Below are 52,258 nucleotides of genomic sequence, written 5' to 3'. Positions count from 1 at the left end.
GTACTTCGTCTCAAGACGCGGGAGAGTAGGTCGCTGCCAGGCCTGCAAAGTACAAGAAATCCTCAAATCACGATGACAAGCAAACACACAAAACGCCGCCTCCAAAAGAGGCGGCGTTTTTTGCGTTCAAGGGGCGCTCCGCGTTTCCTGTGCATTCCGCGCGGCATTTTGCAGCGGTTCATCTCCACCAGCCTAGGCTCGCCCCCGTTCCGACTCGATCTGGCGTCAGATTGAGCGTGAACCGCGGTGCTCGCGGTCCGTTAACAACGGCCGCCTGCGAACCAGGTCCACTCGAGGAGACAGTTCATGCCTTTTGCCCTTCGTCCCGTCGTCGTCGCTCTCGGCGCTGGTGTCTTCGCCGTCGCGCTCGCGTCGGCCTCGACCACGGCCGTGTTCGCTCAGGCGAACAAAGCCGCGCCGTCGGCCCCGGCCGCTGCCGAGCCGGCAATGAAGGAAATCACCCTCACCGAGAAACAGATTCAGGGGGTGCTCGCCGCCCACAAGGACGTCGATGCGATCGCCGCCAAGCTGCCGGACGATCAGGACACCAAGCCTGATCCGAAGATTCTGGCGCAGCTCGACGATGCCGCGAAGAAGCACGGCTTCGCGTCCTACGACGAATACAGCGATGTGGTCGAAGCGATCGGCATGGTGCTGGCCGGCACAGATCCCAAGACCAAGACCTATGTCGGTCCGGCCGCGGCCTTGAAGGATCAGATCGCCGCGGTCGAAGCGGACACCAAGATGTCGGCCGACGACAAGAAGCAGGCGCTCGCCGACCTCAATGAGGCCGCCAAGAATCCCGGGCCGGCGGTGACCAACAAGACCAACATCGATCTGGTTCTGAAGAACTACGACGCGCTGTCCCAGGCGCTCGAGGACGACGAATAACCGTTCGCCACACCCGTCCGTCTTGCGCAGCGCCGCTTCTCGGTCGAGAGGCGGCGTTGCCGCGAGGAAGTTTCGCTCAGAAGGCTGTTCCGCTCCGCCTCCTCGTTTGGAGCGTTAGACTGATTCCAAACCCCACTGCATTCTCTTGGTTTGTTGCTTCTGCTAGGCGGTCGCATCCGCTGCAGCGCAAAAGAGTGACATGCCAGACCGATCCGAGGCCGGCCGCCGTGCCCATCAGGGTTTCCTGACCACCTGCGGCTGCGTCGCTGGCCGCATTGCGGTCGGTGCGGCAGTGTGCGGCAGCATTCTGGCTCCGCAGACTGCCGATGCGCAGGCGCAATCCCAGCAATTGCCGAGCGTCACCGTCGAGGCGCCGAACCGCACGGCCGCGTCGCGACCAGCGCCTGCGTCGCAGCGAAGCGCGCGCGCCCCGATCAGAAGGCAGGCGCGTCGCACGCCGGTTGCCGCGCCGCCGAGTCGGTCCGAGCTTGCCGCGGCCGCCGCCGCCCAACTGAATGAAGCCAAGCTCGGCTACCGCGCGATGCCGAGCCCGACGACGCTGCGCAGCGGGGCGTCGCCGCTCGACAGCTCGCAATCCGTCAATGTCGTGCCCGAGCAGGTGCTGAAGGATCAGCTGCCGCGCAATCTCGACGACGCGCTCGCCAATGTCAGCGGCGTGACCCAAACCAATACGCTGGCAGGCTCGTTCGATGCCGTGATCCGCCGCGGTTTCGGTGACAACCGCGATGGTTCGATCATGCGCAACGGCATGCCGCTGGTGCAGGGACGCGCGCTTGGCGCCGACGTCGAGAGCGTCGAAGTGCTGAAAGGCCCGGCCTCGCTGCTGTACGGCATCCAGACGCCCGGCGGCATCGTCAACACCATCAGCAAGCGGCCCGACCTGTATCAGCACGGCGCGCTCACCGTGATCGGCTCGAGCTTCGGTGGCGGCAAGAACGGCAGCCAGGCGGTCGTCGACGTCACAGGCCCGATCGGCGATGGCGGCGTCGCCTATCGGTTCGTCGGCTCGGGCCTCGATGAAGACTACTGGCGCAATTTCGGCGCCAATCGCGAGATGCTGATTGCGCCCTCGCTCGCTTGGTATGGCGACCGCACCACGCTTCAGTTCGGCTACGAGCATCGCGAGTTCAGCTATCCGTTCGATCGCGGCACCTCGTTCGTGAACGGCGCGCCGCTGGCGATACCGGCGACGCGCCGGCTCGACGAGGCGTTCAACCGGACCTGGGGCAAGTCGGATCTGGTGCAGGGCTCGATCGAGCACCGGCTCGACGACAATTGGAAAATCACCGCCGCCTACAGCTTCAACAGCGAGACCTACGACGCCAACCAGCTGCGCATCACTTCGGTCGATGCCCGAACCGGCGTCGAGCGCCGCAGCAATGACGGCACCAAGGGCGCGATGGCCTATGTCAGCTACGGCACGTCCTATCTGCAGGGTAATGTCTGGCTCGGCGATTTCCGTAACGAGCTGCTGATCGGCGGCGATGCGCAGCGCCGCGTGATCTATCGTCAGGATCTGATCCGGCAGGCGACGCCGAATTTCAACTTCTACAATCCGACCTACGGCCTGGTGCAGCCCGGCACCACGGTGTCGCCCACCGACAGCAACCAGACCGATCAGCTCGAGACCCGCTCGGTGTTCCTGCAGGATACGCTGCATCTCACCAACTGGTTCGCGCTGGTCGGCGGCCTGCGCTGGATGGAATACGACCAGCTCGCCGGCCGCGGCCGGTCATTCGTCGCCAACACCGATCTAGACGGCAGCAAGCTACTGCCGCTGGCCGGCGCGATCCTGAAACTGAACGACCAGGTGTCGCTCTACGCCAGCTATACCCAGTCGCTGCAGCCGACCTCGACCATCGCGCCATTGCAGAACAGTGGCGGTCTCGTCATCGGTTCGAACATCGCCCCCGAAGAAGGCACGCAATACGAAGCCGGCCTGAAGTTCGACCTCAACAAGCGGCTGTCCGGCACGCTGGCGGTGTACGACATCGACAAGAAGAACGTACTGGTGTCGCAGTTCAACGCCGCGACCGGCCTCAACGAATATCGCGCCGCCGGCAAGGTCCGCTCGCGCGGCGCCGAGTTCGATGTCACCGGCCGGCTCGACGAGCATTGGAGCACGATCGCGAGCTATGGCTACACCGATGCCGTCGTCACCGACGATCCGGTGCTGACCGGCAAGCGCCTGCAGAACGTCGCGATGAACACGGCGTCGCTGTTCCTGGTCTACGATTTCGGCACAGCGCTGCCTGGACGGCTTCGGCTCGGCGGCGGTGCGCGCTACGTCGGCGACCGGCCGGGCGACAGCACCAATTCCTTCGTGTTGCCGTCCTACACGGTGGCCGATCTGTTCGCGACCTACGAGGTCAAATACGGCCGCACGCCGGTGATCTACCAGTTCAACGTCAAGAACCTGTTCGACACGGTGTACTACCCGTCGGCGGTGAACACCCTGAACGTCGCGCTCGGCGACGCAAGGCGATTCTCACTGGCCGCCACCGTCAAGTTCTAGCCCGATGAAACCGCCGGCAGTCCGGGCTATCCTGCTGCAGCTCCATTCCGTCGCAGGATTGGTGCTCGCGGCGGTGCTGGTCGTGGTGGCCCTGTCCGGCGCGGTGATGAGTTTCGAGGACGAGATCCGAGGCGCGCTCGATGCTGGCCGCCTCGAAGTCGCGCCGCGTGCCGAGCCACGGATGCCGCCCGACGCCCTGATTGCGAAACTGCAAGCCGCCGGCGATCCGGTCGCGTCGATCACGATGCCCCGCGTCGCGACATCCGTCGTCGAGGTTCGGTTCGCCCGAAGGGCGGATCACACCCGGCCCGCGCCGCTCTATGTCGATCCTTATACTGGCGACAGCCTCGGTCATCCGGCGGCCGACGCGTTCTTTGCCACCGTCCGCAAGCTGCATCGCTGGCTGCTGTTGCCCGGCGATGGCAACGGCTACGGCCGGCCGATAACTGCTGTCGCGGCGCTCGGACTATTGACCATGCTGCTGACCGGCCTGGTGCTGCGCTGGCCGCACCGCCCCGGCAGCATCAAGGTATGGTTGAAGCCGCATTGGCAATTGCGCGGGCGCGGGCTGCACCGTTCGCTCCACGCCGTGATCGGAACCTGGGTGCTGCTGGTCTACCTCGTCATGACGACGACCGGTCTGTGGTGGTCGTTCGACTGGTACAAGGCGGCTGCGACCTGGCTCCTGGCGCGGCCGCCGATCGTGGCACAGCGCCCGAGCCGTCCTGCCGTCACCGAAGCCTCGTCCGCGCCGGTGTCGCTCGACCGCGTCTGGGCCGCGTTCGTGGCTGACCGCGGGAACCGTTTCGAAGCCGCGCGCTTGACGCTGCCATCCGGCCGCGACAGCACTGTGCGGGTTCGGGCCTGGCTGAGTGACGCCCGAGACGGCGCGCATGACGAATTCCGGATCGACGGCCGGACCGGCCGGATCGTGTCTGCCGACCTCTATGCCGACAAGACGATCGGCGAAAAGGTATTGGCGCGCGTGCTCGACATTCACCGCGGCAGCATTTTCGGTTGGCCCGGCAAACTGCTGTTCATGCTCGCAGCACTGACCATGCCGTTGTTCGGCGTTACCGGGGTGCTGCTGTATCTATCGCGCCGCCGTCACAAGCGGATGCAGCTAGCCGCCCGCGCCGGCTGACACATCCATCGGACGAGAGACTGGCCGGCCGCAATGTTGCGCCGCGCCGATCCGCCGCGCTATAAGCCGACGGTCAAATCACCCCGACCCGTCGCGAACCAACCGCCGCGTCATGAAAATCCTGCTGGCGGTCTTCCAACTCGAAAAGCAGAGCGGCAAAGAACGCGATTGCATCGCCATCGCGCGCCATCTCGCCGGTCGCGGCCACGACGTCACCATCGTCACCACGATCCCGTCGCCTGATCCGCTCGACCAGATCAGCACCGTGAAGGTGCGCGCCCGCGGCCTGACCAATCATCGCCGAGCGCGCAATTTCGCCCGGGCCGTCCGCGAGCATCGGCGCCAGCACCTGCCCGACGCACTGCTGTCGTTCGAGCTGGTGCCCGGCGCCGACTTTCATTACGTCGCGGACGATGCGGCGATCCTGCGCGACCGGCTGTGGGCGTGGCCGCCTCGGCAGCGGATCAGGCTGGCGCTGGAGCGCGGCGTGTTCGCCGCGGCGTCCCGCACCGAGCTCTGGTTCCTGACCCAGGATCAGCACGACGCCTACCATATTGCCTACGATTTCGATCCATCCCGCGCGCTGGTGTTGCCGGCCGAGCCGACGAAGCTGTTGGCCACCGTCGCCACGCGACTGGAGCAGCACGTCCCGGCGGCTTGAAATCGGGTGGCTGCACCGGCCTGGCCGTCGTAATCTCGGTGCCATGATGCCGACCACTCAGCACAGTCACGCGCTGTTCGACACGGCGATCGGCCGCTGCGGCATCGTCTGGGGCCGGCGCGGCATCGTCGCCGTGCAACTGCCGCAGCCGACCGAACCCCAGACCCGCGCGCGGATTGCGCAGCGTCACCCTGACAGCGTGGAAGCGTCGCCACCGGCAGAAGTGCAGCGCGCGATCGATGGCATCGTCGCACTGCTCGAAGGTTCGGCGATCGATTTCGCCGACATCCAGCTCGACCTCGACGGCACGTCGGCGTTTCAGCGCCGGGTCTACGATATCGCGCGCAGCATTCCGGCCGGCAGGACGCTGACCTATGGCGACATCGCCAAGCAGCTCGGCGGCGTCGAGCTGTCGCGCGAGGTCGGGCAGGCTCTGGGGCGCAATCCGTGCCCGATCATCGTGCCGTGCCACCGCGTCCTCGCCGCCGGGGACAAGCCCGGCGGCTTTTCGGCCAATGGCGGCGTCGCCACCAAGCTGAAGCTGCTGGCGATCGAGGGCGCGGCGGTCAACTACACGCCGAGCCTGTTCGACTAATCTCGATCGGGCGGCGGCTCAGGCCGCCGGCGGCACCGATACCTTCACCGACACGCGCTCCGACATCCGCTGGAAGAACGCATCGAGATTGGGATAGGCCGCACGCCAGCCGCAATCGGCGAAGCGGAAATCGGCATAACCGAGCACGCAGGTGAGCGCGATCTGGGCGATCGTCAGCGGTCCGTTCAGCATCGCGGTGTCGCGATCGAACCGCGCCATGCCGGCCCAGGCCCGCGCCCAGTGATCGTCGTACCAGCCCTGCCAGAACAGCTCCTTCGGCCGAACCAGCTTCTCGTAGCGGCACAGCAGCATCGAATCCAGCATGCCCTGCAGCAGCGAGTGGTCGCTCTTTACCCGCCAGCGCTCTGCGCCCGAGGCCGGGATCAGCTTACCGCCGCCCGCGAGCTCGTCGAGATATTCGGCGATCACGTAGGAATCGACGATCACCTCGCCATTGTCGAGGATCAGCGCCGGCAACTTCTTCAGCGGGTTGACCTCGCGCATGTATTGCTCGTTGGCCTGCGCTGGGATCACGGTCGCCGAGACGAATTCGATCCGGTCGATCAGTCCGAGTTCGATCGCGGCGATCCGCACCTTGCGGGCGAACGGCGAGGCTTGGGAGAAGGAAAGTTTCATGGATGCTCCTGAGAGGAACGACTTGGTCGCGAGCCTGCTCGATCTATCTTCTGTCATTCCGGGGCGCGAACGAAGTGAGCGAGCCCGGAATCCATAACCACCGCCGCGAGTATGGATTTCGGGCCTGCGCCCAAAAGGGCGCATCCCGGAACGACGAACGAGAGGTGTGTATAAGAGGCTTACGCCGCCACGATGGTTTGCTTCTGCTCGCCGAGCCCCTCGATGCCGAGGGTGACGACGTCACCGACATTGAGGAATTGCGGCGGCTTCTTGCCCATGCCGACGCCGGGCGGCGTGCCGGTGGTGATGATGTCGCCGGGCATCAGCGTCATCAGCTCCGACAGATACGACACGATCTTCGGCACGTTGAAGATCATGGTCGTGGTCGAGCCGGTCTGGCAACGCTGGCCGTTGACGTCGAGCCACATCCCGAGCTTGTGGACGTCGGCGATCTCGTCCTTGGTGACGACCCACGGACCGAGCGGGCCGAACGTGTCGTGCGACTTGCCTTTGGTCCACTGACCGGCCCGCTCGATCTGGAAGTGACGTTCGGAGACGTCGTTGCAGACGGCGTAGCCGGCGACGTAGTTCAGCGCATCGGCCTCGGTGACATATTTGGCGCGGGTGCCGATAATCACCGCGAGCTCGACCTCCCAGTCCAGCTTGGTCGAGCCGCGCGGCTTCTCGACGTCGTCGTTCGGTCCGCACAGCGAGTTGTTGGCCTTCATGAACACGATCGGCTCGGCCGGGATCGGCATGTTGGCTTCGGCGGCGTGGTCGGCGTAGTTCAGTCCGATCGCGATGAATTTCGGTGCACCGCCGACCGGCGACCCTAGCCGCGGCTGGCCGGGGACTGTGGGCAGCCCGGCGACGTCGAGCGCCGCCAGCTTGGCGAGGCCGGCGGGCGAAAACGCCTCGCCCGCGAGGTCGGCGATCTGTCCGGACAGATCGCGAAGCTGGCCGGACTGATCGAACAGGCCGGGCTTCTCGTGGCCGACGACACCATAACGAACGAGCTTCATCCCGCGTTTCCTCCGCAGTTGTGCAGGTAGTCCAACTGATGGACCAGTGATGATTCGAGTTCAATAGATGCTGGCGCCGCCGGGCTATGCGCGGCGCTGCTGTGAGCCGTCATGGCAACGCCACGAGGCGGAAGGCGTCGCCATCGCGCACGATCCGGCCCGGGCCGAAATGCCCGCCGAACAGCAAGGTCGGTGTGTCGGCGAAGCGCGAGAATAAGCGGCGGCGCGTTTCGATCGATTGCTGCGGGTCGGAGTCGAAGCTCGACGACCAGTCCAGCCGAGCCATCTGGCAGGGGTGATGCGCGACGTCGCCGGACAGCACCGCTTCTTCACCCTCGGAGCGGATGTGTAGCGCGACGTGTCCGGGGCTGTGGCCGGGCGTCGGGATCAGCGTGATCTCCTCGCCGATCTTCGCATCGCCGGCGATCAGATCGACGACGCCGGCATCGATCACCGGTTGCACCGAGTCGGCAAACACCGCGGCGTGCGCCGCGTCGGTGGAATGCGTCTTCCAGTAATCATATTCGAGGCGGCCGAACAGATAGCGTGCGTTGGGAAAGGTCGGCACCCATTGCCCGTCGACCAATCTGGTATTCCAGCCGACGTGGTCGACATGCAGATGCGTGCAGATCACGGTGTCGATGCTGTCGGCCGGATAACCGGCGCGTTCGAGATCCTGCAGGAACGGCTTGTCCAGCCCGTTCCAATGCGGCACGCCGCGGCCCTGCTTGTCGTTGCCGATGCAGGTGTCGACCACGATCCGTCGGGTCGGCGTTTCCACCACCCAACTATGCACCGACATCGTCAGCCGTCCCTCGTCGTTGGCGAATTGCGGCGTCAGCCACGGCATGGTCTGGATTTGCTGAGGGGTGGCTTGCGGCAGGATGAACCGGGTGCCGCCGGTCATCTCCATCTCGACGATTTTTGTGATTTTGACCTTGCCGACTGACCACGCCATCCCACGTCTTCTCCCTGGTTTTTATTTTGCCCGAACATGCGGGTTTTACGGCCGCGGCGCAATGGATCGCGTCGCGCTGCGACGCGTTAGGTCGCTCGAGGACAGCGCCGTTGTCGGCGCAAAGACGGAGGACAGACGATGCCGGAGCTGGCGATTTCGACCGACAAGGTCGCGTTTCTGATCGAGAAGGCGCGCGAATTCGACGCCAAGGAGGGCGTCACCGACGCCGATTCCGGATCGAACGGCGCTGACGACGATATGGTCGACGTGCTCGAGGATACCGGCGACGATCCTGTCGTCCAGGAGATCAGCAGTTTCATCAACGCAATGACCGAAGAAGAACAGATCGACCTCGTCGCCTTGATGCGGCTCGGTCGCGGCGATGGCAGCATCGAAGAATGGGATGATCTCCGCCGCGAGGCTGCCGAAGGCCGCAACGGACGCACCGCTCGTTACCTTCTCGGCGAGCCGCTGCTCGGCGATTACCTCGCCGAAGGGTTGGAAGAGTTCGGCCTGTCGTGGAACGACGAGCGAATAACGCCGGTGGCCTGATCCCGAGGCGCTTTAAGGCTGATAAATAGTTAAGTGCATCGGCTGCTCTGCACGCGCGTCGCGTGCGCTTCGTAGCATTCCGAGGAATTCAGATTTACCAGTGAATTCAGCGTCCTGCGGTCTATTCTGCGACGACGTCGATCATGCGAGCCGATGCTGATCGATTCCGTGGAGGCGAGGATGACGCTGGATCTCGGTTTCGATGCCCGCGAACTGCTGCGCAAGCTCGGCGGCAGCTCGATTGCGAAGTTCGCCAGGAACAAGACTGTTTTCGCGCAGGGGGACGACGCCGACAGTGTGTATTTGCTGCTGCAGGGGCGCATCAAAGTCTTAGTTCTGTCGGAGCAAGGCAAAGAGGTTGCGACCGGCATCGTCGCGCCCGGGCAATTCTTCGGCGACGGCTGTCTGGTCGGAGAGCAAACGCGTGGCGCCACCACTATTGCGATGCAGGACTGTGTGGTTGCGACTATTCCGAGCGTGCGACTGATTGAGACGCTCCGTGCGCAACCGGACTTTGCCGAACTGTTCGTGCGTCATCTGCTGCTGCGCAACCGTCGCATCGAAGAGGACCTGCTCGATCAGTTGTTCAATTGCAGCGAGAAACGGCTGGCGCGCCTGTTGCTCCGCCTCGCCGAGTTCGATCAGGGCCGAGAGCCGCAGCCGATCGAGCCGCATATCAGTCAGGAGACGCTGGCGGAAATGATCGGCACCACCCGGTCGCGGGTGAGCTACTTCATGAACAAGTTCCGCAAGCTCGGCCTGATCAGCTACGACCGCACCATCGAGGTGCATCCGGCCCGGCTCAGCGCCGTTCTGCAGGATCGGTCCGAACGCGTCAGCTAGTTTCAGCGCTGTTCGGGTGTCCGCTGTCGAGAGACCGGCGCATCTTCGCATCGCAAAGCCGCCATCCACTTTTGCCGGTACGCCCGGCTGCGCCGCCACTATAGTGCGCACCGCGCGCAAGACGCAGGGTGGAGACGGCATGATTGACGAGGGATGGCGTGATCGGCTCGCGATCCGCGAGTTGGTCGAGAATTGGGTGGTGTGGCGCGATGCCGGGGACTGGCAGCGCTTTCGCACCGTCTGGTTCGACGACGGCCGGATGATGGCGACCTGGACGCAAGGCACCGCCGACGAATTCATCGCGATGAGCAAGGCCGGCTGGGCCAAAGGCGTGTCGATTTTGCATTTCCTCGGCGGGCAGTCGATCGATCTCGCCGGCGCCCGCGCCGTCTCCCAGACCAAGATGACGATCTCGCAGCGCGCCAGCGTGCACGACGTCGTGGTCGATGTGGTCTGCACCGGCCGCTTCTACGATTTCCTCGAAAAGCGCGACGGCCGCTGGGGCCTGGTGCTGCGTCAGCCGATCTACGAGAAGGACCGGATGGATCCGGTCGACCCTGCGGCGAAGCTGTCGCTCGATGCCGCGCTGCTGGCGCAGTTCCCCGAAGGCTATCGTCATCTCGCTTACTTGCAGAGCGGCCTCGGCTATCCGATCAAGCGCGACATGCCGGGCCTGAAAGGCGACGCCGTCGAACGGCTGTACGCGAGCGGCGCGAAGTGGTTGAAAGGCGAGGCGCTGGACCGCTGACGCGAGCTGACTTGTTTCGCACGCCGTGGCGCGCGATTGCGTCGTCGCTTCGCTCGTCGCGATGGCGGAGCCCTGTTCGAACTCGATAACCAAGAAACGTGGAGACCGAAATGCCCGACTTCATCACTCTTCCCGCCCTGGTCCGCGACACCGCGCAGGCGCGGCCGGACCGGATCGCGGTGATCGACGGGGAACGGCAATTGCGCTACGCGGAATTCGATGCGCTGATCGATCGCATCGCCGCGACTTTGCAGCGCGATGGTCTGAAGCCGACCGACACCATTTCGATTTGCGCGCTGTCCTCGATCGAATATGCGGCGACCTTCCTCGGCGCGCTGCGCGCCGGCATCGCGGTGGCGCCCTTGGCGCCGTCGTCGACCGCCAAGGATTTCTCCGCGATGGTGCGGGACTCCGCCGCCAAGATCCTGTTCACCGACGACTTCGCCGCCAATGCGATGAAGGACGCCGAAATCGACGCCGCGGTGAAGCGCGTGGCGTTCGACGACGGCACCAGCGGCGAAGCGTTCACGCGCTGGCTGGCGCCGGAAGGTACCAAGCCCGCGCCGGTGACGATCGATCCGGAGTGGGTGTTCAACATCATCTATTCGTCCGGCACCACCGGCACGCCGAAGGGTATCGTCCACAGCCATCAGATGCGCTGGCTGCAATACGGCCAGCTCGATCCGATGGGCTACGGCCCCGACGCGGTCACGCTGTTGTCGACGCCGCTCTATTCCAACACCACGCTGGTCTGCTTCAATCCGACCCTCGCCGGCGGCGGCACCGTGGTGCTGATGAAGAAGTTCGACGCCCGCGGTTTCCTGGACTTGGCGCAGAAGCTCCGCGTGACCCACGCGATGCTGGTGCCGGTGCAGTATCGCCGAATCATGGCGCTGCCGGAGTTCGGGCAGTTCGACCTGTCGTCCTTCCAGATGAAGTTCTGCACGTCCGCGCCGTTCGCGCCGGAATTGAAGGCCGACATCCTCAAGCGTTGGCCCGGTGGTCTGACCGAGTACTACGGCATGACCGAGGGCGGCGGTTCGTGCACGCTGCTCGCCCACGAATTCCCGAACAAGCTGCACACCGTCGGCCAGCCGCGGCCCGGTCATGAAATCCGGATGATCGACGAGGACGGCAACTTCCTGCCCAATGGTGAAGTCGGCGAAATCGTCGGCCGCTCCGACACCATCATGAAGGGCTACCTCAATCAGCCGCAGAAGACCGCCGAGGTTTTCTGGACCGACAAGGACGGCAACCTCTGGGTGCGCAGCGGCGACGTCGGCCGGTTCGATGCCGACGGCTTCATCACCCTGATGGACCGCAAGAAGGACATGATCATTTCGGGCGGCTTCAATATCTATCCGAGCGATATCGAAGCCGTGGTTGCCAAGCATCCTGACGTGCTCGAAGTCGCGGTCGTCGGCATGCCGTCGGAAGAATGGGGCGAGACCCCGGTTGCGTTCGTGGCGTCGCGGCCAGGCCACAGCATCGATCCGGCGGAGTTGAAGAGCTGGACCAACGGTCAGGTCGGCAAGACCCAACGCCTCGCCGAGGTGGTGCTGGTCGAGTCGCTGCCGCGCAGCGCAATCGGCAAGGTGCTGAAGCGCGAACTCCGCGACCAGCGCCTCGGCGTGAAGGCCGCGTCGTAGACCAAGCAACGCTCAGCCTCACCGACGTCATTCCGGGGCGCTCACGAAGTGAGCGAACCCGGAATCCCGAGGTTGTTGCGACGCAGAGATTCCGGGTTCGCCGCTATGCGGCGCCCCGGAATGACAAGTGGAAAGGCTTGCGCTCGAGCGGGCGAGCGCTCCTCCTCAATAATGCGGCGGGCGCTCGTTGGCGGGTGCTCCGACGCTGCTCTCGGCCTGATCGAGCCGGTCGCTCAGTGCGGCGAGCTGCCGGGTCAGTGCGTCGATCTGCTTCCACTGCGCGGTGACGGTCTGGTTCAGCGCCTCGATCGTCTCGTCCTGATACGCCAGGCGGACTTCCAGCGCCTCGACGCGGTCGTTCAGATCGTTCTCGCCGGCCATCGCCCGCTCCATTTCGGCTCGGTCTGCCCGCTCACGGCCGGCAAGACGCAGGTTGTCGCCGGCCCGGATGCGGAAGCGCGGCATTGCACGGGCGGGTTTAACAGCGGGTGCGTCGGCAGGAAACCAGCCCTTTCAGGCAAATCACGGTCGCCCGCCCTAGGCGCGGCGAGGATTGCTCGGCGGCCGTGGAATATGCCAACTAGGCTGGCGCCGGAGCGCGGCGTAACCAACCCAACGAGCTTGTGCCTATGAGGAATTTCCATCTCGCCGGCCGGTCCACCGTGCACGCCCGCAACGGCATGGTCGCGACCTCGCACCCGCAGGCGGCGCTGGCCGCGATCGAGATCCTGAAGGCCGGCGGTACCGCGGCCGATGCCGCGATCGCTGCCTCGGCGCTGCTGGCGGTGATCGAGCCGCAATCCACCGGCATCGGCGGCGACTGCTTCGCGCTGATCCAGCCGAAGGGCACCGGCAAGATCACGGCTTATAACGGCTCGGGCCGGGCTCCGGCGGCCGCCAAAGCCGAGTGGTTTCTGGAAAAGGGCATCGACGCGATCCCGCTGACCAGCCCGCATTCGGTGACGGTCCCGGGTGCGATCGATGCCTGGGCGACGATCCTGCGCGATCACGGCCGGTTCGGGCTCGACAAGGTGCTGCAGCCGGCGATCAAGGCCGCGGCGGAAGGCTACGTGGTGGCGCCGCGGATCGCGTTCGACTGGGCCAACGGCTTCGCCAAGCTGAAGAAGGGCGCCAACACCGAGCGCTATCTGCTGCCGCACGGGGAAGCCGCCAAGACCGGCGACGTGATCACCCAGCCGGAGCTCGCCAACACGCTGAAGCTGATCGCCGACAAGGGCCCGGATGGCTTCTACAAGGGACCGGTCGCCGAAGACATGGTCGAGACGCTGCGCGGGCTCGGCGGTCTGCACACGCTGGAAGACTTCGCCGAACACTGCACCGAAACGACGTCGCCGATCGGCACGATCTACAAAGGCCTCGATGTCTGGCAGTGCCCGCCGAACGGCCCGGGCATCACCATGCTGGTGATGCTGAACATTCTCAGCCGGTTTGATCTCGGTAAGTTCGGCCCGCTCAGCGTCGAGCGCTTCCACCTGGAAGCCGAGGCGACCCGCATCGCCTACATGATCCGCGAGCAGCACATCGGCGACCCGCAGCATGTCGATGTCGACGTACTGCGTATTCTGGCGAAGGAATTCGCCGAGGAGCATTACAGCCAGATCGCGCTCGACAAGCTGCTCGATCTGCCCGTGGTGTCGCCGCCGATGAATCCGTCGACCGTGTACATCACCGTGGTCGATGAGGAGCGGAACGTCTGCTCGTTCATCAACTCGATCGCGCATTCGTTCGGCTCGGCGATCGTGTCCAACAAGACCGGCGTACTGCTGCAAAACCGCGGCGCCGGCTTCCGTATTCAGCCCGGCCACCCGAACTGCATCGCGCCGAAGAAGCGCCCGCTCCACACCATCATTCCGGCGCTCGCGACCGAGAACGGCCGAGCCCGAATGTCGTGGGGCGTCATGGGCGGTCAGTATCAGCCGGTGGGGCAGGTCCACGTGCTGACCAACGTGCTCGACTACGGACTTGATATGCAGGAAGCGATCGATCTGCCGCGTGGCCTGCACTATGAGGACATCTATCAGCTCGAGGACGGCGTACCGGCCGAGACCGTCGAGGGCCTCAAGGCGCTTGGTCACAAGGTGGCGTCGATCGGCACGCCGCACGGCGGCGGTCAGGGTATCTGGATCGATTGGGACAAAGGCACGCTCACCGGCGGCTCCGACCCGCGCAAGGACGGTTGCGCGCTCGGCTACTGACCGTCAGTTGCCATCCGTCGTCGAGACGACGCCGGCTCGCCGCGGACAAGAGATGTTTGTCAGACGCGCGAAGACCGGCCCGAGGGCCGGTCTTGTTGCTCCTGCAGATCTCCGGTGAGGCGATCTGTTCAGATTTGATCAGAGGTTTTTGTGCGCTGCGCCGGCGATCTTATCGGCCGCGTTCTTGATCGCGTCCTTGGCGTTGCCGAGCGCCTGCTGACCATGGCCCTTGGCCTCCTGCATCGCGCCTTCGCCGCGCAGCTTGTCGGAGCCGGTGGCTTCGCCGATACCCTGCTTGGCCTTGCCGGCGAGTTCGTTGGCCTGACCCTTGATCTTGTCCATCGTGCTACCCATCACGTGTCTCCTTCGTTGTGTGATTTTCGCTAAGACAACGAAGACGACCCTCGGATGTTCCCTGAGGATGTCGGTTGCGAATCTTGGCCGATGCGCGTTTTGACTTATTTTGTGGCTACTTTGTTACCGTTAGTAAGTCGATTTCGCGGATTATTAACCGATGCGGCTATTGAGCTGGAGCTTCGGCGATCGAGTTAACGGTCGTGAAGCATGCCCGCCGCATGGTCGGTGGCCTATCACCTGTCCGGTGGCCGACGAATCGATCGTTGCCGCCGGTGCTGTCGTTCGGACGGAAGACACGACCTTCTCGGACGGCTAAACTGTTCCTCGCGAGGCCGTGCTTGGAGCAGTGATTCTGATCTGAATGACGGCCGAGAGAGCGCTTCGAGATGTCCGGCCTGTGGCAATCAATGACGACGGCCTGGGCGTCCCGAACCGACCGGGCGGCATTGCTCGACTTCTGGCTCGGCGGGCGCGGCGGCGGCACTCTGGCGCGGCAGACCGACGTCGACGAGCACGAGATGCGGCGGATTCGAGCCGCGCAAATCGACAGCGTCACCCGACTGACGCCGGTGACGATGAGCATCAACGTCGCCAACGCGGCGCTGATCCTGTTCACCTTCTGGGACGACCGCGCCGGCCCGCAGTTACTGATATGGATGGGGCTGATCTTGTTCGCGGCCGCTTCTGCCGTGAAGTCCTGGCTGGACAACAGGCGGGAGCCTCGATTCGAAGCGTCCAAGAATGCGATCCGGCGGATGACGCTGCACGCGCTGATCCTCGGGACGATCTGGGGTGCGATGCCGGTGATGGTGTTCGTCGCCGCAGAGCCCGGCGAACAGTTGATCGTGGCTTGCGTGGCGGCCGGCATGATCTCGGGCGGCGCGTTCACACTGTCGACGGTGCCGCGCGCGGGCCTCGCCTACACATGGGCGCTGGCCGTCGGCTCGGCGCTGTCGCTGGCGATGAGCGACGGCACCGCCTATCGCATCACCGCCGCGTTTCTGCTGCTGTACGCGGTGTTCATGTCGCGCAGCCTGATCTCGCACGGCGAGATGTTCTTCGAGAACCTGCGCGCGAAGTTTGAACTCGAACGGCAGACCGAGATCATCTCGCTGCTGCTCAAGGATTTCCAGGCCAACGCCAGCGACTGGTTGTGGCAGACCGACGCCGAAGGCCGGCTGGTGCATGTGCCGGAACGGTTCGTCGAAGTCGCGAAACTGCCCTCCGCGCTGCTGAGCGGCGCATTGCTGTCGGACGTGATCGGGATGCTGTGTCCGGAAGACGGTCGCTGCGCGATGAGCGTGGCGGCGAAGATGGCGCAGCGGGAGGCGATGCACGATTTTGTCGTGCATGTTGTGATCGGCGGCTCGCCGCGACTGTGGTCGCTCACCGCCAAGCCGATGGTCGATGCGGCCGGCGAGTTCGCCGGTTACCGCGGCGTCGGCCGCGACGTCACCGAGCGCTGGCGCGCCGAGCAGGCCGAAGCGGAAAATCGCGCCAAGTCCAGCTTCCTGGCGACGATGAGCCACGAAATCCGCACCCCGATGAACGGCGTGCTCGGCCTCGCCAACTCGCTGCTCGAAACCAAGCTCGATCCCGAGCAGCATCAGGCAGTCACCACGATCCGCGACTCCGGCGACGATCTGCTGCGCATCCTCAACGACATTCTCGACCTGTCCAAGCTCGAATCCGGCCGGCTGGAATTCGAGCAGGCCGATTTCTCGCCGGCGACGCTGGTCGAATCGGTGCGCGCGATCATCGAGCCGGAGGTCAGGGGCAAGGGCGTCGAACTGAAGATCGACATCGATCCTCGGTTACCGCCGTCGCTGGTCGGTGACGCGGCGCGGATCCGCCAGGTGCTGCTGAACCTTGCTTCGAACGCCGTGAAGTTCACCGAGCGCGGCTCGATCGCGATCGTGCTGACGTGCGTCAAACGCAACGACAGCCACGCCACCGTCGAGTGGCAGGTGACCGATACCGGAATCGGCATTTCGCCCGACCGTGTCGGCAGCCTGTTCACCGATTTCGCTCAGGCCGACGTCTCGATCAATCGGCGGTTCGGCGGTACCGGCCTCGGGCTCGCGATCAGCCGGCGGATCGTCGAGCAGATGGGCGGCGATATTGCGGTGACCTCGCGCGAAGGCGAAGGCTCGACCTTCCGATTCAGCCTCGATCTGCCGTGGAGCAACGCCTGGGTCGCCGATCACCGGCTCGACCGGCTCGGGAGCGACGATTTGCGCACCCGGATCGTGCTGCTCGGCCGGCCGCTTCGTTTGCTGATCGCCGAGGACGACACCACCAACCAGATGGTGGTGATGAAGATGCTGGAGGAATTCGGTGCGGAGATCACCATCGTGTCCGACGGCAGCGATGCGGTCCGGGCAGCTTCCGAAGGCGATTTTGACGTCGTGCTGATGGACGTGCGGATGCCCAATATGGACGGGCTCGCCGCCACACGCGCGATCCGCGGCAAGGGTGGCACGCTCGCCAAGCTGCCGATCATCGCGCTCACCGCCAATGCATTCCCGGACGATGTCAAAGTGTGCCGCGAGGCCGGGATGACCGACTTCCTGAGCAAGCCGCTGCGCAAGCCGGCGCTGGTCGCCGCCGTACTGCGGGCGCTGCGCGGCGCACCCCTGCCGGTGCCGGCACCCGTCGCCGCCCGGCAGAACGATCTCGACACGCTGGCCGAGCTCACCGAGGAGATCGGCCGCGATCAGGTCGCCGAGATGGTGTCGCTGTTCTTCGCCGAGACCGAGCGGCGGATCGCTCTGTTCCGGCGCGGGGTCGATCAGATCGATCGCGAGACGATCGAGGTCGAATCCCATTCGATGAAGGGCGGCGCGCGGACGCTCGGGTTCCATGCGATCGCCGAGATTGCCCAAACGATCGAGCGGGATGCTCCGTCGATTTCGACCGAGTCGCTGGATCTGCTCGCGGGGCAAATGTCCGCCGAACTCCTTGAGCTGCGCCGTCACTATGAAGGCGCCTTCACGCTCGCGAGCTGAAGCTCGATCCATCGTCGTGTTCGAATTCGACGGCATCTGTGGTCGGCGGCGGACAGACGCGTCGCGCACCGGTGCCGCAGATGTTGTGTGCTGGCGCTCAGCCCGGAAAGCTCACGAACTCCTGATCTGTGACGATTATTGACAATCGTCACAGATCAATCGACAGTCTGCCCGGCGTAGAGGGAGGCTGTCGATGCGGACGATTTTACATTTCGACGGAGTTTTCAGGCTGTTAGCCGGCGCGCTGCTGGCCGTCGCGATGATCGGCCTCGCCGGCTGCGACGGCAAGGATGCCAAACAGGAGCAGTCGAAACGCCCGGTTCTGGTCACGGCGGTGCATTACGCTCCGCAGGCACCGGAGCGCAGCTTCGTCGGCACGATCAAGCCGCGCACCGAGACCGACGTCGGCTTCCGGGTCACCGGAAAGGTGGCCAAGCGGCTCGTCGAGGTCGGCGACACCGTGGAGATCGGCCAGAAGCTGGCGGTGCTCGACCAGACCGATCTGAAGCTGCAGGCCGAGCAGGCCGACGCCGAACACAGCGCCGCCAAGGGCGTGCTGGCGCAGGCGACCGCGTCTGAAAACCGCGCCAGGGAGCTGCGTGCCAAGGGCTGGGCGACCGAAGCCCAGATGGATCAGGCGCGCGCCACCGCGGATGAAGCCCGCGCCCGCTTCGCCCGCGCCGAGCGCTCGGTCGAGCTGACCCGCAACGCGCTGTCCTACGCCACCCTCGAAGCCGACAGCCGCGGCGTCGTCGCGGCGAGCCTGGTCGAACCGGGGCAGGTGGTGGCGGCCGGTCAGGCCGCGTTCCGGCTTGCCAGGATCGGCGAGAAGGAAGCGGTGGTGGCGATCCCCGAGACGCTGATCACCCGCGCCACCAAGGGGCTGGCCGATGTCACGCTGTGGTCCGAGCCCGGCCGGCACTACGCCGCCAAGCTGCGCGAGGTGGCGCCGCTCGCCGATCCGGCGACCCGCACGTTCCTGGCCAAGTTCTCGCTTCCTGATGCCGATGAGCGCGTCGCGCTCGGCATGACCGCGACGCTGACCCTGACCGATCCGGACAAGATCCGCGTCGCACGCGTGCCGCTGTCGGCGCTGTTCAACCAGGGAGGCCAGTCGTCGCTGTATGTCGTCGACGCCGCCGGCGGGGTGAGGCTGAAGCCGGTCGCCGTGAAGGCCTATGAAAGCGAAGACGTCCTGATCACCGACGGTGTCGCCGAAGGCGAGCAGGTCGTCACGCTCGGTGTGCAGAAACTCGATCCGGCCGAAAAAGTGCGGGTGGTGTCGGCTCTGACGTTCTGATCTGCGCTGGGGAGTGCGGCGATGCGTTTCAATCTGTCGGCCTGGGCGGTCCGACATCCGGCGCTGATCCTGTTTCTGATCTGCGCGCTCGGCTTCACCGGCATCTATTCGTATCAGCGGCTCGGTCGCGGCGAGGATCCGTCGTTCACCGTCAAGGTCGCGGTGGTATCGGCGATCTGGCCCGGCGCCACCGCCAAGGAGATGCAGGAACAGGTCGCCGACCCGATCGAGAAGAAGCTGCAGGAACTGCCGTATTTCGAGAAGGTGCAGACCTATTCGAAGGCGTCGTTCACCGCCATGCAGGTGACGTTCCGCGACTCGACGCCGCCGTCCGAAGTGCCGCACCTATTCTATCTGCTGCGCAAGAAGCTGTGGGACGTCGCACCGCAACTGCCGAGCAATCTGATCGGTCCGTCGATCAACGACGAGTACGGCGACGTCGACTCGATCCTCTACATGATGACCGGCGACGGCGCGAGCTACGCGCAGCTCAAGAAGGCCGCCGAGGGCCTTCGCCAGCGGCTGCTCAAAGTCGCGGGCGTGACCAAGGTCAACATCTACGGCACGCAGGACGAGAAGATCTATGTCGAGTTCTCGCACGCCAAGCTGGCGACGCTCGGGCTGACGCCGCAGGCGATCTTCGACTCGCTTGCCAAGCAGAACGCGGTGGTGCCGGCCGGCACGGTCGAGACCTCGTCGCAGCGCGTGCCGCTGCGCGTCACCGGAGCGCTCGACGGCGCGCAAGCGGTCGCCGAGACCCCGGTCGAGAGTGGCGGCCGGGTGTTCCGGCTCGGCGATGTCGCCGACATCCACCACGGCTATGTCGATCCGACCGACTATCAGGTGCGGCAGAAGGGCAAGCCGGCGATCGGGATCGGCGTCGTCACCGCCAAGGGCGCCAACATCCTGCAGCTCGGCGAGCAGGTCGGTGCGGCGACCGCGTCGTTCATGGCCGACGTGCCGCAGGGCATCGACATCGAGCAGATCGCCGATCAGCCCGAAGTGGTGAAACACGCGGTCGGAGAATTCATGCGCTCGTTCGTCGAGGCGCTGGTGATCGTGCTTTTCGTCTCGTTCCTGGCGCTCGGTTGGCGCACCGGCATCGTGGTGGCGCTGTCGGTGCCGCTGGTGCTCGCGATCGTCTTCATCGTCATGAACGCGATGTCGCTCGATCTGCACCGGATCACGCTCGGCGCGCTGATCATCGCGCTCGGCCTGCTGGTCGACGACGCCATCATCGCGGTGGAGATGATGGTGGTGAAGATGGAGCAGGGCTGGGATCGCGCCAAGGCGGCGTCGTTCGCCTGGGAGTCGACGGCGTTTCCGATGCTGACCGGCACGCTGGTCACCGCGGCCGGCTTCCTGCCGATCGGCTTCGCGAATTCCGGCGTCGGCGAATATGCCGGCGGCATTTTCTGGATCGTGGCGATCGCGCTGATCGCCTCGTGGTTCGTCGCGGTGATCTTCACGCCGTATATCGGCGTCAAGCTGCTGCCGGACTTCGCCGGCAAGAAGGGCCATAATCCGGACGAGGTGTATCACAGCCGGATCTATCGGACGCTGCGCGCCGCGGTGACGTGGTGCGTGCGCTGGCGCGGCACGGTGGTGACGGCCACGGTCGGCATCTTCATCGCCGCGGTGGTCGGCTTCGGCCACGTGCAGCAGCAGTTCTTCCCGCTGTCGGAACGGCCCGAACTGTTCCTGCAACTGCGTCTGCCCGAAGGCACCGCCTTCGACGTCACCATGAAGTCGGTGAAGGAAGCCGAGACGCTGCTCAAGGACGACGGCGATATCGCGACCTACACGGCTTACGTCGGCAAGGGCTCCCCGCGGTTCTGGCTCGGACTCAATCCGCAGCTTCCGACCGAATCCTTCGCCGAGATCGTGATCGTCGCCAAGGACGTCGCGGCGCGCGAGCGGATCAAGACGCGGATCGAGCAGGCCGCGCATAACGGCCGGCTCGCGGCGGCGCGGGTGCGTGTCGACCGCTTCAACTTCGGCCCGCCGGTCGGCTTCCCGGTGCAGTTCCGGGTGATTGGGCCGGATACCGCGAAAGTCCGCGAGATCGCCTATCAGGTCCGGGACGTGGTGAAGCAGAACGCCAACGTGGTCGATCCGCACCTCGATTGGAACGAGCAGTCGCCGTATCTCAAGCTCGTCGTCGATCAGTCGCGTGCCCGGGCGCTCGGCCTGACGCCGCAGGACGTCTCGCAGGCGCTGGCGATGCTGATCTCCGGTGCGCAAGTGACGACCGTGCGTGACGGCGTCGAAAAGATCGGCGTGGTCGCACGCGCGGTGCCGAACGAGCGGCTCGATCTCGCCCGGATCGGCGAACTCACCATCATGGCGCGCAACGGCATGGCGGTGCCGCTGTCGCAGGTCGCCAAGGTCGAGTCTTCGCACGAGGAGCCGATCCTGTGGCGGCGCAATCGCGACATGGCGATCACCGTGCGCGGCGATGTCGTCGACGGCGTACAGGCGCCGGACGTCACCAATGCGATCTGGCCGCAGCTCGAGAGTATCCGCGCCAATCTGCAGCCGGCCTACCGGATCGAGACCGGCGGTGCGATCGAAGAATCGGCCAAGGGCAATGCGTCGATCTTCATCCTGTTTCCGGTGATGGTGATCGTCATGCTGGCGCTGCTGATGATCCAGTTGCAGAGCTTTTCACGGTTGCTGCTGGTGTTCCTCACGGCGCCGCTCGGCATCGTCGGAGCCTCGCTCGGCCTCAACGTCGCCTCGGCGCCGTTCGGCTTCGTGGCGCTGCTCGGGCTGATCGCGCTCGCCGGCATGATCATGCGCAATGCGGTGATTTTGGTCGACCAGATCGAGAGCGACGTCGCGCATGGCTCGACCCGGCGCGAGGCGATCGTCGAGGCCACGGTGCGACGGGCGCGTCCGGTGGTGCTGACCGCGCTGGCGGCGATCCTGGCGATGATCCCGCTGTCGCGCTCGGCGTTCTGGGGCCCGATGGCGATCACCATCATGGGCGGCCTGTTCGTCGCCACATTCCTGACGCTGTTCTATCTGCCGGGACTATATGCGCTGTGGTTCCGTAACAGCTTGGACGAGCGTGGCGCTGGGGATGTCGACCTTGCACCGCAGCATGGCGCTGATCGGCAGCGGAGCTTTCCGCTTGCCGCTGCGGCGGAATAATTGAATATCTGGACGTGATGACTCTTCTGACTGAAAATACCGAAGCCGACATGCGGCACCGCATCCTGGTGGTGGCCGAACGGCTGTTCCGTGAGATCGGCTACCAGAAGACCACGGTGGCCGACATCGCCAAGCTGCTGCAGATGAGCCCCGCCAACGTCTATCGCTTCTTTGATTCGAAGAAGGCGATCCACAAGGGCGTGGCGCGGCACCTGATGGCGGAGGTCGAGCAGGCGGCGATCGCGATCGTCCACGCGCCCGGTCCCGCCCTGCAGCGGCTGCGCGATCTGCTCACCACCGTGCACCGGATGAACTGCGAGCGCTACATCGGCGATGCCAAGCTGCACGAGATGGTGGCGATCGCGATGGAAGAGAATTGGGACGTCTGCATCGCCCATATGGAGTTCATCACCGGCACCATTGGCGAGGTGATCGTCCAGGGCGTGGCGAGCGGCGAGTTCAAGGTCGCCGACGTGCCGCAGGCGGCGAGCTGCACCTGCGCCGCCATGGTCCGGTTCTTTCACCCGCAGATGATCGCGCAGAGCTTTGCCAAGGATCGCCCGACCCTCGAGGACATGATCGATTTCGTGCTGGCGGCGCTCGGCGCCGGCCGACGCGCCGACGCGCAATAACAACAAGGACATCCCGCGTGACTGATCTGCATTCCTACCAGCCGGCCAAGGGCCACGGCCTCAAGCACGACCCGTTCAACGCGATCATTGCGCCGCGGCCGATCGGCTGGATTTCGTCCTGCGATGCCGATGGCCGCGTCAACCTGGCGCCCTACAGCTTCTTCAATGCCTTCAACTACCACCCGCCGCTGATCGGTTTCTCCTCCACCACCTGGAAGGACACCGTCGCCAACATCCAGCGCACCGGCGAGTTCGTCTGGAATCTGGTGACGATGGATCTGGCGCAGGCGATGAACGCGACTTCGGCCAGCGTGCCGCACGAGGTCGACGAATTCGCGCTCGGCCATCTCACCAAGCTGAAGAGCGAACTGGTGAAGCCGCCGCGGGTCGCCGAGAGCCCGGTGTCGTTCGAATGCAAGCTGTCGGAAATCGTCCGGCTCAAGGGCGCCGATGGCGTCGAGGTCGACGCCTGGCTGACGATCGGCGAGGTGGTGATGGTGCACATCGACAAGCGCCTGATCGAGGACGGCGTCTATCAGACCGCCGCGGCGCGGCCGATCGTGCGCGCCGGCCGGCGCGGCGACTATTTCGAAATCCGCCCCGACGCGATGTTCGAGATGGTGCGGCCGGCATAGCGGCTTGTGAGTCCAAACGGCCGTCGCCTCCGTTTTGGCCCGTCATGCGGCCTTGCTGCGGTCACTGAGTCCTCACCCTGAGGAGCCCGGCGCAGCCGGGCGTCTCGAAGGGTGGGCCGCGCAGTACCAGCAGCCATGGTTCGAGACGGCGCTTCGCGCCTCCTCACCATGAGGCCGTGCGTGTTGCGGAGCGCAGCCGTCTCGCGCCGCGCGTTGACCTGACGGGCGAACAGCCGCACCATGGCGCATCAACGTTGCAAGGTGCGTGCGTGACGGCTCTGACCCATCGTCAGTCTGAAATCCTCAATATCGCCCGGGCCTCGGGCCGGGTGATGGTCGAGGATCTGGTGCGGCGCTTTGAAGTGTCGGCGCAAACCATTCGCAAGGATCTCAACGATCTGTGCGACCAGCGCTCGCTGACGCGAATCCATGGCGGCGCGATCATCGCTTCGGGCGTCGCCAATCTCGCCTATGAGGCGCGCCGCTTCGTCGCCGCAGAAGAGAAAAAGGCGATCGGGGCCGCGGCGGCGGCGCGGATTCCCAACGGCTGCTCGCTGTTCATCAACATCGGCACCACCACCGAAGAGGTCGCCAGCGCGCTGTCGGCGCACCAGGATCTTTTGGTGATCACCAACAATCTCAACGTCGCGATGCTGCTGTACCGGCATCCGCGGATCGAGGTGATCGTCGCCGGCGGCACCGTGCGGCGGGCCGATGGTGCGGTGATCGGCTCCACCGCCACCAGCCTGATCGGCCAGTTCAAGGTCGATTACGCGATCATCGGCGCTTCGGCGATCGACGAAGAGGGCGCGCTGCTCGATTTCGACTATCGCGAAGTCCAAGCCTCGCAGGCAATCATCGCCAATGCGCGCAGCGTGATGCTGGTGGCGGATTCGACCAAGCTGGAGCGCAACGCGCCGGTGCGGATCGCCGATCTCAGCCAGATCCAGACCTTCGTTACCGACCGGGCGTTGCCGCCGTCGTTGCAGGCGATCTGCGATGCGAATGGTATCGAGGTAATCGAAGCCGGCCCGGCGAAACCGGACCTCGACGAATCCGCGGCCTGAACCGCCTCTCCACAGCGTCAGTTGTGCCTGTCTCCCAGCCTCTGGGCGCGATTTCGCGCCTGGAAACGCGATGCTTTTGCAGATCGCAGTTGCTTTCGTTTTGGTTTGTGCTTTATTCGCTTTCCAGCGTAAAGCGACAGAAGCGAAAGTGCATTGCAGCAAAATGCTGCGGTGCAGTGAGGAGCGTCGGTGGGGATGGTGTACGACCTCGCGATCATTGGGGGCGGGATCAACGGCTGCGGCATCGCGCGCGATGCGGCGGGCCGGGGCAATTCCGTGTTCCTGTGCGAGATGAACGACCTCGCCAGCGGCACCTCGTCGTGGTCGACCAAGCTGATCCATGGCGGGCTGCGCTATCTCGAATATTTCGAGTTTCGCCTGGTGCGCGAAGCGCTGATCGAGCGCGAGCGGCTGTGGCAGATCGCGCCGCACATCATCGGGCCGCTGCGCTTCGTGCTGCCGCATCACGACGGCTTGCGTCCCGCCTGGCGGCTGCGGCTCGGGTTGTTCCTGTACGACTATCTCGGCGGCCGGAAGCTGCTGCCGCCGACCCGTTCGGTCGATCTGGCGCATGACGAAGTCGGCAAGCCGCTGATCCCCGGCCGCTACAGCAAGGGCTTCGAGTATTCCGATTGCTTCGTCGACGATGCGCGGCTGGTGGTGCTCACCGCGCGCGATGCCGCCGAGCGCGGAGCCGAGATCTGCACCCGCACCCGCGCAGTGGACGTGCGCCAGGAGGGCGGCATCTGGGAAGTGACGCTGCAGCACGAGGGAAGCTGCACCCGCAGCAAGATCCAGGCTCGGGCATTGGTCAATGCCGCGGGGCCGTGGGTCGAGGGCGTGCTCGCCGCCGGCGCCGGAGTCGATGCACGCTACAAGGTGCGGCTGGTGCAGGGCTCGCACATCGTCACCCGCAAGCTCTACGACCACGACCGCGCCTACATCTTCCAGAACGCCGACGGCCGCATCGTGTTCGCGATTCCGTATCAGGGCGACTTCACCCTGATCGGCACCACCGATCGCGACTATCACGGCGATCCGTCGCAGGTGAAAGCGACGCCGGAAGAGATCGACTATCTGTGCAAGGCCGTCAGTGGCTATTTCGCCAAGGCGGTGACGCCGGCCGATGTGGTGTGGACGTTTTCGGGCGTGAGGCCGCTGTACGACGACGGCGCCAGCGAGGCCAAGGCCGCGACCCGCGACTACGTGTTCGAACTCGACACGCCCGGCGGCGCGCCGCTGCTGTCGATCTACGGCGGCAAGATCACCACCTATCGCCGGCTCGCCGAAGAGGCGCTGGAAAAGCTGTCGCCATATCTGAAGGGCGGCGCCGCCGATCAAGGCTGGACCGCGCATCAACCGCTGCCGGGCGGCGATTTTCCGATCGACGGCGCGCCGGCATTGATCGGCGATCTGCTGCGGGACTACCCGTTCCTGTCCTCCGCCCACGCCTCGCGCCTGGTGCATGCCTACGGCACCCGGGCGCGCCAGATACTTGGCACGGCCAAGTCGGCGGCCGATCTCGGCCGGGACTTCGGAGCTACGTTGACGGAGGTCGAGGTTCGCTATCTGATGAGCCGTGAGTGGGCCTGCAGCGCAGAGGACATCGTCTGGCGGAGATCCAAGCTCGGGTTGCGACTGACGCCTGACGCTGTCGCCGCGCTCGACGAGTGGTTGACCGTCCATCGCGCCGCCGAGAAGCCCCAGACACAGGCAGGAGCGTCGGCATGAGCGTCAGCCTGGAGAATGTCACGCGGACGATCGACGGGATGCCGGCGATCCGCGACGTGTCGCTGACGCTGGAGCGCGGCACGCTGAGCGTGCTGCTCGGGCCGACGCTGTCCGGCAAGACCTCGATCATGCGGCTGCTCGCCGGCCTCGACAAGCCGACCTCCGGGCGCGTGCTGGTCGACGGCAAGGACGTCACCGGTGCCGACGTCCGATCCCGTTCGGTGGCGATGGTGTATCAGCAGTTCATCAACTACCCGTCGCTGACCGTGTACGAGAACATCGCCTCGCCGCTGCGGGTGCAGCGCAAGCCGCGCGCCGAGATCGAGCAGCGCGTGCAGGAGGCGGCCAAGCTCTTGAAGCTCGAGCCGTATCTCCAGCGTACCCCGCTGCAGCTCTCCGGCGGGCAGCAGCAGCGCACCGCGATCGCCCGGGCGCTGGTCAAGGGCGCCGATCTGGTGCTGCTCGACGAACCGCTCGCCAACCTCGACTACAAGCTGCGCGAGGAGCTGCGCACCGAACTGCCCAGGATCTTCGAGGCGTCCGGCGCGATCTTCGTCTATGCGACCACCGAGCCGTCCGAGGCGCTGCTGCTCGGCGGTCGGACGATCTGCATGTGGGAAGGTCAGGCGCTGCAGGTCGGGCCGACCCCGCAGGTCTACCGCCAGCCCGACACGATGCGGGTGGCGCAGGTGTTCTCCGATCCGCCGCTGAACATCGTCGGCGCCGAGAAGAAGGCCGGCACCGTGCATTACTCCGGCGGCGTGACTGCGCCGGCGACCGGCGTGTTCACCGGGCTGTCCGATGGTGCCTACCGGGTCGGCTTCCGCGCTCATCAGATCGCGGTGAAGGGCGTCGATCCGGATCGCCACGCGTTCCGGGCCACCGTGGCGGTGACCGAGATCACCGGTTCTGAGAGTTTCGTGCATCTGAAGCGTGGCGACGATTACTGGGTCGCGGTGCTGCACGGCATCCACGAGTACGAGCCGGGCCAGACGCTCGACGCCATCCTCGACCCCGCCAATCTGTTCGTGTTCGACGCGGCCGATCGCCTCGTCGCCGCGCCGAAGCCGATCTGAGGGGACAGCCCGATGGCGCGCATCGATCTCGTCGATCTTGCTCACTCCTATCTGGTCGGTGACGACCTGCCGCCGCAGGCCTATGCGCTGAAGCCGGTGTCGATGACCTGGCGGCAGGGCGGCGCCTATGCGCTGCTCGGCCCGTCCGGCTGCGGCAAGACCACGCTGCTCAACATCATCTCGGGCATCGTCACGCCGTCGCGCGGCAAGATCCTGTTCGACGGCCGGGACGTCACCGAGCTCTCCACCCGCGACCGCAACATCGCGCAGGTGTTCCAGTTTCCGGTGATCTACGACACCATGACGGTGCGGGAGAATCTGGCGTTTCCGCTGAAGAACCGCGGCGTGCCGAAGGCGGACATCGCCAAGCGCGTCGCCGAGATCGCCGATCTTCTGGACCTGACGCCGAACCTCAACCGCAAGGCGACGCGGCTGACCGCCGATGCCAAGCAGAAGATCTCGCTCGGCCGGGGGCTCGTCCGCAACGACGTCGCCGCGATCCTGTTCGACGAGCCGCTGACGGTGATCGATCCGCATCTGAAGTGGGAGCTGCGTAGCAAGCTCAAAGCGCTGCACCGTGCGCTGGATCTGACGATGATCTACGTCACCCACGACCAGACCGAGGCGCTGACCTTCGCCGACACCGTGGTGGTGATGCACGACGGCCGCGTGGTGCAGAGCGGCACGCCGGAAGAACTGTTCGAACGCCCCGCCCACACCTTCGTCGGCTATTTCATCGGCTCGCCCGGCATGAACGTCGTGCCGGCCGAGGTGAAGGGCCGCGAGGCGCTGGTCGCCGGTCATCGCGTGCCGCTGGCGCGCAGCTACGACAAACTGCCCGCCGGCAAGATCGAGATCGGCGTCCGTCCCGAGTTCGTCCACGTCGCTGCGAGCGCCCCTGGCCTGGTGACCGGCCGCATCGAACGGATCGACGATCTCGGCCGCATCCGCTTCGCCTCGGTGCGGGTTGGCGACGTCAAATTCGCCGCGCGCGTGCCGGACGGCTTCTCGCCGAGCGGCGACGAGGTCGCCTTGCGGTTCGAGCCGTCGCGCATCCACGTCTATGCCGACAGCGAAATCGTCGAAGGCAGCTCACTGGAGCAGGTCGCCTGATGGACAAGGTCGTCAACCAGAAAGCCTGGTTCCTGGTGCTGCCGGTGTTCGCCATCGTGGCGTTCTCGGCGATCCTTCCGTTGATGACGGTGGTGAACTACTCGGTGCAGGACACTTTCGGCAACAACCAGTTCTTCTGGAACGGGGTCGGCTGGTTCAAGGAGCTGCTCGATCCGTCGTCCGATCTCGGCGGCCGGTTCTTCGCCTCGCTGTGGCGCAATCTGGCGTTCTCGGCGATCATCCTGGCGATCGAGGTGCCGCTCGGCATCGTGGTGGCGCTGGCGATGCCGCGCCATGGCTGGTCGGTGGCGTTCTGCCTGGTGATCATGGCGCTGCCGCTGTTGATCCCGTGGAACGTGGTCGGCACCATCTGGCAGATCTTCGGCCGCCCCGACATCGGCCTGATGGGCTACACGCTCAATCATCTCGGCTTCAATTACAACTACGTCTCCAACGAGTTCGATGCCTGGGCCACGGTGGTGGTGATGGACGTCTGGCACTGGACCAGTCTGGTGGCGCTGCTCTGCTACGCCGGTCTGAAGTCGATTCCGGATGCGTATTATCAGGCGGCGCAGATCGACGGCGCCTCGCGCTGGGCGGTGTTCAAGGCGATCCAGCTGCCGAAGATGCATCGGGTGCTGCTGATCGCCGTGCTGCTGCGGTTCATGGACAGCTTCATGATCTACACCGAGCCGTTCGTCGTTACCGGCGGCGGGCCGGGCAACTCGACCACCTTCATCTCGATCGAGCTGGTCAAGATCGCGCTCGGCCAGTTCGACCTCGGCAAGGCCGCGGCGCTGTCGATCGTCTACAACCTGATCATCATCATCGTGTGCTGGGTGTTCTATACCGTGATGACCAATGCCGGCGCCGAGCGACGGCCGGCCGAAGGGAGCGTGTGATGCATTCGATCCCCGGCCGCCGCATCGTCATGGCGCTGTATCTGCTGTTCCTGATGTTGCCGATCTACTGGCTCGTCAATATGAGCTTCAAGACCAACGGCGAAATCGTCTCGACCATGACGCTGTGGCCGCACCAGCCGACGCTGGAGAACTACCGCACGATCTTCACCGATCCGAGCTGGTATTCGGGCTACATCAACTCGCTGCAATACGTCGTCATCAACACTGTGCTGTCGATCTCGTTCGCGCTGCCGGCTGCGTATGCGTTCTCGCGCTATCGCTTCCTGGGCGACAAGCACCTGTTCTTCTGGCTGCTGTCGAACCGGATGGCGCCGGCCGCGGTCTATGCGCTGCCGTTCTTCAATCTGTATTCGGCGCTGAACCTGTTCGATACGCCGTGGGCGGTGGCGCTGGCGCATTGTCTGTTCAACGTGCCGCTGGCGGTGTGGATCCTCGAAGGCTTCGTGTCCGGCGTGCCGAAGGAGATCGACGAGACCGCGTTCCTCGACGGCTACTCGTTCCCGCGGTTCTTCGTGAAGATCCTGATGCCGCTGATCGCCAGCGGCATCGGCGTCGCGGCGTTCTTCTGCTTCATGTTCTCCTGGGTCGAACTGCTGCTGGCCCGGACGCTGACGTCGGTCAACGCCAAGCCGATCTCGGCGGTGATGACCCGCACCGTGTCGGCCGCCGGCATGGACTGGGGGCTGCTCGCCGCCGCCGGCGTCCTCACCATCATCCCCGGCGCACTGGTGATCTGGTTCGTTCGCAACTACATCGCGCGCGGCTTCGCGCTCGGCCGGGTCTAGGAGGCGATGATGGACTCCTTCGCCTGGATGGCGTGGACCTGGCCGACCGCGATCTTCTTCATCGCGCTCGCCGGCACGCTCGCGACCATGACCTGGCTGGCAGTGGTCGATCCCGAGGTCGAACGCGTCGGAATCCTGCGGATCCCGACCACGCGCGGCGACCGGCTGTTCATTTCGCTGATCCTGGCCGCGGTGATCCATCTGGTCTGGATCGCGCTGGTCGGGAGTGATCCGATCGCGACGCTGCCGATCGGAGAGGGAGTCGAAGTGTCGAGCCTCTGGCTCGCCACGGGGCTGTCGCTGGTTTCTGCCGCTGCGATTTTCCGCACCGTCTGACCCCGGCGAACGAGGACCAGATCCGGGATCAACCCGGGCCTGAATAGTGTGGTGCAACGGAGGAAACCAACAATGATCGGACGAAATCCCCACCCGAGCAGAAGGCGCCTGATGGCGATGGCGAGCGTCGCCGCGCTCGTCGCGGCGTCGGTGACGCTGGCGGCGCCGGCGCGCGCCGCCGACGACGCGGTGCTGAAGAAGTGGATCGACGAGGAATTCCAGCCCTCGACGCTGTCCAAGGAGGATCAGCTCAAGGAGCTGCAGTGGTTCGCCAAGGCGGCCGAGCCGTTCAAGGGCATGGAGATCAACGTCGTCTCCGAAACCCTGACGACGCACGAATACGAATCCAAGACACTCGCCAAGGCGTTCAGCGAGATCACCGGCATCAAGCTGAAGCACGATTTGATCCAGGAAGGCGACGTCGTCGAGAAGCTGCAGACCCAGATGCAGTCCGGCAAGAACGTCTATGACGGCTGGATCAACGACTCGGACCTGATCGGCACCCACTTCCGCTACAACCAGACGGTCGCGCTGTCCGACTACATGACCGGCGAGGGCAAGGACGTCACCGATCCGATGCTCGATGTCGGCGACTTCATCGGCACGTCGTTCACCACGGCGCCCGACAAGAAGATGTACCAGTTGCCGGATCAGCAGTTCGCCAACCTGTACTGGTTCCGCTACGACTGGTTCACCAATCCGGACTACAAGGCCAAGTTCAAGGCGAAGTACGGCTACGACCTCGGCGTTCCGGTGAACTGGTCGGCCTATGAGGACATCGCCGAGTTCTTCACCAACGACATCAAGGAAATCAACGGCGTCAAAGTCTATGGCCACATGGACTACGGCAAGAAGGACCCGTCGCTCGGCTGGCGCTTCACCGACGCCTGGCTGTCGATGGCCGGCAACGGCGACAAGGGCCTGCCGAACGGTCTGCCGGTCGACGAATGGGGCATCCGCATGGAAGGCTGCCGTCCGGTCGGCTCGTCGATCGAGCGCGGCGGTGACACCAACGGTCCGGCCGCGGTGTATTCGATCGTCAAGTATCTCGACTGGATGAAGAAGTATGCGCCGCCGCAGGCGCAGGGCATGACCTTCTCGGAGTCTGGCCCGGTGCCGGCGCAGGGCAACGTCGCCCAGCAGATCTTCTGGTACACCGCCTTCACCGCCGACATGGTGAAGCCGGGCCTGCCGGTGATGAATGCCGACGGCACGCCGAAGTGGCGCATGGCGCCGTCGCCGCATGGCGCCTACTGGAAGGAAGGCATGAAGCTCGGCTATCAGGACGTGGGCTCGGCCACGCTTCTGAAGTCGACCCCGGCAGACCGCCGCAAGGCCGCCTGGCTGTATCTGCAGTTCATCACCTCCAAGACTGTCAGCTTGAAGAAGAGCCATGTCGGTCTCACCTTCATCCGTGAGAGCGACATCTGGGACAAGTCGTTCACCGAACGTGCGCCGAAGCTCGGCGGCCTGATCGAGTTCTATCGCTCGCCGGCCCGCGTGCAGTGGTCGCCGACCGGCAACAACATCCCGGACTATCCGAAGCTGGCGCAGCTGTGGTGGCAGAACATCGGCGACGCGTCGTCCGGTGCGAAAACTCCGCAGCAGGCGATGGACTCGCTGGCCGCGGCGCAGGACTCGGTGCTCGAACGCCTCGAGAAGTCGAAGGTGCAGGGCGAATGCGGTCCGAAGCTGAACAAGAAGGAGACCGCCGAGTACTGGTACGAGAAATCGGCCAAGGACGGCAACATCGCGCCGCAGCGCAAGCTGGCGAACGAGAAGCCGAAGGGTGAAACGATCGACTACGACACCCTGATCAAGTCCTGGCCGGCGACCCCGCCGAAGCGCGCGGAAGCCAAGTAAGCAATCGCGAAGCCTCATGGTGAGGAGGCGCGCAGCGCCGTCTCGAACCATGAGGCGACACGCAAGGTGTTCGCCGCATCATCCTTCGAGACGCCCGGCCGCGCCGGGCTCTTCAGGATGAGGTCTCTGCAAAATCGAAAGGCCGGGAGCAATCCCGGCCTTTTTTGTTTTGCATTGTCTTTCCACGTCATTCCGGGGCGCTCGCGGAGCGAGCGAACCCGGAATCTCGACATTGTGGAAACGTCGGAAGGTGCAGAACATCTCGGGATTCCGGGTTCACGCGCATTGCGCGTGCCCCGGAATGACCGTGCGTGGGGCTGGGCGCTTACTGCGCCGCCTGCGCCGACTCCAGCGTGGGATAGTCGGTGTAGCCCTTGGCGCCGCCGCCGTAGAAGGTCGACTTGTCGGGCTCGTTGAGCGGAGCGTTGCGCTTGAGGCGCTCGACCAGGTCGGGGTTGGAGATGAACGGCTTGCCGAAGGCGATCAGGTCGGCGGCGTTCGCATCGAGCTGCTTGTCGGCGAGCGCGCGGTCATAGGCGTTGTTGGCGATGTAGGTGCCGCTGAAGCGCTTGCGCAAGGATGCGTAGTCGAACGTTGCGTTGTCGCGCGGGCCGCCGGTGGCGCCCTCGATGACGTGGATGTAGACCAGCTTGAGCTTGTCGAGTTCGTCGACGATGTAGTCGAACAGCGCCTGCGGGTTGGAGTCCGAGACGTCGTTGGCCGGCGTCACCGGCGAAATCCGGATGCCGGTGCGCTCGGGGCCGATCTCCTTGGCCACCGCGGCGGCGACTTCGAGCATCAGGCGGGCGCGGTTCTGGATCGAGCCGCCGTACTCGTCGGTGCGCTTGTTGGAGCTGTCGCGGGCGAACTGGTCGAGCAGATAGCCGTTGGCGCCATGGATCTCGACGCCGTCGAAGCCGGCCTTGACGGCATTCGCCGCTGCTTTCCGGAAGTCCTCGATGATGCCGGGAATTTCAGACAGCTCCAGCGCCCGCGGCTCGGAGACGTCGGCGAACTTGCCGCCCACGAAGGTCTTGGTATTGGCACGGATCGCGGACGGTGCGACCGGCGCGCCGTGGTTCGGCTGCAGGTCGACATGCGAGATGCGGCCGACGTGCCAGAGCTGGATGAAGATCTTGCCGCCGCGCTTGTGCACCTCGTTGGTGACCGTCTTCCAGCCCGCGACCTGCGCGTCCGAATAGATGCCGGGCGTGTCCTGATAGCCCTGGCCCTGCTGCGACACCTGGCTGGCCTCGGTGATCAGCAGCCCGGCGCTGGCGCGCTGGCCGTAATATTCGGCGGCGAGCGGGCTGGGAACCAGTCCATCCGGCACGGCCCGGTTGCGGGTCAGCGGCGCCATCACGATGCGGTTGGCGAGCGGGATCGCACCGAGCGTGTAGGGCTCGAACAGCTTGGAATTCGACATGAGGCGGTCCTGGACAGTTGCGGATGCCAGGAACTTGGGGCGCGGAACCGGAAACACAATGGCCGGACCGAAAAATAGATGCGTCCGCATGAAATTGAAAAACGCGGCGCCGAAATCCGTGATGATACGGAAGAATTCTGCCCGCAAATGCCGTTACGGGAGGACGAACTTTGCGGGCCTTTGTTCGGCGGCGTCGGATCGCCGCCGAACCGGTGGTTACGGGTGCGTGGCGCTCAGGCGGCCACGACCGGGCGGCGCTGGCGGCGGAAGAACCAGAACACCACCGGGCCGACGAACAGCGTCCCGAACGCCGGCAGCGCAGCGACCCGCAGCATCGCGGTGGCGTCGAGCACTTCGCCGCCGATTCCGACCTTGCCGAGAACGAAGGCGGCGATCAGCGTGATGAACGGCCCGACCACCATCGAGGCAGCGCCGGCTGCCTGGCAGTACAATTTGCCTTCCGGCGCAGAGGCGGCCAGCACGCGCGCCACCACGGCGGTGGCGACGAAGGCGATTGCGGTGAGGACCAAGAGCAACATCATTCCAACTTCCTGTTTGGTTGGACGATCTTCGCCATAAGCAGGCGCGGGGAGCGCCCGAATAGGGAGGATGTCCTATGTCTTTAAAGGCGCGGACTATGGGAAGGCGCCTATTCAGCGGCAACAGGATACTTTGTCACGCTGCACACGATGTTGATCGAGCGCAGAAACTGCTTCTCAGTTGAGCCGAAGACGGGCGAGCACGGAGAGGTATCTGGCTGTGTTGAGTGGCATCCAAATACCGAAATTCTTCAATCAGCCGATGAGTAGTCCGGCATTGATCAACCGCCGGTGAGCGAGACGTCTCCTCGCGGGATACCTGCCGAGCCCGTTAGACTTTCGGGTGACGCCCATCATTCCAGCAGCGGGTTGTTGCGCCGCATCGGCTGAAGTTGAAGCGCGCGGGACGGACGTTCGCTATTGCGCCGGCGCGGCCGGCCGGGCGCGTCTGACACGCCGCCGCTCGCTGGTCGCCTCGCTGGAAGGCTCGGCGGCGGTCGACGGGGCCGCCGCGCTGCCGCCCATCCGGGCGAGCAGTTCGGCGGTCGGCCAGGAATCCGCCGGCAGGCCGTATTTGAGCTGCATCGCCTTCACGGCGCTCCGGGTCTGCTGACCGAGCACGCCGTCGACCTTGCCGACGTCGAAACCGGCGCGCACCAGAAGCTGCTGCAACTGCTTCATCTCGTTGAACGACAGCTGCGCGACCGCGGCGCGCGGCTTCTGCATCGGCCCGGCTCCGGCGATCCGGGTGGCGAGATAGGCCGCGGTGGTCGAATAGATCAGCGAGTTGTTCCACTCGGTGTAGGCGGCGAAGTTCGCGTAAGCCAGGAACGCCGGGCCGTGCCGCCCCATAGGCAGCAGCAGCGACGCGGGCAGCGCGTCGTTCGAGAGCGGCCGTCCGTCCGCCGCGGTCACACCCCACTGCGCCCATTGCGAGCGCGGATGCTTCACGGTGAGATCCGCCTGATCCCACGGCAGGTTCTCCGGCACGCGCACCTCCTGCAACCACGGCTCGCCGCGCCGCCACTTCAGCCCGGTGGCGATGTAGTTGGCGGTCGAGCCGATCACGTCGGGCGCGCTGTGCAGCAGGTCGCGGTGGCCGTCGCCGTCGTAGTCGACCGCGTAGTCGAAATAATGCCGCGGCAGGAATTGGGTCTGGCCGAGTTCGCCGGCCCAGGAGCCGATCATCTCGCCCGGCGTCAGGTCGCCGCGATCGATGATCTTCAGCGCCGCGATGGTCTCGTCCTGGAACATTTCGGAGCGGCGGCAGTCATAGGCCAGCGACACCAGCGAGCGCAGCGTCGGCAGATTGCCCTGCACCGCACCGAAATCGCTCTCCAGCGCCCAGAATGCGGCGATCACCGCCGGCGGCACGCCGTATTCCTTTTCGGCCCGCGCGAACGCGTTCGCGTATTGCCTGATCAATTGCTGGCCTTTGACGCGCCGTCCTTCGGAGGCCATCCGTCCGGCGAACACGGTGAAGATCTGTCCGAACACCCGCTGCCCGCGGTCGCGATTGACGATGCCCTGGTCGTACACGAGATACGGCGACGCCTCGGCGATCGCCTGCTGTGACACGCCGGCCGCAACGGCTTTCTGTTTCAGGCCCGCGAGGAACTGCGGAAAGCTCTGCCCGCCGTGGCACGAGGCGCCGCGCTGGGCGAGGGCGGGGGAGGCGCCGAGAGAGGCGGCCGCCGCGAGAGCTACGACCGCGGCCGTCGCGCCAACGGATGTCCGCAAATGTCTCGCCGTCGCCTTGAGCCGTCGCATTTCCGTCTCCCCAAACGTCATCGCCGGGCTTCGACCCGGCGATCCATCAAATCAGAGGAGGAGTCTTGGCGGGATGGGGTGCCGGGTCAAGCCCGGCAAGGACGCACCGAAGAGGTCACGCGGCGGTCACTGGTCGAACAGGTCGGAGTGGGTGCCGGTTCGGGCCAGGAGCACGCTGTGTGCGTCGGTCTGATAGATCAGCAGCCAATCCGGCTCGACGTGACATTCCAGAAAGCCCCGCCACCTTCCTTTGAGGGCGTGAGGCCGATTGGAGGCGGGCAGAGGTATGTCCCGTCGCAGAAGCTCGATCACCGCCGCCAACTTCGACAGGTCGTAACCACGCTTCTTGATCCGCTTGTAGTCGCGTTTGAACGAGCCAGTATGGTCCAGCTCCTTCATGACACCCCGTTCAGCGGGTTGTCTTGTCCAGGTGGGCGAAGAACTCTTCGGTCGTGCCGCTGAACCGCGTGACCCGCCCGCGTTCGGCGTCACGTAGGGCGCGTATGGTCTCCTTGTTCGGAATCTTCACCGGAAACGGCATGCCCTTATGGGCGACGACCTGTTTGAGAAACATCGTCACCGCGTCGGTGGTCGACAGCCCGATCTTGTCGAGCACGGCCTCGGCGCTTTTCTTCAGCTTCGGCTCGACACGCGCGTTGATGTAGCCGCTCTTGACCGGCTTACGGGCAGCCGTCTTGCCCGCTGTCTTCGCGTCCCGCTTCGCGGGTGAACGGGGTGTCTTGGTCTGCGTCTTCGCCGCCATACTTCACTGTAACACGTTTGCGTTACGCTGGCCAGCTTCACAATTCCCGTGCGTTGCTAAGTGCAAAGCTGCTGGCCCGCCGCGTGTTCACCCGCTACACCGGTCGCGATTGACGATACTTTGATCGTATACGAGGTGCGGTGAAGCTTCGGCGCTCGCTCGCTCCGACACCCTTGCCGAAGCCTTCAGTGTGGCGATGAACTAATCGAAGCTCAGATAGCTATGAACCGAGCGCCACGCTGAGCGGGGCGGTGGAGGAGCGATAAAGACCGTCTGGTGAATTGAGGTTTTCATGAAAGCCTTTTCTCGATCGGTGAATTTCTCTTTACTCAAAGATCGGAGTTCATTTGAAGTCTCGCAAGGCTCTAATATTTCAACCATTGAATTTGACCGAGAATCGAGATGATCGGAACTTCCCGGATTACAGGACTGAAGGGCAAACCGCTCAAATCCGAGCTCCACCATTGGTGGCCTAGGAAATTATCCGCCTTCTGGAACGATAAGGATGGCAAAGTCACTCGGTTATCGTGGGAGGGAAAGAGTCTTAGGGCGCCCTCGGCGCAGTTTGGAGCAATTACCAATGCGCATCATATAAAACTTCAGGGACCCTGGGCGGGAACCATTGAGCCATTATTTGGTGATGCAGATACTCACCTTCCCCAAATCGTTCGAAGGCTCGCGTTATTGCCATGTGTTGCCGCGAATCTTTCTTGTCCGATCGAAGATAGGCTGCTGCCAGTGGGGATCGATCGAGTGGAAAGAGAGCGGTTAGGTGAAGGGTTGGCTTCGCTTCTAATAAGATGTCCAAGCCATCGTCACTTGATTCATGGCGTGACTGAAAACATCTGGGGTAGGTTTGGAGGTGACGAGCGAAAGCCGGACAATACGCTTACTGCCCTCAATATGCATCAGCAGTATAGGCAGATGGTCGATTCTCTAAAATTCGGAGGGAAGGTTGTCTTGTTGATGGCGGCAGACGGGACCGAGTTTATCTTTGGAGAGGGATACCTAAATACGCTTCGCGGGTCCACCGTAGAGTTGCAATACAGATGTCTTGTGCCGCTCACTCCTAATATGGCCGTTCTCGCATTTGCTCCTAGCCGCTATTTTATTCAACCGCCTTTATGTACCATTAGGCTATCTCAAATGGAGGTCGAATTAATCAACGTAGTGACGCAGGTCTATTCTCGTGACTACATATTCTATCGGGAACGGGAGCCGCAGCTAACCGAACATTTTCGGGTAAGAGAATTTCGTCGTTTGCAGTTCGAGAATTTCCCCTGGTTGGACGAGTTGATGCAGTCAGTTTCCCGTTTCAGTCCTAGATGACAGTGGGGGTGCCTCGTTGGCCTAGCCGGGTAGGTCTGGTTCGTTTTACAGCTCCCGCGCATTGCTGAATGCAAAGCTGCTGGCCCTTCTCGTGTTCTCGTCGAGGATCAGCGTCCGGGTGATCGGCGGCTCCGCTCTCTGCGAACAATGCTCGCGTTCGCACAGGCGGCAGTTGACGCCGATCGGGGTGCCTTCGGCTTTCTCCAGGTCCATGCCGGCGGCGTAGATCAGTTTGGCGGCGTGGCGGATTTCGCAGCCCAGGCCGATCGCGAAGCGCGGCTGCGGTTGCGGGTGTGGGGCGATCGGGCGGCGGACCATTTGGGCGATCGAGAAGTAGCGGCTGCCGTCGGGCAGTTCGATCACCTGCTTGAGCAAGCGGTCCGGCGTATCGAAGGTGGAGTGCACGTTCCACAGCGGGCAGGTGCCGCCGAATTTCGAGAACGGGAAGGTGCCGGACGAGAACCGCTTGGAGACGTTGCCGGCGTTGTCGACCCGCAGCAGGAAGAACGGCACGCCGCGCGCGTTCGGCCGCTGCAGCGTGGTGAGCCGGTGGCAGACCTGTTCGAAGCCGGCGTTGAAGCGCTGCGCCAGCACGTTGACGTCGTAGGAAAGCTGTTCGGCGGCGGCGTGGAATACCGCGTAGGGCATCATCACGGCGGCAGCGAAGTAATTGCCGAGCGTGATGCGGTACAGCCGCCGCGCCTGGTCCTCGAGTCCGCCGGCGCGATGCACGATCGCATCGATCACCCCGCCGTGTTCGGTCAGGCCGGTTTGGAACGCGACCTGGAAGGCCCGGCCGGGGCCGTCGATCAGTTCGGAAATCAGCAATTGCCGGCGGTGGCGGTCGAACCTGCGCAGCGTCTCGCGCATCACGTCGACCGGCATGATCCGGGTGGTGATCGAATGCCGCTCGCGCAGCCGGTCGGTCAGTGCGCCGAACATCTCCTGCGAGCCGATATTCAGCTCGTCGCGCACCGCTTCGGCGGCCTGCTCGAGTTCGGGGAAGTAGTTGCGGTTGGCTTCGATCAGGTCGCGGATGCGCTCGATCGGGTTGGCCTCGTAGCGGATCTGTTCGCGGTCGGCCATCTGGGCCGCCACCATGGTCTCGCCGCGGCGCGCCTCGGTATAGGCGGCGTACAGCCGCTGCAGCGAATGGGTGACGCCGGGGCACAGCTCGGCGAGGTCGCGCAGCTCCTGCTTCGGCAGGTCGATCTGCCGGAACAGCGGATCGGAGAAGATCTCGTTGAGCTCGGCGAAGAACCGGTCCTCGTCGGCGGTCGCGAGGTCGCGCAAGTCGAGATCGTAGGTCTCGGCCAGCCGGAGCAGGATCTGGGCGGTCACCGGGCGCTGGTTGCGCTCGATCAGGTTGACGTAGCTCGGAGAAATGCCCAAACCTTCGGCGATCTGGGTCTGTGACAACCCGAGTTGCTGCCGGATTCGGCGGAACCGGGGGCCAACGAACAGTTTCTTGCCGGAATCGGCCGCCATTTCAGGGTCCTTTCAGATTCCGCCCCAGCAATCCGAATTTTACAAAATTTACAAAGTGACAATTGTTACAGGTACTGATGTTACATGACATCACCATTCGTTCGCAAGGCCACTGTACCTCTTCTGTGATCTCGCGTTTATCTCCCGGCACGCTTCGTAGCGCGATTGTCACGAATGTCGCGCTGCGAATTATTCGTACCGAAGGGATCATGTCATGAACTTCCAGCCACGCGGCATCAGCGCCATCCACGCTCCGACCTCCTACAAGAGCGAGATCGAAGCGGCCGAAGCTCTCCTCAAGGACAAGCCGACCTGGAATGGCGTCACCGCCGAGGCCGTGGCTCGGATGCGTCTGCAGAACCGCTTCAAGACCGGTCTGGACATCGCCCGTTACACCGCGGCCCAGATGCGCGCCGACATGGCGGCGTATGACGCCGACCCGACCAAGTACACCCAGTCGCTGGGTTGCTGGCACGGCTTCATCGCGCAGCAGAAGCTGATCTCGATCAAGAAGCACGGCGGTGGCCGCACCGACCGTCGTTACATCTACCTGTCGGGCTGGATGATCGCGGCGCTGCGCTCGGAGTTCGGCCCGCTGCCCGACCAGTCGATGCACGAGAAGACCTCGGTGCCGGCGCTGATCGAAGAGATCTACACCTTCCTGCGCCAGGCGGATTCGCGCGAGCTGAACGACCTGTTCCGCCAGCTCGACAAGGCCCGCGAGGCCGGCGACAAGGCCAAGGAAACCGCGATCATCGACCAGATCGACAATTTCCAGACCCACGTCGTGCCGATCATCGCCGACATCGACGCCGGCTTCGGTAACGCTGAGGCGACCTATCTGCTCGCCAAGAAGATGATCGAAGCGGGCGCCTGCGCGCTGCAGATCGAGAACCAGGTCTCGGACGAGAAGCAGTGCGGCCACCAGGACGGCAAGGTCACCGTGCCGCACGACGTGTTCATCGCCAAGGTCCGCGCGATCCGTCACGCGTTCCTCGAGATGGGCGTGGAAGACGGCATCATCGTCACCCGCACCGACTCGCTCGGCGCCGGCCTGACCCAGCAGATCGCGGTCAGCCACCAGCCGGGTGACATCGGCGACCAGTACAACAGCTTCCTGGATTGCGAAGAAGTCGATGCCAGCAAGATCGGCAACGGCGACGTGATCATCAGCCGCAACGGCAAGCTGCTGCGCCCGAAGCGTCTGCCGAGCAACCTGTACCAGTTCCGTCCGGGCACCGGCGCGGACCGCTGCGTGCTGGACTGCATCACCTCGCTGCAGAACGGTGCCGACCTGCTGTGGATCGAAACCGAGAAGCCGCATATCGAGCAGATCGCCTCGATGGTCGACCGGATCCGCGAAGTGGTGCCGAACGCCAAGCTGGCCTACAACAACTCGCCGTCGTTCAACTGGACGCTCAACTTCCGCTGGCAGGTCTATGACGCCTGGAAGGAAGAGGGCAAGGACGTCAGCAAGTACAACCGCGCCGAGCTGATGAAGGCCGAATACGACGAAACCCCGCTGGCGATCGAAGCCGACGCCCGCATCCGCACCTTCCAGGCGGATTCGGCCAAGCGCGCCGGCATCTTCCACCACCTGATCACGCTGCCGACCTACCACACGGCTGCGCTGTCGACCGACAACCTGGCCCGCGAATATTTCGGCGACCAGGGCATGCTGGGTTATGTTAAGAACGTGCAGCGCCAGGAAATCCGTCAGGGCATCGCCTGCGTGAAGCACCAGAACATGGCCGGCTCGGATATCGGCGACGACCACAAGGAATACTTCGCCGGCGACGCGGCCCTGAAGGCCGGCGGCGAACACAACACGATGAACCAGTTCAGCTAAACGGAAAGAAGCAGGAGAAGGACCATGACAGCGGGCAGCAACTTCTGGGTGATCGGTGGCGAGTTCGGCTCGATGAACTTCCACAAGCTCGTCGAAGGGTCGGCCCAGGTGAAGGGTCCCTTCAAGACGCGCAAGGAGGCCGAAGAGGCCTGGAAGGTCCTTTCCGAAGAGAATCGCCATCGCGCAGGCGTGCGGTTCTCGATCGTGGAAGAGCCGAACCGGGCCGTCACCCCGGCCTGATGCGCTCCTGAGCCGTGGCGGCGCACGCGCCGCCCGGCGAGCTGACGAGATAGAAGACGTCCAAGGACTTTGGCGGTTCTGTCGGGGCAACCCGGCAGGGCCGCCATCGTCGTTTCGGGGCCCTTCAAGCCGGCTGCGGGAGCGCCCTGCAGAGCGCCGTGGATGAGCCAACTGGTTGATCCGCAACCGGCTTTCGCGGCCGAAGGGTTACTGATAGGTTAATCGGCGGCGGGCTCAGGCAGGCGCGAGGCTGAAGTCGAGAATGGCGGACGCTCAGAATTCCGTAAGCACGGCGGCGAGGCCGATGCGGCTGAAGGATGCGTTGCGGCAGGCCCGAATCGAGGCCGCCGACCGCACCGGCGTGGTGGTCGATCTGCGCGATGCCGAACTGGCCCGCCTCGAAATTCTGAGCGAGGCGCTCGATCCGCTGTTTTCCGAGATCCCGCCCGGCGTCGAGCTGTTCGACCGCGGCATCAGCCAGGGCGACACGCCGCGGCTGTGGATCGACGTCGTCGCCCATGTGGTGATGGGCCGCGACAAGCGGATCTACCGCTTCGTCCAGGACACCGCCTATGGCCGGATCGTGCTGGCCGAATCCCACGAGGCCGGGAAGATCGTCGATGCGGTGACCGGCTATGTGGCCCGCCGGCTGGTCGAGCGCGAGCGGGCGCTGTCGCTGCCGCCGGCCCAGGTCGCGCCGCCGCCCCCGGCACCGCCGCGACGCAGCAGGCTGTGGACCTTCGTGCTCGGCTTTGTCGCCGGCGCGCTGGCGCTGTTTGCGCTGGCGCTGTTCGCGGCGCTGCGGATGTCCTGACGCCGCGCGGCGGCATCGGCACCGCATCTCCCGGTCAATACCAACTCCCGCCTCCTTCCGTCATTGCTTCGTCGCTTCGCTCGCCATGACGGGGAGAGCAGGAGTGATGTGGCTACAGCCACTCCGGTGGCCGCAACTCGACGATCTCGTCGCTGTCTTGGAAACCGCGGATGCGGTGTTCGCAGCGCCAGCCGTCATTGCCTTGGCTGATCGCGAACAAATTGTAGGCCGCGGACGGGCGGTGGCTGTCGTTCATCGCCGAAGCCGACGGCACCCCGACCACCGGGATCGCGCCGGACGGCGTCTCGATCCGGATCGTGGCGTGGACGTGGTCGTGGCCGTGCAGCACCAGATCGACCGGGTGGCGCCGCAGCAGCGCGATCAGCTCGGCCGAGTCGGTCAGCCGCTTGTGCCGCGAGCGCGACTGCAGCGGGTGGTGGATCATCAGCACCTTGAACGCGCGCTCGCCGGACAGGCTCTGCAGCAGCGTTTCCAGCGCCGCGCGTTGCGCGGGCCCGAGCCGTCCGGTGGCGCGCAGCGGCGCGGTCGGCACCGCGCTGGATACGCCGATCAGCGCGATTCCCTCGCGTCGGCGCAGATAGGGAAAGCCGGGCTGGCCGTCGTCGCCGCTGATGTAGTCCGGAAAGGTCTCGGCGAAGCGGTGCGCGGTGGAGCGGACATAGGCGTCGTGATTGCCCGGCACCAGGCTGACCCGGTCGGCCGGCCCGACACTCTCCAGCCATTGCCGGGCCGGGGCGAATTCGTTCGCCAGGGCGATGTTCATCAGGTCGCCGGTGACGGCGATGTGGTCGGGCTGCCGCGCCTGCAGATCGGCGATCAGCGCGTCGAGGGTGTCGCGGCGATGGATCAAATGGCGGTTGCGCCGCCAGTTCAGGTAGCCGAACGCGCGTTTGGAAGCGAGATGCCGCAGGCCGGTCTTCGGCGGCAGCGGCAAATGCGGGTCGGAGAGATGCGCCAGGGTGAACACGGTCATCGCACGATCCGGTCGCGAGGGACCTGCCGGCCGGTCGCGAACTCCCGGCTGTGAAAGCGGCTGTGGTTTTGGCAAGTTGGCCGGACCGGCGCAACCCTCGGGCTGCGCCTTGGCGCGAGGGGCGTTGGGCGGTGACTGCTGTTCAGAAACTGCGGCTGACACTCGAGCCGGTCCTGACCCGGATGTTTCATCTGTATTGGCGGTTCGCCCGCGGCATGACGCTGGGCGCGCGCGGTGTGGTGCTCGACGCTCAGAACCGGGTGTTCCTGATCCAGCATTCTTATGTGGTCGGCTGGCATCTGCCGGGCGGCGGCGTCGAAGTCGGCGAGAGCTTCGTCGATGCGCTGGCCCGCGAGCTGATGGAGGAGGGCTGGATCGCGCTGACCGGGGCGCCGGTGCTGCACGGCGTCTTCTTCAACAGCCATGTGTCGCCGCGCGATCATGTCGCGGTCTATGTGGTTCGACAGTACCATCAGGATCGGCCCCCGGAGCCGAACCGCGAGATCGTCGCTTCCGGCTTTTTCGCCGCCGACGCGTTGCCGGCCGAAACCACGCCCGGCACCCGGCAGCGGATCGCCGAGGTGCTGGAGGGGCGGCCGCCGAGTGCCACCTGGCGGTAAATCTCGCCAAAGCGGTTGGCGCCTTGCGGAACTTGACCATCCGGTTCCCGCGTGATGCTGGTGGCGCAACCGCAGCACAACGTGCGCGAGACCATAGAGATGGCCCATTTCGTCGCTATCGGCGGGGCCGAAGCATTTTTGCGCCGGGATCATGAGCGCCGCCGGAGACGGCGGAGCCCAGGGACGATTCGTTTCGATTCCGCGCCTGTCCGTTCAAGAGGAGCGATTTTGACGTCAACTGTCCGCGCGCTGTTTCGAACCCTGATCGTCGTCGCGACGATGCTGGTCGCGAGTTCCGCCTTTGCTCAGATCCCCGCCGCCAATGGCAACGCTACGCCTCCCGCGCAGCCGGCGCCGCCGACCGATCCGCTCGGCCGCGAGACGCCGGCCGGCATGGTTGCAGGCTTCATCGGTGCGGCCGCCGAGCAGAATTACGACAAGGCCGCGCAGTATCTCGACCTGTCGCAGGAGAAGAACGCCTGGGGCCCGAGCGTCGCGCAGCAGCTGCAACGCATCCTCGATCGCGGCGGCGTGGTGTTTTCCCGGCTGCGGCTGAGCGACGATCCGGCCGGCGACCAGGACGATGGTCTGGCGCTCGACCAGGAGAAGTTCGGTCTGGTCCGGACCGATCACGGCACCGTCGATCTGCTCGCGCATCGGGTGGAAAACAAGGACGGGGTCAAGATCTGGCTGGTGTCGCCGCGCACCGTCGCCGAACTGCCGGAGCTGTCGCGGACCGTGGTGTCGAGCTGGGTCGACAAGTTGCTGCCCTACGCGCTGCGCGACGAATATCGCTTCGCCGGTGTGCCGGTCGGGCATTGGCTCGCGGTGGTCGTGCTCGCGCTGCTGTCCTACGCGGTCGTTTGGCTGATCACCGGGGCGCTGTGGTGGCTGGTGTTCCGCTTGCGCGATCGGGGGGACTCCCGCATTCGCCGGGTGCTCGAAGCCTCCGCGATGCCGATCCGGCTGTTCCTGGCGGCCTGGATGCTGCGCGTCGCGATGGTGCTGGCGGGCGTTGCTATCGTCGCCCGGCAGCACATGAACAGCGTCACCGAGGTGCTCGGCTGGATGGCGCTGTCGTGGATCGTTTGGCGGATCGTCGACGCGCTGGCGGCGTTCGCGATCGACCGCATGACGCTGCGCGGCCGGCTGTCGATGCTGTCGGCGGTCAACTTCATCCGTCGCGCCGTCAAATTTGCGCTGATCGCCTTCGCGCTGATCGCGGGCCTGAATACGCTGGGCTACAACGTCACCGCCGGTCTCGCCGCTCTGGGTATCGGCGGTATCGCGATCGCTCTGGGTGCGCAGAAGACGATCGAGCATCTGGTCGGCAGCCTGACGCTGGTCACCGATCAGCCGATGCGGGTCGGGGATTTCTGCAAATTCGGCGAGACCATGGGCACGATCGAAGACATCGGCATGCGCTCGACCCGCATCCGGACGCTCGACCGAACCTTGGTCACGGTGCCGAACGGCCAGCTCGCTGCGGTGCAGATCGAAAACTACAGCCGCCGCGACAAATTCTGGTTTCACCCGATTCTCGACCTGCGATACGAGACCACGCCGGCTCAAATGCGCGTGCTGACGGCTTCGATCCGCCAATTGCTGCTCGACCATCCGAAGGTCGACAACGATCCGGCGCGGGTTCGATTCATCGCACTCGGCGCCACTTCGCTCAGGGTCGAGATTTTCTCCTACGTCCACGTTAAGAACGCGGACGAATTCCTTGAAGTGCAGGAGGAGCTGTTCCTGCGCATCATGGAGCTGGTCGGCGAGGCCGGCAGCGGCTTCGCCTTCCCGTCGCAGACGCTCTATGTCGCCCGCGACAGGGGCGTGGCGGTGCCGAAGTCGGCGGATGCGGTCGACGTCGCGCCGCCGCCCGAGAGCGATCAAGGGTCCTCTTACAGTGCGGCCGCGGCCGCCGCCGCCGATCGGGTCTAGTCGGCGGCGATGGACCTGGTGCGGACGCGGTGCTATTGCGCGTCCGCCATGACCGATCTCGATCTCACCATCCTGCCCGAGTCGCCGAACCACGCGCACGCCATCGAGCGGTTGCACGAGCGCACCTTCGGGCCCGGCCGTTTCGTGCTCAGCGCCTACCGGCTGCGCGAGCACGTCGACCACCTCGCCGAATTGTCGTTCACCGCCTGGATCGGCACCTTGCTGGTCGGCTCCGTCCGGCAGTTGCCGATCATGATCGGCGAGACGCCGGCTTTGTTGCTCGGCCCGCTGACGGTGGAGCCGCCGTTCCGCTCGCGCGGCGTCGGCCGGCTGCTGCTCGACCGTGCGATCTCGGATGCACGGGCTCAAGGCCACAAGCTGATCATGCTGGTCGGCGACGAGCCGTATTATGGCCGGGTCGGCTTCAAGAAGATTCCGAAGGGCCGGGTGACGATGCCGGGGCCGGTCGATGCCGCCCGCCTGCTGGTGCTTGAGCTGGCCGAGGGTGCCTTCGAAGGCGTCGGCGGCGCGATCCGTCCGGATTGGAGCAAGGCGCGCTGACGCGCCTTGCTGTCTCGGCTGCAGCTTCAGAACTTCTGCGCGACACCGACATAGAAGCCGCGGCGCGGCCCGTATTGCGGCGCGAACACGCCGATCCCCGAGCCGTCGCGGATCTCGTAGACGCTGTCGAACAGGTTGACGACGTCGAACCGCACCGTGGTTGGCTTGGTCGCACTCGCCAGATAGAAGTCGTGCGACAGGCCGAGATTGACCTGGGTATAGGCCGGCAGCGTTCCGATATTGGCAAAGCCCGAGCGCAGGCCGCTGCCGTAGATCATCGATGCGCTGAAATTGGTGTCGTGCCAGCGATACGATGCGCCGGCCGACGCCGTCACCAACTGAGCGTGGTCGGTGTAGATGTAGTGGTTCGCGATGTAGGCGAGCTCGTCCGGATCGAACAGATACTGGTTCGATACCACGGTCGTGGCGATCTGCCGGGCCAGCGCGAGATTGCCGTAGATCCGGAAATTGCCGTTGGTGTAGGAGCCCTTGAACTCGACGCCGGCATTCTCGGCGCGGTCGTAGTTGAACGCCGACAGCACATAGGCGGCGCCGAACTGGCCGTCGTCGAGCAGGTCGCGCGCGGTCTTGTAGTAGGTGTCGATGCCGACTTCGAGGCCGGGCAGCAGCTTCTGCGTGATGCCGACATCGAACACGTTCGACCGCTCCGGCAGCACCGGACTGTTGGCGTTGACGGCGGGCTGCAGCGTCGTATTCCCGACCAGCGCCAGATTGGTCGGCGCCGCCAGCACCTGCGCGGGCGGCGTGAAGTTGCGCGAATAGCCGGCGTGGAAGGTGGTGCCCTCGAACGGCTTCCAGGTCAGGCTGATGCGCGGGCTGAGCTGGTTGGCGCTCGTGTATTCGGCCATCTGGTCGAACCGCAGGCCGGAATTCAGCGTCACGGTGTTGGTGACGCGCCATTCGTCCTGCAGATAGGTGCTGAACAGCCAGCCGAGCTTGCTGCTGGAATCGACGATACCGAACGGGGCGTCGACCGGGTTGCCGCCGGCGTCGAGCGGCAGCACGACCGATGAGTTCGTCACCCGGCTCTGTTCGGCCGTCACCTGGAAGCCGCCGCGCAGCGTGTGGGCGTCGCTGAGCCGGTAGGAGCCGTCGGCCTGGATGCCGCTGGCGACGCTGCGTCGATAGACGTCGGAGGCGACGCCGTTGAACACCAGATCGCCGACCGTGTCGGGGGTGAAGTGCAAAGCGCTGTAGCGCGAGAACGCCGAGAGCTGCAGGTCGAGCCCGTTGACCGATTTCTGCAGGGCCAGAACACCGAAGCCGTTGCGCTCGCGCTGATTTTCATTGAGCAGCGCCGAGTCGAAATTCGACACGCCGAATGCGGTGAAGCCGGGCGTCTGGCCTGGATTGTTGGGGATCTGGTAGTTGTTGGCCGAGGCGCCGCCGATGAAGGTCAGCCGCGTCGTGTCGTCGATCACGGTGGAGAGATAAGCGAAGCCTTTGCCCTGCTGCGTGTCGTCGTGGATCGCGCTCGGCGACGAGGTCGGGTTTTCGAGGCCGAGGCTGGAGCCGAAGTAGCGGCCGGAGACGAAATACTGCGTGTTGCCGGCGGTGCCGCCATACTCGACGCTCGGCGTGACGGTCTGCCGGCTGCCGCCATAGACGCTGACGGTGCCGCTGTTGTTGAAGGCGTCGGTGCGCGTCGTGATGTCGACGACGCCGGCGGTGCGCAGTCCGTATTGCGCCGGCAGCGCGCCGGTCAGCAGCGTCAAGCGTCCGACCAGCGAGGTATCCAGCATTTGGCCGAAGCCGCTGACGCCGTCCGGCAGCGCGATGCCGTTGATCCGGTACTGCACATTGGCGTGCTCGTTGCGGACGTGCAGATCGCCGCTGGCGGCGGAATCCTGCGACACGCCGGGGGCCTGCAGCAGCACCTTGTCGAGCGTGGCGTTGGCGCCCTGCGGCAGCGCCAGAATCGCCTCGTGGTTGACGTCGAAGGCGCTGGCGCCGTTCGGCTTGAAGATCGCCTGCCGCGCGGCGTCGAAGCCGGCGTGCTTGGTTGCGACAGCCTGGGCTGCCATTTGCGCGGCGGTCTGGGCGTTCTGTTTCGGTGGTTTCGTCGATGCGCCCCGGCGTGCCCGCGCTGCGGTCCGGGTCTTCGGGCGCCGGGCCGGGTGAGGCGCGCGCTGCGGCTGGATGACGTCGATCTCGGGAAGTGACGTCGTGCCCCGCGCGACCGGCGCGGCGCTCTGCGCGAGGCCGGGCGATCCGAGTGCGAGCAACAGCAGCGACGCTGTGCTCGAAGCCAACAGGCTTCGCTTGATGTGAGACGGCATGGGACTCTCCTCGAAGCCATGCGCGCGCTCATCCGGCGACGCTGATCGTCGCCCGTGGATGTCGGGAGCGCTGGCTTGCCGCCGGTGGCCGGCGGGCTTGGCTGACATCGGTCGAGATCGCCCGGCGAAGAGCGAACTCTGGTTTACGGATCGGCGATGTCAGCCGGCGGGAGGCGCGCGGGGGTTGAAGGCGGTGCGGATGCCGCCCGCGCGGATCAGGGCCAGATCCGGCACGCTGTGCGCGAACGCGACGGCCTGGCGCTGCGGCAACGACGGTGGCGAAGCGCCGAGCATCGCATCGGCCATCGCCATCACGGCGCAGATCGTGCAGGTGTCGGGGTCGTCGGATTGAGGATCGCTGTCGGGCGAGGCCGGATCGGGCGCGGTGAGCGCCTGCACCGCCGACTGGGTGACGATCCGGTGGAAGTGCCCGAATGCCACGACAAAGTGCAGCGCCAGCGCGATCAGCGCCAGCCGCGTTCCGAGACGAATATGCGTCCGCACCCAGTTCATGGTTCATCCGAGCCCGGCGCGCATAGCAGCGGCACCGAGCATAGTCAGCAATCCAAAATAGCGCCGCCGACGAACCGGCGACGCCACTCAGTCTCTCGTTCGTCATTCCGGGGCGCGAGCGAAGCTCGCGAACCCGGAATCTCTCTTTGCTACAACTTCTGGATTCCGGGTTCGCTCACTGCGTGAGCGCCCCGGAATGACGTCGCTAGCTCAGAACTTCACGTTCGCGAACGCGCGGACGCCGATGCCGGGCATCAGCACGTTGTCCTTGCTGTAAGACGTCGCGATCCGGATGTCCTCGTTGAGCAGGTTGTTGCCGATCAGGCCGACCAGCATTTCGCGCGCGCCCCAGACGTTGGGGTCGAGCTTGGTGCGATAGCTGACTTCGGCCTTCAGCAGATTGTAGCCCGGCGTCGTGGTCTCGGCGATCGGGGCGACGTCGTTCTGCGCGAAGGCGTGCAGCAGATTGACCTTCATCAGCCAATTGGCGTCGCGCCAGTACAGGCCGCCGCCGACGCGCATCGGCGGAATCCGCGGCACGTTGGTGCCGTCCGCGAAGGTCGCCCGCACGATGTCGAACTGGTTCTCGATACCGAAGGTGCCGCCATAGATCTGAGCGACGTCGAGCTGGCTCTGGAATTCGCCGCCCTTGAAGGTGGCGTCACGCTGCGAGTAGATCGCCTGGTTCAATTCCAGTCCGGCGCCAGCGCCGCACTCCACCTCCTCGCAGGTATTGCCGGTCAGGCGGCGATAGATGAAGCCGCTGAACTGGGTGTAGTAGGCGGTGATCTCGAACCGGAACGGTCCTTCGGCGCGGCGCAGCCCGACCTCGACCGATTTGGCGGTTTCGATCTTCAGGTTCGGATTGCCGATGTCGAAGGTTGCGGTGGCGTCGTGGCCGCCGCGCGAGAACAGCTCGGCCGGCTTCGGGGCGCGCTCGGTGTACTGCCCGGTGATGCTGGCGGACAGGCCCCACGGCAGCGCCTGGATCAGGCCGAGGCTCAGGCTCTTCGGGGTGAACGACAGATTACGCTGCGTTGCCGGACCGATCGCGTTCGGGTCGGCGTTGAGGTCGAAGATCTCGGGCACGAACGCCGGCGTGGAGCCGGACAGTTCGACGTGCTCGATGCGGCCGGCGACCTGCGCCTTGGTAGTGTTGGTGAACTGCAGCTCGTTGAACACGTAGCCGGCCACTTTGGTGTTCTTGTTCGGATCGAACAGACCGTTCAGCGGGCTGCCCGGGTCGTCAGGGCTCGGTGCGGTGAGTTCCTGATGTCCGGCCTGGACGCCGACCGCGGTGGTGACTGCCGCAAAGCCGGCATTGAACGGTGCCAGTTGGACCTCGAGCCGGCCTTCCTGCTCGCGATTGGTGAAGGTCTGGCGGACGCCGTCAGTGGTCGGATCGCCGGCCGTGGCCTGACCGACCTCGTTGTGCTTGTAGTCGGTAGCGCCGACCCAGAACCGGATCGCGTCGATCGCCGCCGCATCCGGGCGATACTCGCCCTTGGCGCTGAACTTGGTCTGCTTGGCGTCGATCCGGGTGCCGACCTGCGAACCCTCGACGCCGGGAATGCGATAGATCGAATTGTTCTGGGTGATCGAGGCGCCGATGAAGCCGCCGTCGAACAGATACGAGCCGCCGACCGAAGCGCCCGCCGCAGTCGCGGCCGAGTTGGGCTGACGGCCGTTGAACGGCATGCCCGGCGCCGCATAGGGATAGCTCGGCACGTTGTAGTCGCCGGCATTGCGGCCATAGACGTCGGCGTGGACCGCGACGTTGTTGCCGCCGGCATCGAGCAGCACCGCGCCTTCGACGCCGCGATCGACCGAATTGACGGCGCTGCGCACTTCGCCGTTCATGCAGCCGGCGCCGCCGATCAGTGTCGGCGCCTTGGCCGGCAGGCCGTAGCTCTGGAACGGCTGCGCGCAGGGCGGCAGCGCGTCGGGAATCCGGTTGTTGCTGGCGCTGACCACGCCGCCGATCGCGGTCGAGCCGTAGCGCAGCGTTGCCGGGCCGCGGATTACTTCGACCTGGTTGGTGGACAACGGATCGACCGGCACGAAGTGGTCCTCGCCGAGGTCGGAGGCGCCGTTGCTGCCGATGCCGTTCTCGACGATGCTGACGCGGTTGACGTCGAGGCCGCGGATGATCGGCCGGCTGGCGCCGCCGGGCGCGTATTGCGACGCGCTGATGCCGGGCTTGTTGCCGAGCAGGTCGCCGAGCGTGCCGCCGCCGCTGCGGCGGATTTCCTCGTTCGGCACCACCGTGACGGTCGCGAACTGGTCGGTGACGATCGGCAGGGTGCCGGGCAGCGGCGCCGGGGCGGCCTGCGCCACCGGGGGTGTCTCGGCCGGAGCGGGACCACGCTGGCGTGCCGTGGCGGCGACGCGGGGCGCCGGGCGCGGCTTGGCCTCGGTGTGGTGGCGGCGCTGAATCGGGCTCGGCGCGGTGACGGTGACTTCGGGCAGCGCGGTCTGTGCGCGTGCGCCTGGGGCGCCGGCGCTGCACGCGGCGAGGGTCGCGGTGCCGAGCAACAGCCCGGTCTTGAGGCGAGATGACATGGTTCGGTCCTGACTGCCGGCCCGCAGCGGGGCCGGGATCTGCGGCGACGCAGATCGATCACGTTAGTCCACGCGCCGCCGGAATCCGGGCGGGCGCGGCATTCACAAGGGATCGC

At 65.1% G+C, this 52,258-nt stretch carries 46 protein-coding genes; 30 read left to right on the top strand and 16 right to left on the bottom strand.

Features of this window, described 5'->3' with window-relative positions:
• Positions 1–306: 306 nt before the first annotated feature.
• The 5 genes from DY468_RS14015 to DY468_RS13995 all read left to right on the top strand — a co-directional run bounded on the left by DY468_RS14015 (position 307) and on the right by DY468_RS13995 (position 5,827).
• Complete coding sequence (locus DY468_RS14015) at positions 307–891, top strand: hypothetical protein (RefSeq protein WP_164605420.1); 585 nt, start codon at positions 307–309, stop codon at positions 889–891.
• A gap of 199 nt (positions 892–1,090) precedes the next feature.
• Positions 1,091–3,427, top strand: a complete 2,337-nt coding sequence (locus tag DY468_RS14010; protein WP_164605419.1) for a TonB-dependent siderophore receptor — start codon at positions 1,091–1,093, stop codon at positions 3,425–3,427.
• Positions 3,428–3,431: 4 nt separating this feature from the next.
• Positions 3,432–4,571 carry a PepSY-associated TM helix domain-containing protein gene (locus DY468_RS14005; RefSeq protein WP_164605418.1) on the top strand — a complete coding sequence of 380 codons (1,140 nt, stop codon included), beginning with the start codon at positions 3,432–3,434 and terminating at the stop codon, positions 4,569–4,571.
• A 112-nt stretch (positions 4,572–4,683) separates the two neighbouring features.
• Complete coding sequence (locus tag DY468_RS14000) at positions 4,684–5,232, top strand: glycosyltransferase family protein (RefSeq protein ID WP_164605417.1); 549 nt, start codon at positions 4,684–4,686, stop codon at positions 5,230–5,232.
• Positions 5,233–5,275: 43 nt separating this feature from the next.
• The gene (locus DY468_RS13995) at positions 5,276–5,827 is read left to right on the top strand and encodes a methylated-DNA--[protein]-cysteine S-methyltransferase (RefSeq protein ID WP_164605416.1); all 552 of its coding nucleotides are present in this window, start codon (positions 5,276–5,278) and stop codon (positions 5,825–5,827) included.
• Positions 5,828–5,845: 18 nt separating this feature from the next.
• On the opposite strand, the gene DY468_RS13990 is transcribed toward DY468_RS13995, so the two are convergent.
• The 3 genes from DY468_RS13990 to DY468_RS13980 form a co-directional block, all read right to left on the bottom strand.
• Complete coding sequence (locus DY468_RS13990) at positions 5,846–6,463, bottom strand: glutathione S-transferase family protein (protein WP_164605415.1); 618 nt, start codon at positions 6,461–6,463, stop codon at positions 5,846–5,848.
• 179 nt (positions 6,464–6,642) lie between these two features.
• The gene (locus tag DY468_RS13985; RefSeq protein ID WP_164605414.1) at positions 6,643–7,485 is read right to left on the bottom strand and encodes a fumarylacetoacetate hydrolase family protein; all 843 of its coding nucleotides are present in this window, start codon (positions 7,483–7,485) and stop codon (positions 6,643–6,645) included.
• A gap of 109 nt (positions 7,486–7,594) precedes the next feature.
• Positions 7,595–8,443, bottom strand: coding sequence for an MBL fold metallo-hydrolase (locus DY468_RS13980; protein ID WP_164605413.1), 849 nt, complete (start codon positions 8,441–8,443; stop codon positions 7,595–7,597).
• 138 nt (positions 8,444–8,581) lie between these two features.
• Between DY468_RS13980 and DY468_RS13975 the strand changes: the two genes are divergently transcribed.
• From DY468_RS13975 to DY468_RS13960, 4 genes are all read left to right on the top strand, one after another.
• Positions 8,582–8,995 (top strand): DUF3775 domain-containing protein, encoded by a 414-nt coding sequence (locus DY468_RS13975; RefSeq protein WP_164605412.1) that lies wholly within the window; start codon positions 8,582–8,584, stop codon positions 8,993–8,995.
• 180 nt (positions 8,996–9,175) lie between these two features.
• Entirely contained in the window at positions 9,176–9,838 is a 663-nt protein-coding gene (locus DY468_RS13970; protein WP_164605411.1) for a Crp/Fnr family transcriptional regulator, read from the top strand.
• Between the two features lie 139 nt (positions 9,839–9,977).
• Positions 9,978–10,586 carry a nuclear transport factor 2 family protein gene (locus DY468_RS13965; RefSeq protein ID WP_164605410.1) on the top strand — a complete coding sequence of 203 codons (609 nt, stop codon included), beginning with the start codon at positions 9,978–9,980 and terminating at the stop codon, positions 10,584–10,586.
• 110 nt (positions 10,587–10,696) lie between these two features.
• A complete protein-coding gene (locus DY468_RS13960) occupies positions 10,697–12,235 on the top strand; it encodes a class I adenylate-forming enzyme family protein (RefSeq protein ID WP_164605409.1) in 1,539 nt (512 codons plus the stop codon).
• A 165-nt stretch (positions 12,236–12,400) separates the two neighbouring features.
• Here DY468_RS13960 and DY468_RS13955 read toward each other — a convergent pair whose 3' ends face one another.
• Complete coding sequence (locus tag DY468_RS13955) at positions 12,401–12,616, bottom strand: SlyX family protein (RefSeq protein WP_164605408.1); 216 nt, start codon at positions 12,614–12,616, stop codon at positions 12,401–12,403.
• A 248-nt stretch (positions 12,617–12,864) separates the two neighbouring features.
• Between DY468_RS13955 and ggt the strand changes: the two genes are divergently transcribed.
• Positions 12,865–14,451: a gamma-glutamyltransferase gene (gene ggt / locus DY468_RS13950; protein WP_164605407.1), complete on the top strand. Its 1,587-nt coding sequence runs from the start codon at positions 12,865–12,867 to the stop codon at positions 14,449–14,451.
• 138 nt (positions 14,452–14,589) lie between these two features.
• On the opposite strand, the gene DY468_RS13945 is transcribed toward ggt, so the two are convergent.
• Positions 14,590–14,805: a CsbD family protein gene (locus tag DY468_RS13945; protein WP_164605406.1), complete on the bottom strand. Its 216-nt coding sequence runs from the start codon at positions 14,803–14,805 to the stop codon at positions 14,590–14,592.
• Between the two features lie 389 nt (positions 14,806–15,194).
• Here DY468_RS13945 and DY468_RS13940 point away from each other — a divergent pair, with 389 nt between their 5' ends.
• The 13 genes from DY468_RS13940 to DY468_RS13880 all read left to right on the top strand — a co-directional run bounded on the left by DY468_RS13940 (position 15,195) and on the right by DY468_RS13880 (position 32,433).
• Entirely contained in the window at positions 15,195–17,816 is a 2,622-nt protein-coding gene (locus DY468_RS13940; RefSeq protein ID WP_164605405.1) for a hybrid sensor histidine kinase/response regulator, read from the top strand.
• Between the two features lie 193 nt (positions 17,817–18,009).
• Positions 18,010–19,116, top strand: a complete 1,107-nt coding sequence (locus DY468_RS13935; protein ID WP_164605404.1) for an efflux RND transporter periplasmic adaptor subunit — start codon at positions 18,010–18,012, stop codon at positions 19,114–19,116.
• Between the two features lie 21 nt (positions 19,117–19,137).
• The gene (locus DY468_RS13930; protein WP_164605403.1) at positions 19,138–22,272 is read left to right on the top strand and encodes an efflux RND transporter permease subunit; all 3,135 of its coding nucleotides are present in this window, start codon (positions 19,138–19,140) and stop codon (positions 22,270–22,272) included.
• Positions 22,273–22,289: 17 nt separating this feature from the next.
• Positions 22,290–22,904, top strand: coding sequence for a TetR/AcrR family transcriptional regulator (locus DY468_RS13925; RefSeq protein WP_164605402.1), 615 nt, complete (start codon positions 22,290–22,292; stop codon positions 22,902–22,904).
• 17 nt (positions 22,905–22,921) lie between these two features.
• Positions 22,922–23,539, top strand: a complete 618-nt coding sequence (locus DY468_RS13920; RefSeq protein WP_164605401.1) for a flavin reductase family protein — start codon at positions 22,922–22,924, stop codon at positions 23,537–23,539.
• Between the two features lie 269 nt (positions 23,540–23,808).
• The gene (locus DY468_RS13915) at positions 23,809–24,606 is read left to right on the top strand and encodes a DeoR/GlpR family DNA-binding transcription regulator (RefSeq protein ID WP_164605400.1); all 798 of its coding nucleotides are present in this window, start codon (positions 23,809–23,811) and stop codon (positions 24,604–24,606) included.
• Between the two features lie 195 nt (positions 24,607–24,801).
• Positions 24,802–26,337 (top strand): glycerol-3-phosphate dehydrogenase, encoded by a 1,536-nt coding sequence (glpD, locus tag DY468_RS13910; RefSeq protein WP_164605399.1) that lies wholly within the window; start codon positions 24,802–24,804, stop codon positions 26,335–26,337.
• The gene (locus DY468_RS13905; protein ID WP_013504274.1) at positions 26,334–27,413 is read left to right on the top strand and encodes an ABC transporter ATP-binding protein; all 1,080 of its coding nucleotides are present in this window, start codon (positions 26,334–26,336) and stop codon (positions 27,411–27,413) included. Before glpD ends, DY468_RS13905 begins: the two co-directional genes overlap by 4 nt.
• Positions 27,414–27,425: 12 nt before the next feature.
• Positions 27,426–28,526: an ABC transporter ATP-binding protein gene (locus DY468_RS13900; RefSeq protein WP_164605398.1), complete on the top strand. Its 1,101-nt coding sequence runs from the start codon at positions 27,426–27,428 to the stop codon at positions 28,524–28,526.
• On the top strand, positions 28,526–29,428 hold the full coding sequence (locus tag DY468_RS13895) for a carbohydrate ABC transporter permease (protein ID WP_164605397.1): 903 nt from the start codon (positions 28,526–28,528) through the stop codon (positions 29,426–29,428). The genes DY468_RS13900 and DY468_RS13895 overlap by 1 nt, the downstream gene beginning before the upstream one ends.
• Positions 29,428–30,234, top strand: coding sequence for a carbohydrate ABC transporter permease (locus tag DY468_RS13890; RefSeq protein ID WP_011159940.1), 807 nt, complete (start codon positions 29,428–29,430; stop codon positions 30,232–30,234). The genes DY468_RS13895 and DY468_RS13890 overlap by 1 nt, the downstream gene beginning before the upstream one ends.
• Before the next feature lie 9 nt (positions 30,235–30,243).
• The gene (locus DY468_RS13885; RefSeq protein WP_164605396.1) at positions 30,244–30,570 is read left to right on the top strand and encodes a DUF2160 domain-containing protein; all 327 of its coding nucleotides are present in this window, start codon (positions 30,244–30,246) and stop codon (positions 30,568–30,570) included.
• 117 nt (positions 30,571–30,687) lie between these two features.
• Positions 30,688–32,433, top strand: a complete 1,746-nt coding sequence (locus tag DY468_RS13880) for an ABC transporter substrate-binding protein (protein ID WP_164605422.1) — start codon at positions 30,688–30,690, stop codon at positions 32,431–32,433.
• Positions 32,434–32,447: 14 nt separating this feature from the next.
• Here the strand turns inward: DY468_RS13880 and DY468_RS13875 are convergent, their stop codons facing one another.
• The 6 genes from DY468_RS13875 to DY468_RS13850 form a co-directional block, all read right to left on the bottom strand.
• The gene (locus tag DY468_RS13875; RefSeq protein ID WP_164605381.1) at positions 32,448–32,624 is read right to left on the bottom strand and encodes a hypothetical protein; all 177 of its coding nucleotides are present in this window, start codon (positions 32,622–32,624) and stop codon (positions 32,448–32,450) included.
• A 134-nt stretch (positions 32,625–32,758) separates the two neighbouring features.
• Entirely contained in the window at positions 32,759–33,859 is a 1,101-nt protein-coding gene (locus DY468_RS13870) for an alkene reductase (protein ID WP_164605395.1), read from the bottom strand.
• A 233-nt stretch (positions 33,860–34,092) separates the two neighbouring features.
• Entirely contained in the window at positions 34,093–34,401 is a 309-nt protein-coding gene (pufW, locus tag DY468_RS13865; protein ID WP_164605394.1) for a reaction-center light-harvesting complex 1 protein PufW, read from the bottom strand.
• A gap of 414 nt (positions 34,402–34,815) precedes the next feature.
• Positions 34,816–36,168: a lytic murein transglycosylase gene (locus DY468_RS13860; protein WP_164605393.1), complete on the bottom strand. Its 1,353-nt coding sequence runs from the start codon at positions 36,166–36,168 to the stop codon at positions 34,816–34,818.
• A gap of 126 nt (positions 36,169–36,294) precedes the next feature.
• A complete protein-coding gene (locus DY468_RS13855; RefSeq protein WP_164605392.1) occupies positions 36,295–36,567 on the bottom strand; it encodes a type II toxin-antitoxin system YafQ family toxin in 273 nt (90 codons plus the stop codon).
• Between the two features lie 10 nt (positions 36,568–36,577).
• On the bottom strand, positions 36,578–36,931 hold the full coding sequence (locus DY468_RS13850; protein ID WP_164605391.1) for a type II toxin-antitoxin system RelB/DinJ family antitoxin: 354 nt from the start codon (positions 36,929–36,931) through the stop codon (positions 36,578–36,580).
• Positions 36,932–37,333: 402 nt separating this feature from the next.
• On the opposite strand from DY468_RS13850, the gene DY468_RS13845 reads away from it, so the two are divergent.
• A complete protein-coding gene (locus DY468_RS13845; protein WP_164605390.1) occupies positions 37,334–38,260 on the top strand; it encodes a DUF4238 domain-containing protein in 927 nt (308 codons plus the stop codon).
• Between the two features lie 45 nt (positions 38,261–38,305).
• Here the strand turns inward: DY468_RS13845 and DY468_RS13840 are convergent, their stop codons facing one another.
• Positions 38,306–39,748 carry a helix-turn-helix domain-containing protein gene (locus tag DY468_RS13840; RefSeq protein WP_164605389.1) on the bottom strand — a complete coding sequence of 481 codons (1,443 nt, stop codon included), beginning with the start codon at positions 39,746–39,748 and terminating at the stop codon, positions 38,306–38,308.
• 214 nt (positions 39,749–39,962) lie between these two features.
• On the opposite strand from DY468_RS13840, the gene DY468_RS13835 reads away from it, so the two are divergent.
• The 3 genes from DY468_RS13835 to DY468_RS13825 all read left to right on the top strand — a co-directional run bounded on the left by DY468_RS13835 (position 39,963) and on the right by DY468_RS13825 (position 42,651).
• Positions 39,963–41,597 (top strand): isocitrate lyase, encoded by a 1,635-nt coding sequence (locus DY468_RS13835; RefSeq protein WP_011159928.1) that lies wholly within the window; start codon positions 39,963–39,965, stop codon positions 41,595–41,597.
• Between the two features lie 24 nt (positions 41,598–41,621).
• Complete coding sequence (locus tag DY468_RS13830; protein WP_013504258.1) at positions 41,622–41,837, top strand: DUF4170 domain-containing protein; 216 nt, start codon at positions 41,622–41,624, stop codon at positions 41,835–41,837.
• 262 nt (positions 41,838–42,099) lie between these two features.
• On the top strand, positions 42,100–42,651 hold the full coding sequence (locus DY468_RS13825) for a hypothetical protein (RefSeq protein WP_164605388.1): 552 nt from the start codon (positions 42,100–42,102) through the stop codon (positions 42,649–42,651).
• A gap of 112 nt (positions 42,652–42,763) precedes the next feature.
• On the opposite strand, the gene DY468_RS13820 is transcribed toward DY468_RS13825, so the two are convergent.
• Complete coding sequence (locus DY468_RS13820; protein WP_164605387.1) at positions 42,764–43,645, bottom strand: metallophosphoesterase family protein; 882 nt, start codon at positions 43,643–43,645, stop codon at positions 42,764–42,766.
• Positions 43,646–43,776: 131 nt separating this feature from the next.
• Here DY468_RS13820 and DY468_RS13815 point away from each other — a divergent pair, with 131 nt between their 5' ends.
• The 3 genes from DY468_RS13815 (at position 43,777) to DY468_RS13805 (ending at position 46,767) form a co-directional block, all read left to right on the top strand.
• Entirely contained in the window at positions 43,777–44,265 is a 489-nt protein-coding gene (locus DY468_RS13815) for an NUDIX domain-containing protein (RefSeq protein WP_164605386.1), read from the top strand.
• A 228-nt stretch (positions 44,266–44,493) separates the two neighbouring features.
• Positions 44,494–46,206 carry a mechanosensitive ion channel family protein gene (locus DY468_RS13810; protein WP_246700976.1) on the top strand — a complete coding sequence of 571 codons (1,713 nt, stop codon included), beginning with the start codon at positions 44,494–44,496 and terminating at the stop codon, positions 46,204–46,206.
• A 48-nt stretch (positions 46,207–46,254) separates the two neighbouring features.
• A complete protein-coding gene (locus tag DY468_RS13805; protein WP_164605385.1) occupies positions 46,255–46,767 on the top strand; it encodes a GNAT family N-acetyltransferase in 513 nt (170 codons plus the stop codon).
• Positions 46,768–46,793: 26 nt separating this feature from the next.
• On the opposite strand, the gene DY468_RS13800 is transcribed toward DY468_RS13805, so the two are convergent.
• The 3 genes from DY468_RS13800 to DY468_RS13790 form a co-directional block, all read right to left on the bottom strand.
• Complete coding sequence (locus tag DY468_RS13800) at positions 46,794–49,067, bottom strand: TonB-dependent receptor (RefSeq protein WP_164605384.1); 2,274 nt, start codon at positions 49,065–49,067, stop codon at positions 46,794–46,796.
• A gap of 159 nt (positions 49,068–49,226) precedes the next feature.
• On the bottom strand, positions 49,227–49,580 hold the full coding sequence (locus DY468_RS13795; protein ID WP_164605383.1) for a hypothetical protein: 354 nt from the start codon (positions 49,578–49,580) through the stop codon (positions 49,227–49,229).
• Positions 49,581–49,790: 210 nt separating this feature from the next.
• Positions 49,791–52,142 carry a TonB-dependent receptor gene (locus DY468_RS13790; RefSeq protein ID WP_164605382.1) on the bottom strand — a complete coding sequence of 784 codons (2,352 nt, stop codon included), beginning with the start codon at positions 52,140–52,142 and terminating at the stop codon, positions 49,791–49,793.
• Positions 52,143–52,258: the final 116 nt, after the last annotated feature.

The sequence above is a fragment of the Rhodopseudomonas sp. BR0M22 genome, from assembly GCF_010907035.1.
GTDB lineage: Bacteria > Pseudomonadota > Alphaproteobacteria > Rhizobiales > Xanthobacteraceae > Rhodopseudomonas.
The sequence above is the reverse complement of the archived record's forward strand: the minus strand, read 5'-3'. Positions and strand labels throughout refer to the sequence as shown.

What these genes read in the sequence shown, in the direction of transcription:
- DY468_RS13955 (WP_164605408.1), bottom strand. Translation starts at nt 12,616, where the DNA reads ATGGCCGGCGAGAACGATCTGAACGACCGCGTCGAGGCGCTGGAAGTC.
- DY468_RS13995 (WP_164605416.1), top strand. Translation starts at nt 5,276, where the DNA reads ATGATGCCGACCACTCAGCACAGTCACGCGCTGTTCGACACGGCGATC.
- glpD (WP_164605399.1), top strand. Translation starts at nt 24,802, where the DNA reads ATGGTGTACGACCTCGCGATCATTGGGGGCGGGATCAACGGCTGCGGC.
- pufW (WP_164605394.1), bottom strand. Translation starts at nt 34,401, where the DNA reads ATGATGTTGCTCTTGGTCCTCACCGCAATCGCCTTCGTCGCCACCGCC.
- DY468_RS13805 (WP_164605385.1), top strand. Translation starts at nt 46,255, where the DNA reads ATGACCGATCTCGATCTCACCATCCTGCCCGAGTCGCCGAACCACGCG.
- DY468_RS13870 (WP_164605395.1), bottom strand. Translation starts at nt 33,859, where the DNA reads ATGTCGAATTCCAAGCTGTTCGAGCCCTACACGCTCGGTGCGATCCCG.
- DY468_RS13845 (WP_164605390.1), top strand. Translation starts at nt 37,334, where the DNA reads ATGATCGGAACTTCCCGGATTACAGGACTGAAGGGCAAACCGCTCAAA.
- DY468_RS13905 (WP_013504274.1), top strand. Translation starts at nt 26,334, where the DNA reads ATGAGCGTCAGCCTGGAGAATGTCACGCGGACGATCGACGGGATGCCG.
- DY468_RS13830 (WP_013504258.1), top strand. Translation starts at nt 41,622, where the DNA reads ATGACAGCGGGCAGCAACTTCTGGGTGATCGGTGGCGAGTTCGGCTCG.
- DY468_RS14015 (WP_164605420.1), top strand. Translation starts at nt 307, where the DNA reads ATGCCTTTTGCCCTTCGTCCCGTCGTCGTCGCTCTCGGCGCTGGTGTC.
- DY468_RS13980 (WP_164605413.1), bottom strand. Translation starts at nt 8,443, where the DNA reads ATGGCGTGGTCAGTCGGCAAGGTCAAAATCACAAAAATCGTCGAGATG.
- DY468_RS14005 (WP_164605418.1), top strand. Translation starts at nt 3,432, where the DNA reads ATGAAACCGCCGGCAGTCCGGGCTATCCTGCTGCAGCTCCATTCCGTC.
- DY468_RS13860 (WP_164605393.1), bottom strand. Translation starts at nt 36,168, where the DNA reads ATGCGACGGCTCAAGGCGACGGCGAGACATTTGCGGACATCCGTTGGC.
- ggt (WP_164605407.1), top strand. Translation starts at nt 12,865, where the DNA reads ATGAGGAATTTCCATCTCGCCGGCCGGTCCACCGTGCACGCCCGCAAC.
- DY468_RS13880 (WP_164605422.1), top strand. Translation starts at nt 30,688, where the DNA reads ATGGCGAGCGTCGCCGCGCTCGTCGCGGCGTCGGTGACGCTGGCGGCG.
- DY468_RS13975 (WP_164605412.1), top strand. Translation starts at nt 8,582, where the DNA reads ATGCCGGAGCTGGCGATTTCGACCGACAAGGTCGCGTTTCTGATCGAG.
- DY468_RS13960 (WP_164605409.1), top strand. Translation starts at nt 10,697, where the DNA reads ATGCCCGACTTCATCACTCTTCCCGCCCTGGTCCGCGACACCGCGCAG.
- DY468_RS13795 (WP_164605383.1), bottom strand. Translation starts at nt 49,580, where the DNA reads ATGAACTGGGTGCGGACGCATATTCGTCTCGGAACGCGGCTGGCGCTG.
- DY468_RS13970 (WP_164605411.1), top strand. Translation starts at nt 9,176, where the DNA reads ATGACGCTGGATCTCGGTTTCGATGCCCGCGAACTGCTGCGCAAGCTC.
- DY468_RS13825 (WP_164605388.1), top strand. Translation starts at nt 42,100, where the DNA reads ATGGCGGACGCTCAGAATTCCGTAAGCACGGCGGCGAGGCCGATGCGG.
- DY468_RS13895 (WP_164605397.1), top strand. Translation starts at nt 28,526, where the DNA reads ATGGACAAGGTCGTCAACCAGAAAGCCTGGTTCCTGGTGCTGCCGGTG.
- DY468_RS13930 (WP_164605403.1), top strand. Translation starts at nt 19,138, where the DNA reads ATGCGTTTCAATCTGTCGGCCTGGGCGGTCCGACATCCGGCGCTGATC.
- DY468_RS13965 (WP_164605410.1), top strand. Translation starts at nt 9,978, where the DNA reads ATGATTGACGAGGGATGGCGTGATCGGCTCGCGATCCGCGAGTTGGTC.
- DY468_RS13885 (WP_164605396.1), top strand. Translation starts at nt 30,244, where the DNA reads ATGGACTCCTTCGCCTGGATGGCGTGGACCTGGCCGACCGCGATCTTC.
- DY468_RS13990 (WP_164605415.1), bottom strand. Translation starts at nt 6,463, where the DNA reads ATGAAACTTTCCTTCTCCCAAGCCTCGCCGTTCGCCCGCAAGGTGCGG.
- DY468_RS13940 (WP_164605405.1), top strand. Translation starts at nt 15,195, where the DNA reads ATGTCCGGCCTGTGGCAATCAATGACGACGGCCTGGGCGTCCCGAACC.
- DY468_RS14000 (WP_164605417.1), top strand. Translation starts at nt 4,684, where the DNA reads ATGAAAATCCTGCTGGCGGTCTTCCAACTCGAAAAGCAGAGCGGCAAA.
- DY468_RS14010 (WP_164605419.1), top strand. Translation starts at nt 1,091, where the DNA reads ATGCCAGACCGATCCGAGGCCGGCCGCCGTGCCCATCAGGGTTTCCTG.
- DY468_RS13840 (WP_164605389.1), bottom strand. Translation starts at nt 39,748, where the DNA reads ATGGCGGCCGATTCCGGCAAGAAACTGTTCGTTGGCCCCCGGTTCCGC.
- DY468_RS13875 (WP_164605381.1), bottom strand. Translation starts at nt 32,624, where the DNA reads ATGACGTGGAAAGACAATGCAAAACAAAAAAGGCCGGGATTGCTCCCG.
- DY468_RS13855 (WP_164605392.1), bottom strand. Translation starts at nt 36,567, where the DNA reads ATGAAGGAGCTGGACCATACTGGCTCGTTCAAACGCGACTACAAGCGG.
- DY468_RS13925 (WP_164605402.1), top strand. Translation starts at nt 22,290, where the DNA reads ATGACTCTTCTGACTGAAAATACCGAAGCCGACATGCGGCACCGCATC.
- DY468_RS13850 (WP_164605391.1), bottom strand. Translation starts at nt 36,931, where the DNA reads ATGGCGGCGAAGACGCAGACCAAGACACCCCGTTCACCCGCGAAGCGG.
- DY468_RS13835 (WP_011159928.1), top strand. Translation starts at nt 39,963, where the DNA reads ATGAACTTCCAGCCACGCGGCATCAGCGCCATCCACGCTCCGACCTCC.
- DY468_RS13890 (WP_011159940.1), top strand. Translation starts at nt 29,428, where the DNA reads ATGCATTCGATCCCCGGCCGCCGCATCGTCATGGCGCTGTATCTGCTG.
- DY468_RS13945 (WP_164605406.1), bottom strand. Translation starts at nt 14,805, where the DNA reads ATGGGTAGCACGATGGACAAGATCAAGGGTCAGGCCAACGAACTCGCC.
- DY468_RS13900 (WP_164605398.1), top strand. Translation starts at nt 27,426, where the DNA reads ATGGCGCGCATCGATCTCGTCGATCTTGCTCACTCCTATCTGGTCGGT.
- DY468_RS13935 (WP_164605404.1), top strand. Translation starts at nt 18,010, where the DNA reads ATGCGGACGATTTTACATTTCGACGGAGTTTTCAGGCTGTTAGCCGGC.
- DY468_RS13985 (WP_164605414.1), bottom strand. Translation starts at nt 7,485, where the DNA reads ATGAAGCTCGTTCGTTATGGTGTCGTCGGCCACGAGAAGCCCGGCCTG.
- DY468_RS13790 (WP_164605382.1), bottom strand. Translation starts at nt 52,142, where the DNA reads ATGTCATCTCGCCTCAAGACCGGGCTGTTGCTCGGCACCGCGACCCTC.
- DY468_RS13820 (WP_164605387.1), bottom strand. Translation starts at nt 43,645, where the DNA reads ATGACCGTGTTCACCCTGGCGCATCTCTCCGACCCGCATTTGCCGCTG.
- DY468_RS13800 (WP_164605384.1), bottom strand. Translation starts at nt 49,067, where the DNA reads ATGCCGTCTCACATCAAGCGAAGCCTGTTGGCTTCGAGCACAGCGTCG.